Annotated in this window: 47 protein-coding genes and 1 pseudogene (2 of these 48 only partly in view); 16 read left to right on the forward strand and 32 right to left on the reverse strand. The window is 71.1% G+C overall.

The genetic code is table 11. The annotated features are described in order from the left end of the window. Positions 1-368: the beginning of an SDR family oxidoreductase gene (locus ACWC24_RS19490; RefSeq protein ID WP_450664070.1), read on the reverse strand. It extends 493 nt beyond the left edge of the window; 368 of the gene's 861 nt are visible here — the first part of the coding sequence; the start codon lies at positions 366-368; its stop codon lies off the left edge, out of view. 88 nt (positions 369-456) lie between these two features. Between ACWC24_RS19490 and ACWC24_RS19495 the strand changes: the two genes are divergently transcribed. The 3 genes from ACWC24_RS19495 to ACWC24_RS19505 all read left to right on the forward strand — a co-directional run bounded on the left by ACWC24_RS19495 (position 457) and on the right by ACWC24_RS19505 (position 2,844). Beyond that, positions 457-1,185, forward strand: a complete 729-nt coding sequence (locus ACWC24_RS19495) for a TetR/AcrR family transcriptional regulator (protein WP_450664071.1) — start codon at positions 457-459, stop codon at positions 1,183-1,185. A 424-nt stretch (positions 1,186-1,609) separates the two neighbouring features. Further along, on the forward strand, positions 1,610-2,248 hold the full coding sequence (locus ACWC24_RS19500) for an SMI1/KNR4 family protein (RefSeq protein ID WP_450664072.1): 639 nt from the start codon (positions 1,610-1,612) through the stop codon (positions 2,246-2,248). Between the two features lie 314 nt (positions 2,249-2,562). Beyond that, positions 2,563-2,844 (forward strand): hypothetical protein, encoded by a 282-nt coding sequence (locus ACWC24_RS19505; RefSeq protein ID WP_450664073.1) that lies wholly within the window; start codon positions 2,563-2,565, stop codon positions 2,842-2,844. A 420-nt stretch (positions 2,845-3,264) separates the two neighbouring features. Here the strand turns inward: ACWC24_RS19505 and ACWC24_RS19510 are convergent, their stop codons facing one another. Both ACWC24_RS19510 and ACWC24_RS19515 read right to left on the reverse strand, forming a co-directional pair. Next, positions 3,265-3,933, reverse strand: coding sequence for a Type 1 glutamine amidotransferase-like domain-containing protein (locus tag ACWC24_RS19510; protein WP_450664074.1), 669 nt, complete (start codon positions 3,931-3,933; stop codon positions 3,265-3,267). A gap of 298 nt (positions 3,934-4,231) precedes the next feature. Beyond that, positions 4,232-4,741 carry an NUDIX hydrolase gene (locus tag ACWC24_RS19515; protein ID WP_450664075.1) on the reverse strand — a complete coding sequence of 170 codons (510 nt, stop codon included), beginning with the start codon at positions 4,739-4,741 and terminating at the stop codon, positions 4,232-4,234. Positions 4,742-4,949: 208 nt separating this feature from the next. On the opposite strand from ACWC24_RS19515, the gene ACWC24_RS19520 reads away from it, so the two are divergent. Beyond that, positions 4,950-5,852 (forward strand): amidohydrolase family protein, encoded by a 903-nt coding sequence (locus ACWC24_RS19520; RefSeq protein WP_450664076.1) that lies wholly within the window; start codon positions 4,950-4,952, stop codon positions 5,850-5,852. On the opposite strand, the gene ACWC24_RS19525 is transcribed toward ACWC24_RS19520, so the two are convergent. Continuing rightward, positions 5,805-6,428, reverse strand: coding sequence for an SDR family oxidoreductase (locus tag ACWC24_RS19525; protein WP_450664077.1), 624 nt, complete (start codon positions 6,426-6,428; stop codon positions 5,805-5,807). The genes ACWC24_RS19520 and ACWC24_RS19525 overlap by 48 nt on opposite strands. 82 nt (positions 6,429-6,510) lie before the next feature. On the opposite strand from ACWC24_RS19525, the pseudogene ACWC24_RS19530 reads away from it, so the two are divergent. Then, positions 6,511-7,077 (forward strand): annotated as a pseudogene (locus ACWC24_RS19530) (cupin domain-containing protein); the annotation flags it as partial. A gap of 200 nt (positions 7,078-7,277) precedes the next feature. Here the strand turns inward: ACWC24_RS19530 and ACWC24_RS19535 are convergent. After that, positions 7,278-8,729 carry a sensor histidine kinase gene (locus tag ACWC24_RS19535; RefSeq protein ID WP_450664078.1) on the reverse strand — a complete coding sequence of 484 codons (1,452 nt, stop codon included), beginning with the start codon at positions 8,727-8,729 and terminating at the stop codon, positions 7,278-7,280. Here ACWC24_RS19535 and ACWC24_RS19540 point away from each other — a divergent pair. Next, positions 8,704-8,844 carry a helix-turn-helix domain-containing protein gene (locus tag ACWC24_RS19540; RefSeq protein WP_450664079.1) on the forward strand — a complete coding sequence of 47 codons (141 nt, stop codon included), beginning with the start codon at positions 8,704-8,706 and terminating at the stop codon, positions 8,842-8,844. The two genes, ACWC24_RS19535 and ACWC24_RS19540, sit on opposite strands and share 26 nt — an antisense overlap. Before the next feature lie 57 nt (positions 8,845-8,901). Here the strand turns inward: ACWC24_RS19540 and ACWC24_RS19545 are convergent, their stop codons facing one another. Next, complete coding sequence (locus ACWC24_RS19545) at positions 8,902-9,618, reverse strand: TetR/AcrR family transcriptional regulator (protein ID WP_450664080.1); 717 nt, start codon at positions 9,616-9,618, stop codon at positions 8,902-8,904. Positions 9,619-9,718: 100 nt separating this feature from the next. Between ACWC24_RS19545 and ACWC24_RS19550 the strand changes: the two genes are divergently transcribed. Continuing rightward, complete coding sequence (locus ACWC24_RS19550) at positions 9,719-10,987, forward strand: FAD-dependent monooxygenase (protein ID WP_450664081.1); 1,269 nt, start codon at positions 9,719-9,721, stop codon at positions 10,985-10,987. Positions 10,988-11,291: 304 nt separating this feature from the next. On the opposite strand, the gene ACWC24_RS19555 is transcribed toward ACWC24_RS19550, so the two are convergent. From ACWC24_RS19555 to ACWC24_RS19575, 5 genes are all read right to left on the reverse strand, one after another. Beyond that, a complete protein-coding gene (locus ACWC24_RS19555) occupies positions 11,292-12,017 on the reverse strand; it encodes a transporter substrate-binding domain-containing protein (protein WP_450664082.1) in 726 nt (241 codons plus the stop codon). Between the two features lie 166 nt (positions 12,018-12,183). After that, on the reverse strand, positions 12,184-12,876 hold the full coding sequence (locus ACWC24_RS19560) for a nucleotidyltransferase domain-containing protein (protein ID WP_450664083.1): 693 nt from the start codon (positions 12,874-12,876) through the stop codon (positions 12,184-12,186). Between the two features lie 610 nt (positions 12,877-13,486). Beyond that, positions 13,487-13,840: a DUF6479 family protein gene (locus ACWC24_RS19565; protein ID WP_450664084.1), complete on the reverse strand. Its 354-nt coding sequence runs from the start codon at positions 13,838-13,840 to the stop codon at positions 13,487-13,489. Between the two features lie 141 nt (positions 13,841-13,981). Continuing rightward, positions 13,982-16,438, reverse strand: a complete 2,457-nt coding sequence (locus ACWC24_RS19570) for a SpoIIE family protein phosphatase (protein ID WP_450664085.1) — start codon at positions 16,436-16,438, stop codon at positions 13,982-13,984. Between the two features lie 42 nt (positions 16,439-16,480). Beyond that, complete coding sequence (locus ACWC24_RS19575) at positions 16,481-21,055, reverse strand: HAMP domain-containing protein (protein ID WP_450664086.1); 4,575 nt, start codon at positions 21,053-21,055, stop codon at positions 16,481-16,483. A 564-nt stretch (positions 21,056-21,619) separates the two neighbouring features. Between ACWC24_RS19575 and ACWC24_RS19580 the strand changes: the two genes are divergently transcribed. The 4 genes from ACWC24_RS19580 to ACWC24_RS19595 all read left to right on the forward strand — a co-directional run bounded on the left by ACWC24_RS19580 (position 21,620) and on the right by ACWC24_RS19595 (position 26,101). After that, positions 21,620-22,261 carry a hypothetical protein gene (locus ACWC24_RS19580; RefSeq protein ID WP_450664087.1) on the forward strand — a complete coding sequence of 214 codons (642 nt, stop codon included), beginning with the start codon at positions 21,620-21,622 and terminating at the stop codon, positions 22,259-22,261. 263 nt (positions 22,262-22,524) lie between these two features. Further along, the gene (locus ACWC24_RS19585; RefSeq protein WP_450664088.1) at positions 22,525-22,719 is read left to right on the forward strand and encodes a hypothetical protein; all 195 of its coding nucleotides are present in this window, start codon (positions 22,525-22,527) and stop codon (positions 22,717-22,719) included. Then, entirely contained in the window at positions 22,716-22,976 is a 261-nt protein-coding gene (locus tag ACWC24_RS19590) for a hypothetical protein (RefSeq protein ID WP_450664089.1), read from the forward strand. Before ACWC24_RS19585 ends, ACWC24_RS19590 begins: the two co-directional genes overlap by 4 nt. 425 nt (positions 22,977-23,401) lie before the next feature. After that, positions 23,402-26,101, forward strand: a complete 2,700-nt coding sequence (locus tag ACWC24_RS19595) for a BTAD domain-containing putative transcriptional regulator (protein WP_450664090.1) — start codon at positions 23,402-23,404, stop codon at positions 26,099-26,101. Positions 26,102-26,208: 107 nt separating this feature from the next. Here ACWC24_RS19595 and ACWC24_RS19600 read toward each other — a convergent pair whose 3' ends face one another. The 13 genes from ACWC24_RS19600 to ACWC24_RS19660 form a co-directional block, all read right to left on the reverse strand. After that, positions 26,209-27,513, reverse strand: coding sequence for an NADase-type glycan-binding domain-containing protein (locus ACWC24_RS19600; protein WP_450664091.1), 1,305 nt, complete (start codon positions 27,511-27,513; stop codon positions 26,209-26,211). Next, positions 27,510-28,067 (reverse strand): phage tail protein, encoded by a 558-nt coding sequence (locus ACWC24_RS19605; protein ID WP_450664092.1) that lies wholly within the window; start codon positions 28,065-28,067, stop codon positions 27,510-27,512. The genes ACWC24_RS19600 and ACWC24_RS19605 overlap by 4 nt, the downstream gene beginning before the upstream one ends. Beyond that, positions 28,068-30,014 carry a putative baseplate assembly protein gene (locus ACWC24_RS19610; RefSeq protein WP_450664093.1) on the reverse strand — a complete coding sequence of 649 codons (1,947 nt, stop codon included), beginning with the start codon at positions 30,012-30,014 and terminating at the stop codon, positions 28,068-28,070. It abuts the gene before it with no gap. Beyond that, complete coding sequence (locus ACWC24_RS19615; RefSeq protein WP_152888590.1) at positions 30,011-30,424, reverse strand: GPW/gp25 family protein; 414 nt, start codon at positions 30,422-30,424, stop codon at positions 30,011-30,013. Before ACWC24_RS19615 ends, ACWC24_RS19610 begins: the two co-directional genes overlap by 4 nt. A 7-nt stretch (positions 30,425-30,431) precedes the next feature. Next, entirely contained in the window at positions 30,432-30,713 is a 282-nt protein-coding gene (locus ACWC24_RS19620) for a PAAR domain-containing protein (protein ID WP_450664094.1), read from the reverse strand. A 169-nt stretch (positions 30,714-30,882) separates the two neighbouring features. Beyond that, entirely contained in the window at positions 30,883-32,754 is a 1,872-nt protein-coding gene (locus ACWC24_RS19625) for a VgrG-related protein (protein ID WP_450664095.1), read from the reverse strand. Continuing rightward, a complete protein-coding gene (locus ACWC24_RS19630; RefSeq protein ID WP_152888586.1) occupies positions 32,754-33,575 on the reverse strand; it encodes a CIS tube protein in 822 nt (273 codons plus the stop codon). Before ACWC24_RS19630 ends, ACWC24_RS19625 begins: the two co-directional genes overlap by 1 nt. Beyond that, the gene (locus ACWC24_RS19635) at positions 33,572-34,009 is read right to left on the reverse strand and encodes a phage tail protein (protein WP_152888584.1); all 438 of its coding nucleotides are present in this window, start codon (positions 34,007-34,009) and stop codon (positions 33,572-33,574) included. The genes ACWC24_RS19630 and ACWC24_RS19635 overlap by 4 nt, the downstream gene beginning before the upstream one ends. Positions 34,010-34,056: 47 nt before the next feature. Beyond that, the gene (locus ACWC24_RS19640) at positions 34,057-36,960 is read right to left on the reverse strand and encodes a hypothetical protein (protein WP_450664096.1); all 2,904 of its coding nucleotides are present in this window, start codon (positions 36,958-36,960) and stop codon (positions 34,057-34,059) included. A gap of 12 nt (positions 36,961-36,972) precedes the next feature. Next, positions 36,973-37,116, reverse strand: coding sequence for a DUF6760 family protein (locus ACWC24_RS19645; RefSeq protein WP_099935404.1), 144 nt, complete (start codon positions 37,114-37,116; stop codon positions 36,973-36,975). Continuing rightward, a complete protein-coding gene (locus ACWC24_RS19650) occupies positions 37,113-37,592 on the reverse strand; it encodes a hypothetical protein (protein WP_450664097.1) in 480 nt (159 codons plus the stop codon). Before ACWC24_RS19650 ends, ACWC24_RS19645 begins: the two co-directional genes overlap by 4 nt. Further along, positions 37,592-38,035 (reverse strand): phage tail protein, encoded by a 444-nt coding sequence (locus tag ACWC24_RS19655; protein WP_152895158.1) that lies wholly within the window; start codon positions 38,033-38,035, stop codon positions 37,592-37,594. Before ACWC24_RS19655 ends, ACWC24_RS19650 begins: the two co-directional genes overlap by 1 nt. A 108-nt stretch (positions 38,036-38,143) precedes the next feature. Then, positions 38,144-39,718, reverse strand: a complete 1,575-nt coding sequence (locus ACWC24_RS19660; RefSeq protein WP_450664098.1) for a phage tail sheath family protein — start codon at positions 39,716-39,718, stop codon at positions 38,144-38,146. A gap of 525 nt (positions 39,719-40,243) precedes the next feature. Between ACWC24_RS19660 and ACWC24_RS19665 the strand changes: the two genes are divergently transcribed. Together ACWC24_RS19665 and ACWC24_RS19670 are read left to right on the forward strand one after the other, a co-directional pair. Further along, positions 40,244-43,624 (forward strand): phage tail protein, encoded by a 3,381-nt coding sequence (locus ACWC24_RS19665; RefSeq protein ID WP_450664099.1) that lies wholly within the window; start codon positions 40,244-40,246, stop codon positions 43,622-43,624. Beyond that, the gene (locus ACWC24_RS19670) at positions 43,621-44,178 is read left to right on the forward strand and encodes an SUKH-4 family immunity protein (RefSeq protein WP_450664100.1); all 558 of its coding nucleotides are present in this window, start codon (positions 43,621-43,623) and stop codon (positions 44,176-44,178) included. The genes ACWC24_RS19665 and ACWC24_RS19670 overlap by 4 nt, the downstream gene beginning before the upstream one ends. Positions 44,179-44,562: 384 nt before the next feature. On the opposite strand, the gene ACWC24_RS19675 is transcribed toward ACWC24_RS19670, so the two are convergent. The 6 genes from ACWC24_RS19675 to ACWC24_RS19700 form a co-directional block, all read right to left on the reverse strand. Beyond that, positions 44,563-45,336, reverse strand: coding sequence for a TIGR03084 family metal-binding protein (locus ACWC24_RS19675; RefSeq protein WP_450664115.1), 774 nt, complete (start codon positions 45,334-45,336; stop codon positions 44,563-44,565). 61 nt (positions 45,337-45,397) lie between these two features. Further along, a complete protein-coding gene (locus tag ACWC24_RS19680; protein ID WP_450664101.1) occupies positions 45,398-46,129 on the reverse strand; it encodes a hypothetical protein in 732 nt (243 codons plus the stop codon). 22 nt (positions 46,130-46,151) lie between these two features. Further along, positions 46,152-48,212: an ATP-binding protein gene (locus tag ACWC24_RS19685; protein ID WP_450664116.1), complete on the reverse strand. Its 2,061-nt coding sequence runs from the start codon at positions 48,210-48,212 to the stop codon at positions 46,152-46,154. Between the two features lie 380 nt (positions 48,213-48,592). Then, a complete protein-coding gene (locus ACWC24_RS19690) occupies positions 48,593-49,267 on the reverse strand; it encodes a DUF4255 domain-containing protein (protein WP_450664102.1) in 675 nt (224 codons plus the stop codon). Between the two features lie 45 nt (positions 49,268-49,312). Continuing rightward, positions 49,313-52,117 carry an HYR domain-containing protein gene (locus tag ACWC24_RS19695; RefSeq protein ID WP_450664103.1) on the reverse strand — a complete coding sequence of 935 codons (2,805 nt, stop codon included), beginning with the start codon at positions 52,115-52,117 and terminating at the stop codon, positions 49,313-49,315. 391 nt (positions 52,118-52,508) lie between these two features. Continuing rightward, complete coding sequence (locus ACWC24_RS19700; protein ID WP_450664104.1) at positions 52,509-53,132, reverse strand: response regulator transcription factor; 624 nt, start codon at positions 53,130-53,132, stop codon at positions 52,509-52,511. 160 nt (positions 53,133-53,292) lie between these two features. Between ACWC24_RS19700 and ACWC24_RS19705 the strand changes: the two genes are divergently transcribed. Further along, a complete protein-coding gene (locus tag ACWC24_RS19705) occupies positions 53,293-54,678 on the forward strand; it encodes a COG1470 family protein (RefSeq protein WP_450664105.1) in 1,386 nt (461 codons plus the stop codon). Between the two features lie 118 nt (positions 54,679-54,796). Here the strand turns inward: ACWC24_RS19705 and ACWC24_RS19710 are convergent, their stop codons facing one another. Both ACWC24_RS19710 and ACWC24_RS19715 read right to left on the reverse strand, forming a co-directional pair. Continuing rightward, complete coding sequence (locus tag ACWC24_RS19710; protein WP_450664106.1) at positions 54,797-55,585, reverse strand: eCIS core domain-containing protein; 789 nt, start codon at positions 55,583-55,585, stop codon at positions 54,797-54,799. 191 nt (positions 55,586-55,776) lie between these two features. Further along, positions 55,777-56,010 carry a hypothetical protein gene (locus tag ACWC24_RS19715; RefSeq protein WP_450664107.1) on the reverse strand — a complete coding sequence of 78 codons (234 nt, stop codon included), beginning with the start codon at positions 56,008-56,010 and terminating at the stop codon, positions 55,777-55,779. 235 nt (positions 56,011-56,245) lie between these two features. Between ACWC24_RS19715 and ACWC24_RS19720 the strand changes: the two genes are divergently transcribed. Together ACWC24_RS19720 and ACWC24_RS19725 are read left to right on the forward strand one after the other, a co-directional pair. Then, positions 56,246-57,130: an endonuclease/exonuclease/phosphatase family protein gene (locus ACWC24_RS19720; protein WP_450664108.1), complete on the forward strand. Its 885-nt coding sequence runs from the start codon at positions 56,246-56,248 to the stop codon at positions 57,128-57,130. 190 nt (positions 57,131-57,320) lie between these two features. Further along, on the forward strand, positions 57,321-57,473 hold the 5' portion of the coding sequence (locus ACWC24_RS19725; RefSeq protein ID WP_450664109.1) for a hypothetical protein. 15 nt of this gene lie beyond the right edge of the window; the window shows 153 of its 168 coding nt (coding positions 1-153); its start codon is at positions 57,321-57,323; the stop codon falls past the right edge of the window.

A 57,473-nucleotide genomic window follows, 5' to 3' on the forward strand; every position in this document is an offset into this window, starting at 1 on the left:
GTCCGGGCGTGGTCGCGGCAGGCCTGGAAGCGGGAGTCGTGGGCGGCGCCCATCTGGCTGGTGTAGAGGATGCGGCCGACGCCGGCCTGCACGGCGGCGTCGATGGCGGCGCGGTGGCCGGTGACGCACTCCTGGCCCGTGCGGTCGAGGGAGACGAGGAGCAGCCGCTCGGCGCCCTCGAAGGCGTGCACCAGCGAGGCGGGATCGTCGAAGCTGCCCTGCCGGACACGGATGCCGCGGTCGGCAAGGTCCTGGGCCTTGTGCGGGTCACGGACGCTGACGCCGACGCGGTCGGCGGGGACGCGCTCCAGCAGGCGCTCGACGGTACGGCGGCCGAGCTTTCCGGTGGCTCCGGTCACGATGATCATTGGGTTCTCCCGACATTGTTTCCAGTGGAATCACCCAAACGGTAACACTGGAAATATCAGTGGAAGCAATCTTCGATATCATTGGTACATGGCTACCCGTGAGACATCCGACAGCCCTCGTCGCCGTATCGTCGAGGCGGCGGTCGAGCTGCTGGAGAGCGGCGGTCCCGACGCGGTGAGCACCCGTGCGGTCGCCGCCGCGGCCGGGATGCAGCCGCCCGCCATCTACCGCCTCTTCGGCGACAAGGAAGGGCTGCTGGAGGCGGTCGCCGAGCACGGATACGCGCAGTTCCTCCAGAGCAAGCGCGCGCAGCTCGACCCCGACCCGCTGGACCCGGTGGAGGAGCTGCGCCGCGGCTGGGACATGGTGGTGGAGTTCGGGGTCTCCCGCCCGGAGTTGTTCGCGGTGATGAACCGGGCCACCGGCCGGACGACGGACGCGGCACACCGCGCGGGCCTGGAGATCCTCCATGGGCGGGTACGCCGGCTGGCGGCCGGGGGGTGGCTGCGGGTCGACGAGGAACTGGCCACCCAGATCATCCGGGCAACCGGCCAGGGCGCGGTCACCACATGGCACTCCACCCCCGCCGAACGCCGCAATCCGGCACTGCTGACCATCCTCCGCGAGTCCATGATCGCCGCCGTCACCCGCGCCGAGCCGACGGTCCCCGCCGCGGAGACCGGCCCCGCCGCGGCGGCCCGCGCGCTGCGCGCCGCTCTCCCTGACGATGCCGATGTCCTGAGCAACGCCGAGCAGCACCTGCTGCGCGAGTGGCTCGCCCGCCTGGCGGCGGACAGCGGCGCTCCGCATGTCTGATCGCGTTCGAGTACGGTCGGCGCGAAACCGTCCCGTCACCCACTCACGGGTGACACCACATCAACAGGAACGGGACTTGGCGCCCACGCAGAGCGCCACCTCGAGACGGCGATCGCCGAAGCCGGCACCCGCCGACGTTCAGCTCTCCTCCGGTCCGACAGCCCGGTCCCCATCGTGACCGATCTCGTACAAGGGGCGGCGCGCTCACCGGGGCGCCGTCCCAGGAGCATGGCTGAGCGTTCGGCTCGGCCACCGATCGAGTGACGTCCGCGATGGCAACACCTCCCGCATCGGGGCAGGTTGACACCGGTTGAGGCCGCAGGCGACTCCGAGCTGCCAGTCATCGTGCCGGGCAGTCGCCGAGAGCGCTCACCGAACCTCTCTTGCCCCGATGCGGGAGGTGTGAAGCTCGTATGGTTGCCAGATGACCGACGACCTCGATGTCACCCTCGCCCGCCTCGATGCATGGCTGGAGGCCCATGCGCCCGCGGATCACGCCGCCTTGAACCCCCCCGCCGCCCGGGACGACATCGACTTCATCACCGATCGCCGGTTCACCCTGCACCCCGACCTGGCGACCTGGCTGCGGCGCCACGACGGAGTGACAGCCGTGAAGGGCCATGGCGGTCCCGGCGTCATCCTCCCCAAGGGATTCATCCTGCACAGCGCCGGGGCGATGCTCGACGGCCAGCGAGCACAGGAGGAGGCGATCGCCGAGTGGGTCGACGAGAACGAGTCGGAGGACCCCGGCCTGCGGGACATATATGAAGGGGTTTACGGATACCTGTTCCACGTCCGGTGGGTTCCCATCGCCACGGACAACACCGGAGGCAAGCTCATCGTCGACCACCGTGCGGGAGACCGGTACGGGAACGTGCTGCACGGTCTCCACGGCGGGGACACGGAGGGCCCGGTGAAGGTGTGGGACAGCCTGTCGCACATGTTCCGGGACCTCGCCGACGCCTTGGCCGAGGGCACGGAGATCCGCCTCCCCGGCTACGCCGTTCCGGAGACACCACGCCTCTGCGATGACGGCGACGGTACGTTCGTACGGTGGTCGTAGGACAAAGCCGAGGTCCGGAGCATGCCTGGGACGACTCGGCCGCCAAGGGCTCCTCGAACGACCCGGACGCAGCCGCTGTCAGAAACGGACTTGACGCCCACTCGGGAACTCCCGCTCCGGCTTATAGCCGGTGCGTGCGGGTGCCCAGCCATGGCAGGATCACCCCATGCTGATCCGAAAGGGCGATGCCACGTAGGCGTCCCAAGGCCGTCCGTGCAGAGCGGTGGCGGCCACGATGGCAGTACCCGGTGCTGAGGGTCCCTGGTGTCTCCGCGCGGACTCGTGCAGCGATCCGCCGGGTCGAAGACCAGGAGATGTGGCCCAACGCGGTCGCCAAGGCGCTCTCGTGCTTCGAGTGGGCCTTCAAGGAGCCCGGACGCTACCTGGACGCCTCCGCATTCGATTCGCCCGGGGTGGGAGATGCCCGTGATGACCTGGAGTGGGCGATGCTGCGTCTTCCGCCCGGAGCCAAACGGGACTTGGGCCGATTGATCAGGCGTATCGATGAGGAATTCGAGCGCCGCACCTTGCCGGAGCCCAACTACAGCGAGTGGGCGATGACGTGCTGGTGGTGGACCAGAATGCGTGAACGCTGACGGTCCCTGAGGTGCGCCCCTCCCTGCAATCGAACGAACCCGTCACTCTCCATGACCACTCCCCCAAGATCTGTACCGGCACCCACAACTCGTGAACATCACCCGACCGTAGATCCGCATGTCTCCCAAGGCCGCGAACAATCGACGTCCCACCTGGTTCTGGCACGGCTTCCGGGCAGCGGCCGCTCCGAGCGGTGAGGACGACGCGGCCGTATTCGCGCACGGGACGACCGCCAGCGCTGCCGACCGCGTGACGAACCGATGCGGGTTGGTACTGCGGGGCCGGCGCACGTGGCGTTCGCGGAGCCAGTCGGTGAGGAGCTTCAGGGGCGACTCGTCCAGGTGGACGTGCCGCCCGCCGCGTCCCGGCCGCGCCCCTCGGCGCCGCCCTGCCCTGCCCTGCCCTCTGCGTGCATCGCGTCACGGATGGAACCGCCACCGGCCTTCAGAGACGACATCCACCCTGCCGTCCCTGACGCGAACGGCCGTCTCGTCGTCGATGAAGTAGAGCGGGAAGTCCGCCCGCGCGGCGATGCGATCAGCCCAGGCGTCGTCCCGCTCGGGGAAATCCGGCGAGTACAGGTGAGGCTTGAGATACCAGTCGAAGAGGCCGAACGGCGGCTCCACGGTCGTCGCGCCGAGCACGTGGAGGTCCGCGGCGTCCCCGATGACGTCGGCGGAGTGTCCGGTGAGATTACGGCTGAAGATCATTGATCCGGCGCTGACCCCCACGTAGACCCGGCTCTCCAACGCCTCCAGGAAGCCGTCGGCCAGGCCGTTGCCGGTGATGCTGCGCGCGAGGTGGTAGTGGCTGCCGCCCTCGACGTAGATGACGTCGGCGTGCAGCAGTCGGTCGAGCACCATCCGCGGGGGCAGGCCGTTCAGTTCCAGGATGTCGAATTCCCGCCAGCCGAGGCCGTGCAGCCGGTTCATGTCCGCGACGACCCACCCGTGATCCCCGGGCTCGGCCACCGATGCCGTGGGGACGAACACGACGTTCGCCGATCCGAACGGCCGGCCCAGCATGTCCCGGAGCGCATCCCGCAGCGTCTCGTTGCGCAGGCCACTCGCCGTCAGCAGAAAGTTCATCGGACCAGCCAACCACGACTCGCGGGCCGGCGCCGAACCCGGAATCCACCGATACCGTCAAGGCATGGGCGCATCGGGAACAGGTGACGGGCACGGCCTCGCTCAGCATCTGCGCGGTCCGGGAGTGCGGCAACAGGGGCGCCGGAACAGTTCGTCGGCTTCGACAACCTCGAGCTGGCTGCGGGGCCCTGCCGTCATCCGCCGACCCCACCTCGATCACCCGATCAGGCCCCTTGCCCGGCCGGACAAGTCCGTTGACCGGTGAGCAGAAGGCTTCCGGCCCGGCCCGAAAGCACGGTCACCGCGCAGACGTCCCGTCAGTACGACCGGCGAAATACCGATCCAGAATCTCCGGACTGTCGGGAGTGAAAGTCCACTCCCGAAGGATCCGCGGCAGGTCGGACTCACTCAGCCAGCCGTGCCAGGCGACCTCATTCGCGTTCGGCACGACAGCGCGCGGCACGACGGCATCGCACACCCCAAGCCAGTGAGGGCTCAGCCCGCTCCGGTTGAGGAACTTGAACCGAAAGCGTACTTCCGCCGACACCCCCAGTTCCTCCTCCAGCTCACGGACAGCCGCCTGTTCATAAGACTCCCCGACTGCCAGGGCTCCACCCACTGCGACCTCGTAATGCCCCGGGAATCGGGGCACCTGCTCGGCACGCCGATGGACGAGGATCCGACCCTGCCGGTCGTGACACACGACCACGGCAACCCGGTGCAACCAGCCCTCCCGGACGGCGTCTCCCCGGCTCACCGGCCCCAGCACACGGTCCTGCGCATCGACACGTTCCACGACTTCATCCACGACGCCCACGATCGCAGAGCCCACCGACAGCAGCCCTCGATGCCGGAGCGGGTCCTCCCCCGCTGTCGGCTGTGCCCCAGCCGCCTGTGCGCGGCAGCCATAGCCGGACCCGCCGCCGTCCCAGGCGGCCTGGACCTCACCCGGAATCGCGGGCAGGCTTCGACGATCACGAACGACGGCAGATCATCCCCGAAGGAGCCGGCACCAGGTGAGCATCATTCCCCGCACGGCCTCGAGCGGCGAGGCCGATGACGTCCGCGCCTTCTGGACCGGGCTCGGTCTCCCCGGGCTCATCGACGTCCACACCCACTTCATGCCCGAACGCGTCCTGCACAAGGTCTGGGACTACTTCGACACCAGCGGGCCCATGACCGGCGGCCTGACCTGGCCCATCACCTACCGGCGAGAAGAAGCCGAGCGCGCCGCCCTGCTGCGCGACTTCGGCGTGCGGGCCTTCACCTCCATGCTCTACCCCCACAAACCCGGCATGGCCCGATGGCTGAACAACTGGGCAGCCGACTTCGCCCGCCGCACCCCCGACTGCCTGCACACCGCGACCTTGTATCCCGAGCCCGACACCGCCGCCTACGTCCAGGAGGCCCTCGAAGCCGGCGCCCGGATCTTCAAGGCCCACGTCCAGGTGGGCGCGTACGACCCGGCCGACGAACAGCTCCAGACAGCCTGGGGGCTGCTCGCCGAAGCCGGGACTCCCGTGGTGATGCACTGCGGCTCCGGACCCGCGCCGGGCAAGCACACCGGCCCCGAACCCGTCGCCCGGGTCCTCGCCCACCACCCCGGACTGCGCCTGATCGTCGCGCACATGGGCATGCCCGAGTACGAGGAGTTCCTCGACCTCGCCGAACGCTACGACCAGGTACGCCTCGACACCACGATGGCGTTCACCGACTTCACCGAAGGCTTCATGCCCTTCCCCCGCAGGGCCCTGCCCCGCCTCGCCGACCTCGGCGACCGCGTCCTGCTCGGAACCGACTTCCCCAACATCCCCTACCCCTACCACCACCAACTCCAGGCCCTGGAACGACTGGACCTCGGCCACGACTGGCTACGGGCCGTGTGCCACGACAACGCAGCCGGCCTGTTCCGCCTCTGACGACAGCCGTCGAGCGACCGAGATCCATCTCGGCGTCCGCGGCTGTACCGATGTTCCCCGAAGCCGGACTTGCACGAGGTGCTGATCTGGGGCGCGTACGGTCCCCCTGCTGTCCCGAGGGCGGCCGGGGCCTGCCGACCTGCCGAAACAGCATGCCGCTTTGCCGGAATGCGCCGTCGGGTCGCAGGGTGAGGTCATGAACGAGCGAGAGATGACGCACGTGGACGGAACGGCTTGGGACGTGGTGGTGGCCGGGGGCGGGTGGCCGTCGCCGGCCTGGCCGACGCCGTGGGCGGAGAGCAGTACCAGCCGCCGCACGCCTGCGGCGACCGCATCGGTCACCAAGCGGGGGATGCGCGCCTGCCGGTCCACGCCGGGCTGCAGGTTGGGCTCCACGAGATAGACGGCGGCGGCACCATCGAGGGCGGGCGCCCAGGTCGCCGGGTCGTCCAGGTCGAAGTGGACGTCGCCGCCGGTACGGCAGGCCGTACGCACCGGCCGGCCGTCGGCCGTCAGGCGGCGGGCGATGCGGCGGCCGGTCGTGCCGGTGCCGCCGAGAACGAGGATGGTCTTCATGTCTTCCAGACAACCGCGATGCAGGCAGACGATCCATGGGAGACCGTCGCCAATCCCTTTGTAATCGTCTAGCGTGGCCGGCGTGGACGTCCTGAGCGATCTGTTGCACCGGGCCCGCGCCAGGAACGCGCAGATCCGGCAGCTGATCCAGCGGCCACCCTGGTCGATGACCTTCGCCGACGCCCCTCCGCTCACGGTCGTGGCCGCCCTCGGCGGCCACGCGTCCGTCCGGCTCGACGACGACCCGCAGGCCGCGCCGGTGCGGTTGGCCGCGGGGGACATCGCCCTGATCAGCGGCACCACCCGTTACACGATCGCCGATGCCCCGGACACCCCGCCGCAGGTGGTGATCCGTGGCGGAAGGAAACACGTCATCGACAATGGAACAGCGGCCCGGCAGAACCTGGCACCCCGTACGTACGGCGACGGACGGCCCGGCGCCACCACGCTGCTCCGGGGAGCCTACGAACTCCGCGGCGACGTGGGCGAGCGCCTGCTGGCCGTGCTCCCGTCGCTGGCCGTCGTGCCCGCCGGGCCACGTACTCGGGCGGCGCTGGACCTGCTCGCCGCCGAGGCAGCCCACGAGGAACCCGGCCAGGACGCCGTCCTGAATCGGCTGCTGGACCTGATACTGGTGCTGGCGATGCGCGCCTGGTGCGCGCGACCGCAGGCCGAACTCCCCTCCTGGTACGGGGCGCTGGCCACCCCGGCCGTCGGCGACGCCCTGCGCCTGCTGCACGAGGACCCGGCGCACCGGTGGACGGTCGCCGAGTTGGCCGCGCGAGTCGGCCGGTCCCGGGCCACCTTCGCCGCGCGCTTCACCAGCGCGGTCGGCGAGCCCCCACTCGCCTATCTCACCGGCTGGCGGATGGCCCTGGCGGCGGACCTGCTGCGGGACTTCTCCGCACGCCAGAACCGCTCGAAGACATGCGGCAGGTCCTCGGGCGCGATGCCCGTACCGGTGTCCGCGACGGTGAGGACGACGGCGTCGTCGGCACGGCGGGCGGCCAGCGTGACCGTGCCGTCGGCGGGCGTGTGACGCAGCGCGTTGGAGACCAGGTTGCCGAGCACCTGCCGGATGCGCACCGGGTCGGCATCCAGCCAGAGGGCGGCGTCGGCTTCGGTCCGCAGGGTGACGCCGGCGGTGTCGGCGGCCACCCGGTGGGCCGCGGCGACCTGGTCGAGCAGTTCGTCGGCGCGCACCGGCTCGCGGTGCAGGCGCAGGGTTCCGGCGTCCGCGGCCGCCAGGTCCTGGAGGTCGTCGATGACGCGCTGGAGCACCAACGCCTCGTCGTGCAACGAGCCGAGCAGCGCGGCGTCCGGGTGGACGACACCGTCCCTGGCGACCTCGAGCCAGCCGCGGATGTCGGTGAGCGGGCTGCGCAGCTCATGGGCGATGTCACTGACCATGGCCCTGCGCTGGGCCTCCAGGCGCGCCCGGCGCTCGGTCAGATCGTTGAACGCCTCCGCCAGGATGCCGGTCTCGTCCCGGGTGGTGACCGCGACCCGCACATGCAGGTCCGGCGGCTGCTGGGCGGCCTCGGTCAGCGCACGCAGCGGACGCACCAGCCGGCCGGCGACCACGGCGGTCACCGCGACGGTGACCACGAGGACGAGACCGGCGGCGCCGGCGACCTTGGCCTTGTTGGCCGGGGACATGTCGAAGCGGGGCGTGCTTCGGTCTCCGACACCGAGGAACAGCTCGGCGACCGGCGCGACATACGGGTCCAGCTGCGCGCGGCGGGCGCTGCGGGCACAGATCTGCCCCGCCTCCTCGGTCGCGTCGCCGGCGCGCTCCTTGCCCTTGACCACGAGCCGGAGGTTCAGCGAGTCCTTCCCGGTGGTGTCGAAGGAGAGGTACGGCGGTGCGCCGAGGACCAGGCCCTGCCGGTCCGGACAGGCCCGGGTCAGGCCGGTCAGTGCGTCCAGTGCCTTGTTCTCGGTGGCGGTGGGGGTGTTGAGCAGCCCGTCGGCGCACTCCGGCGGGACGTGGGCGACGGAGTCCTCTCCGTCCGGACCGACGAGGATCGGACGTCCGCTCGGCATCCGCTGGACCGTCACCTGGACGCCGTGCGCGCGATAGCAGAGCTGCCGCTTCCCGGCCAGGGCGTCGACGTGGAGCCGCTCGGCGGCGGTCAGCCGGTAGGGGCCGACGGCGCGGGGGTCGATGCCGCTCAGCCGCGCGCCCGGTTCGCTGTAGGTGTCGGTGTGCAGCGGGTCGACGGCGGCGGCGGGCCGGGGCGGCAGCGGAGTGCCGCGGCCCGCGGAGTCGGCGATGACGGTGCGGTCGGCGGTGGTCAACCTCTCCGTCCTGAAGAACGACCGGGCCAAGGCGATCCGCTTCACCACCCTCACCGCGATCTGCCGCGAACCGAACTGCCAGCCCGGCGACCTGCTCAGCATCCGCGAGGACTGACAGCACCCGTTTCCTCGCCCCGGCAAGGGGCCCGGACGACCGTGATCAGGGCCGCGGTCACCGTGCGCGCTGGTCGATGAGCGCGGCCAAGCCGTCCAGGATCCGCTGCAGGCCGAAATCCCATGCCTGATCCTGCCCGTCGGACTGGGCGGTTGAAGCGAGGGCCGCGCCGAGCGCGGGGAATCGCTCGCCGTGCGCCTGCATCAGAGCGCCGAGGACGGCGCCCAGTTGGGCTTCGGGGTTGCCTGCGGGGCCTGCCGCGCGGACCTGCTGAGTGATGCCGCGTACGTGCCCGACCAGCAGGACAGCCGCGTCCATCCGTTCGGCACCGCTCAATCCGGTGCCGTCCAGGGCCGACACGGCATGCTCCAGCCAGGACAGCTCTCCCGGCCCCATGACCCGCGGCCCGACGGTGGCGTCCAGTGCCCACGAGTGCTGCCGAAAGACCATGAGCAACCGGCCGGCCCATTCCTCGAGTTGCGCACGCCAGCCGCCACCGGGCGCCTTCGCCTCCGGGCAGGGGCCGATCGCGGCCTCCACCATCAGAGCGACCAGCTCGGCTTTGCCCGGCACGTACCGGTACAACGCCATCTTGGTCACGCCCAGTTGCGCGGCGACCCGCTGCATGGACACATCGGCCAACCCCTCCGAATCGGCGATCTCGATCCCGGCCCGGGCGATGCGGTCCAGGTCGAGTGTCGGCCTGGGGCCTCTTGCGGGCTTGGGGTGCGGACCCCACAGCAGCCGCACCACCTCGTCGTGTTCGCCACCCATGTCTGCCGCCCCTCTGTTGCGCCTTGCCGAATCAACTGTGTCTACGGTACACAGTAAATATCAGTGTCCGTGGGACACAGTTTTTTGAGCGGAGGCAACCGTGAACAGGAACGTCCTCATCTCCGGCGCGAGCATCGCCGGCCCGGCGCTGGCCTACTGGCTGGGACGCCACGGCTTCCAGCCCACCGTCGTCGAACTGGCTCCGGCCCTGCGCCAGGGCGGTCAGGCCGTCGACTTCCGTGGAGATGCGCATCTGACCGTGCTGGAACGCATGGGCCTGCTTCCCGAACTACGCCGGATCCAGACCGGCGGCAGCCCGATGCGCTTCGTCGACGAACGCGGCCGCACGCTGCTGGACCTGCCGGCCGAATTCGCCGGCGGTGAGATAGAGGTGCTTCGCGGAGACCTGGCCCGGGTGCTCCACGAGCACAGCCTCCCCCGTACCGAGTACATCTTCGGCGACTCGATCGTCGGCCTCACCGAGACCTCCTGCGGCGTGCGGGCCGACTTCCAGAGCGGAAGCTCGCGCGACTTCGACCTGGTCATCGGTGCGGACGGGCTGCACTCCAACGTCCGCCGCCTCGCCTTCGGACCGGAGGAGGACTTTGTGAGCCACCTCGGTTACTACGCCGCGACCTGGCAGCTGCCCAACGATCTGGGAGTGGGAAAGGGTTCGGTCGGGTACAACGCGCCGGGGCGGCTGGCCTCCGTCGGCACCGACCACCGGGATCCGGCACGGGCGGGGGCGTTCTTCGTCTTCGCCTCGCCGGAGCTGTCGTACGACCGCCACGACCCCGAACAGCAGAAGCGTCTGATCGGCAACGCCTTCTCCGGCCTCGGCTGGGAGGTACCCCGCCTGCTCGCCTCGCTGCACCCGGCCCCCGACCTGTACTTCGACTCGATCAGCCGGGCGGACGTGGACACCTGGTCCACCGGGCGCGTCTGTCTCGTCGGCGACGCCGCCTGCGGGGCCACCATCGGCGGCATGGGCACGGGAACCGCGATGGTCGCCGCGTACGTCCTGGCCGGCGAACTCGCGCGAGCCCAGGGCGATCACCGGGCGGCCTTCACACGCTACGAGAGCAGGCTCCGCAAGTACGCCGAGGGCTGCCAGGCAGGCGGCGACCGCACCGGGAAGTTCCTCGCCCCCGCCACCGCCACCGGCCTACGTCTCCGCAACGCCCTGCTGTCCCGGCGCCTGCTCCTGAACGGCATGCTCAAGCTGGGCGAGAAAGTCAGCAGCACGGTGACCCTGCCCGACTATCCGGTCGGCCCCAGCCGGGTCAACGGATCGCACTGCCTTTCCGACGGCGCTCGAACAGGCTCAGCCCCCATGGAGCAAGAGCCATGGCCCGGCACAAGGCCGTGAAGAACCAATGGAGCGGACCGATGGAGCCGAGTGGTGCAGCCGCGATCCGGCTTGCCCCGCCGCCCGCCAGAAGCATCAAGGGCAGTCCCCTCCTCCAACGGGGCAAGGAGGGAGAGGAGTGAGCCTGGAGGCCGTCCCGCTCGTCCCGGCACCGGCCGCCGGATCGTGAAGCGACCAGGGCGGACGAATCACGCCCATCTCTCCCGCTCGCACCCGGAGTTCATGTGCACCCAGCCCCAATCGAACAAGCACGTTCGGATGGCGGATCGCGTCTCAAGGGTGCAAGTCCGCAACCAGAGCAGCTTCAGGTCGCGGCAGGGGCAGCCAGTGTCGGGGCCTGGCCGGAGTGGCGTAGCGCCTGGGCGACGAATCCGGACGCCACCAGTTCGGTCACGAGTTCGCCGAGGAATCGGGTGGTCCTCGGACTCCTCCCCTTCGTTGTGCCCATGGCCTGTCGAATCGTCATGAACGCGGGCTCCAGCAGGCGCAGTTCGGCCTGCTGGGAGACGTGCGCGGTCAGCGGTTGGCGGATGCCGGCTGCCACGTCCAGGCCCTCGGCGTGGAAGACGTCGACGCCCTCGTCACCGCGCACCACCGTGGCGTGACGCAGGGTGCGACTCAGGTGGAGGTCGTACGCGGAACCCTTCTTGACGCCGATGCGTACCCCGTCCCGGTCGACGTCGTGAGCAGAGACGAAATCCGAGTTCACCGGTGCCGCGTACACACCTTCGATGTGCACGTACGGCGTGCTGAACGCGACTTCCTTCTCACGGTCCGGATCGACGGCCAGGAAGCACAGGTCGGCGTGGCCCTCGACCATCGCGGCGTACGACTTGCGGGCTGCGTCGAAGCAGATGAACTGCACCGGCAGACCCAGACGTTCGGCGACCTCGCGGGCAAGCTCGACAGTGACCCCGGACGGCTTGTCGAGAGTGCCCTGAGCGAGGACTGGATTGCCGAGGTTGATGGAGACACGCAGCACTCCCGTGGGGGCCAGGTCGCGTACGAGTTCTGCGTCCATGGGCGTCATGGCCCGAGCCTAGAGGTTGTCCCGTGGCCGGTGGGGCGGTTGGTGCGCCGGCCGGGCATGGGTGGGTGGTCTCAGCGGGTGACCCGAATCACCGACGCCGAACAGCAGGCATCGGTCGGCTGATCGCAGCCATGCGCCTGTGGTGGTGCGGTTGCGCCCCGCCGACTCATCGGACGGCGTACCCGTCCCACAGCGGACCGCCGGCCAGGTCGAGCACCTCTGTCACGACCGCGGCGAAGCGCTGCGTATCACCGGCGATCGCCTGCGTGGCGGCTTCGGACAGCGCCCGGTGCATCCCGGGGTCGGCCGCGGCCAGCCGCCGGGACAACCATTTGCCTTTGCCGAGCCAGTGTCCGCCGACCAGGAGGACCAGTTCCGACGCGCGCTGCAGCGTGTGCGCGACCAAGTACAACCGCTCGGCAGGGTCCGCGCAGCCACGCAGGTCGTCGAGCAAGTCGGTCAGGATGAACCGCTCGTAGTCGCGCTCGGGGTCCGAGAATGGTGCCGGACCCGCGGCCAGACGCCTTCGCGCCTCGTCCTGGAGCGCGGCGCCGAGCCCGTCCGCGTCCACCAGGAGCATGCCGTCCGCGCACATGGCGAGCAGCGGCGAACTCCGCTTCGCGGTCTCCTGGTCGGCGAAGCCGTGCCAGGTGGCCTCCGTCTGCACGAACAGTTCCACCGGCCAGCCGCGGTACACCAGGTTCTCCCGGCAGGGGGGCCCGTCCACGAGGACCACGATGTCCAGGTCCGAGGTGGCCGTCCGGCGGTCGGTCAGCACGCTGCCGGCGAGGAAGACCGCCCGGGCGGCGGGAAATCGGTCCTGCACCAGTTCGCGGGCGGTGAGTACGGGATCATCCATGATCGCAGAATACGTCCCGGCATCGGTCCCGTACGAGGGCGGGCGCGCCGCACCACAGCGGGCGCTCCTGCCGTTGCCGACGCCCCGGGTGGCGCCCGGGGGCCGGGCCGGCGGTCGCCCCTCCTTCACCGCCTTCGGCGGCAACGGCTCCAGCACCGCCCACTGCCCGGCGGTGAGATCTCCTCGAGACGGGAGACGCCCGCGGTCACCGCCGCCTGCCCGGGCGACTCGCCCTCACTAAGAGCGCCGAACAAAAGTGGGGTCCGATCAGCGGGCGCCGCCCGCCGGGCCCCACTTTTGTTCGGCGCTCTAAGCGCCTGGCCCCCTTGGCAAGGCTCTTGAGCGCACCGCCGGCTCCGCCGCCCGACTGCCTGCCGCCTGCCGGCGTGTGCCGCCCGGTTTGACCGCCGACCGGCGCGGCACCCCGGTCGGCGGCTTCCGACCGGGCATTTCGATGCCGACAGGGTTGTGGCCACCAGTGCCACGCCGTATGGACCGGGGCCGTCTGCGGAGGCACCGCCGATGTCGGTCAGCGGCTCGCGGAGCCGCTCGTCATGGGCGATTCGTGGACGGGCCCCAGCCGTCACTTCCACGGTCGGGACCGAAAGTCCTACTTCTCGTCGCCGCCAGGCGGTCTTCCGGAACCAGGCTGCCGACGGCGGGACTGGTTCCGGATGGGCCGGGTCGGGTCATTGCCGAGCTGGGACGGAGTGAGGCGGTCCTCGTCCCTGACCTGGGGCACCTCGTTCGGCTCACGCAGACTCCGCTCCTCGCGGACCGGACCCGAGCGGGGCGGTGTGGGCTGTTCGGAGGGCCGGGGCGGCGCGGGTTCCCGACGGCGTACCCGGATGCCCAGGGACACCGCCCCCACCAGCGCGGCGGTCACCAGCACACCGCAGACGACGATGACCAGCGTCCCAGCCACCGGGCCGGCAACGGCCAGTTGCTCAAATGACGTGTGCATAGGCACCGGCTACCCGCACTCCGGCATCGAATGCGCAGCGGGCGAGGGGAAGGGGCGGGGCGGCGAGGACCGGTGCGGGTTCCCGGGGCCGACAGGGCCTCGGCGAGGGGCCGGGCGGCCCCTGTGCCTCGATGCGCGAAGTCAGTGCACCTCGATCCCGATGAGGCAGGTGTCGTCGTCGGTGTCGGACGCGCTGTAGGTCAGCAGGTTGTCGAGGTGCTTTTCCAGCGAGTCCGCGGTGCGCGAAGCCACGGCGAGGAGTTGCCTCAAGGAGTCCGTGACCGCGACGTCCCGGCGTTCGAGGAGCCCGTCGGTGTACATCAGGAGGATGTCGTCGGCTTCGAGTTGTACCTCCTCCTCCGTGAACGTCGCGTCGGCCAGCGCTCCGAGGAGCAGTCCCGGGGTGAGGGGGAACGCCTGGGCTTCCGTCCCGCGGACGAGGACGGGTGGCAGGTGGCCGGCGCGGGCCCAGCGCAGGGTCCTGCTCCGGGGGTCGTAGATCCCGCAGACAGCGGTGGCGGTCAGATTGCCGGTGAGGTGGAAGGCGACACTGTTCAGCCAGGAGAGCAGCTGCGCCGGTCCCGCTCCGGTGACGGCGAGACCGCGCAGGGCATTGCGCAGGACGACCATGCCGGTGGCGGCCCGGATGCCGTGTCCGGCGACATCGCCCACGCTGAGGAGGATCTTGTTGTCGGGAAGGACCACGGAGTCGTACCAGTCCCCCCCGACGAGCGACTCCGATTCGGCCGGCCGATAGCGCACCGCGACGCGGAACCCGGGTACCTCCAGCGGGGCCGGTGCGGGGGGCATGATGGCGTGCTGGAGTTGCAGGGCGAGCTTGCTGCGCTCGGCGGATTCGGATTCGCTGTCGGCGAGCTGGTCACGGGTCGCCGCGAGGGCCACCTCGGTCCAGTGCTGTGCGGAGATGTCCTGGCAGGCACCGCGTACCGAGTAGAGGTGCCCGTGATCGTCCAGGACGGGCTCGGCCACCATCCGGATGTGACGGGTGATGCCGTCGGGGCGCAGCAGTCGGAAGTCCACCGATGACTCGCCCAGGCGGTGCAGAACGGTCCGCAGGAACCGGCCGATGGAGTTCACGTCGTGGGGGTGGGCATGGGCCGGCAGGTCCTCGAGGGGAACGGGCGAAGCTGTCATCGGCAGTCCGAAGAGCGTGAACAGCTGCCCGTTCCAGCTGATTTCCCCTGTGCGCATGTTCTGCTCGAAGCCGCCGACCCTGCCGAGTCTTTGCGCGTGTTGCAGAAGGCTGGCGAGCCGTGCCGTCTCGTCCTCGAACTTCCATATGAGCAGGAGGGCCGAACCGTGACGGCTGATGCTCACGTCCGCGACGGTGGTGAGGGGGACCTCGCCGACGAGGGCCGTCAGCGGCGTGCGCAGTGCCTGCCAGGCTTCCCCCGTGGCGTAGACCCGCTCCAGTTTGTCGAAGAGACCGCTGCCCTCGGCTGCCGCGGGATAGGCCTCGAGGAAGCGGGCGCCGTTGACGATCGAACGCGGTCGGCCTGCCGGGTCGACGAAGTAGCTGTTGGTGTGATGGATGCGGAAGTCGGCCAGGCACCCGTCGTCGTCGAGGCTGGGGATGAGGATGAGGGCGGGGTCGTAGAGGTGGTCGGCCAGGTCGGTGAGTTCGGCGAGGGCTACCTGGTGCGCAGTGCCGGGGGCGGCGGGCATCGCGCAGGAGGCCTGTTCCTCCAGGGTGTGGGCGCACAGTTCGGCCAGCGCCTCCAACTGGCGCAGGACCTGCGGGGGCTGCGGGGACAGCGCCTCGGGCCAGCCGATCTCCAGGACGCCGTGGATGCGTCCTCCGGTTCCCGCCGGGACCATGATGCGGCCGCTGTTGGGGTGCTGGCGTCGGCCGATGGTGGGAATGCCGACTTCGGAGAGGCTGGTGACCGCGGCGAGTTCCCGGCTGGTCAGGGCGAGCCTGGCGCACGTGGCGACCTCGGGTGGCACGTAGCGCCAGCGGGCGGCGTCCTCCTGGGTGAATCCCGCCTGGCCGACCAGGGTGAGTGAGGAGTCGGGTCCTGCCACCCAGATGGCGACGCCATGGGCGCCCAAGGGGCTGAGCGCGTTCTCCAGCAGGGCGGCGGCGACGGCTTGCGAGTCGGTGGCCGCGAGCACGCGGCTCTCGGCTGTCCGCAGCCGGACGGACGCGCCGCTGTCGGAGGCGGGCTCGGCGACGGCTTTTCGCAGGAAGTGCTGTGCCACGTCGCTGACGCGGTCGCGGGCGGCCTGGTTGATGACATCGACGGCGAGGCCGAGCATGGTCCCCCCGGACTGTTCGGCCAGTTTGGCCAACTGCCGGGCCGCCTCCGCGGGCCCGCATCCCAGTCGGCCCACGAGAATGCCCTTGGCCATCTCGACCAGGGCCCGCCCGTCGGCGGCCGACTGGGCTTCCTGAGCCTCTCTGCGCAGTCGCTCCACGGTGGCGGCGAGCCGTCCTGTGCCGGGCTCGGCACTGCGGGAGTCCGCGGCGGGGGCGGGCGGGGCTTCGCGTGCGGCGGGCACCGTCGGCGCATCGCTGCGCGGGTGGGGCGGGGCCGTGTCTGCCGGCCGGGGTGCTACGGGTTCGTCGGCGTTCACCGTGGGTGGGCTTCCTTCGTGGAAGTGGCTGGGGCTGCGAGGTCAGGTACGGGGAGCGCTCGAGGTCTCCTGCGGCAGCAGCCACCTGCGGAGCCGGACTATGAGGTCGTTCGCGTCGACGGGCTTGATGACGTAGTCGTCCGAACCCGAGGCCAGACTCTTCTCCCGGTCGCCGGGCATGGCCTTCGCGGTGACCGAGATGATGGGGACACCGGCGTATTCGGGCATACGCCTGATCTCCGCGGTCGCTGCGTAGCCGTCCAGTTCCGGCATCATCACGTCCATCAGGATCAGGTCGATGCCGGGGGTGCTGATCAGGGTCTCGATGCCCTTGCGGCCGTTCTCGGCGTGGAGGACGTGCAGGCCGTGCAGCTCCAGGATTCCGCTGATCGCGTACAGGTTGCGAGGGTCGTCGTCGACCACGAGAACGGACCGGCCGGCAAGGCCGGCGTCGACGACGGCGTGCTCGGGTGCGGTGAGGTCGCCGTCGGGCCGCACGAGGGACAGGATGTCCCCGGGGCGGTCCGCCGACAGGTGCAGGGCGATGCGTTCGCGCAGTTCGTCCAGGCTGGAGAGCACCTCGAGCGGCTGGACGACGGTGCGCTGGGCGATCTCCTCCTGCTGCACCCTGGTCATACGACGGTTGTCGTGGGCGAGGACCGGCAGCGATGCGAGCGCGGGGTCTCCCGCGAGGGCCTGGAGGAAGCGCAGTGCCTCGCCGTCGGAACCCAGTTCGAGGACCACGCAGTGGAAGGTGGACTGGGCGAGCACGGCAGCGGCGTCGGCTGCGGTGAGCGCGGTCACGACCTCGGCGTGCTCGGCCGGCCCCGTGGCCGCTCGTCCCGCGGTCAGGTCGGAGGCCGCGCTCTCGGCGACGAGGCTGAGGAGGCCGCTGCTGCGCTGCTCTATCACCAGGATGCGTCGGGGACGACGGTTCTCCTCCCCCTGCCCCGCGCTGTCGTCAGGCCGGCCGGGAGACTTCCTGTCGACTCCTTCCAGGGCGGGAGCGGCTGCGTCGCGCTCGGTGGAGTCCGGGCGCGAGACCGGCAGGTACAGCGTGAACGTGGAGCCTTCCCCGGGCATGCTGCGGGCGGTGACGACACCGCCGAGGAGTCGGGCGATCTCCCTGGTGATGGACAGTCCGAGGCCCGTTCCGCCGTACTTGCGGCTGGTGGTGCCGTCCGCCTGCTGGAACGCGGCGAAGATGACTTCCAGCTGCTGCTCGGCGATCCCGATGCCGGTGTCGATGACCCGGAAGGCCAGCACCGATCCGGCCCGGGCCAGTTCGGTGGGAAGCTCGGCCTCGCTCGCCGGTTCGATCCGCACCTGGACGCGGCCGTGTTCGGTGAACTTCACCGCGTTGGACAGCAGGTTGCGCAGGATCTGTTGCAGACGCGCGTCGTCGGTGAGCAGGTCCACCGGCACACCGGGCACGGTCGTGATGTCGAAGTCGAGTCCCTTTTGGCTGGTCAGCGGCCGGAATGAGGCTTCCACATAGTTCAGGAGCCGTTGGAGGGAGACCCGCTCCAGGTTGATGTCCATCTTGCCGGCCTCCACCTTGGACAGGTCGAGGATGTCGTTGATGAGCTGGAGCAGGTCGGAGCCGGCGGAGTGGATGATGCCCGCGTATTCGACCTGCTTGGGTGTGAGGTTGCGGGACGGGTTCTGGGAGAGGAGCTGGGCGAGGATGAGCAGGCTGTTGAGCGGGGTCCGCAGCTCATGGCTCATGTTCGCCAGGAACTCCGACTTGTACTTGGATGCCAGGGACAGCTGCTGGGCCCGGTCCTCGAGTTCCTGTCGCGCTTGTTCGATCTCCAGGTTCTTGGTCTCGATGTCGCGGTTCTGGCTGGCCAGGAGGGCGGCCTTCTCCTCCAGTTCGGCGTTGGAGCGCTGGAGTTCGTCCTGCTGGACCTGCAGCTGTTCGGAGCGGGCCTGGAGCTCGCCGGTGAGGCGCTGGGACTCGCCGAGGAGTTCGTCGGTGCGGGCGTTGGCGACGATGGTGCTGACGTTGACCCCGATGGTCTCCATCAGACGTCCGAGGAAGTCGCGGTGCACCGGGGTGAAGGGGGTGAAGGAGGCCAGTTCGATGACGCCGAGGACCTGGCCCTCGACCAGGATGGGCAGCACGATGAGGTTGGCGGGAGCGGCTTCGCCCAGCCCCGAGGAGATCAGATAGCCGGGCGGCACCTGGTCGGTGGTGAGGATGCGGCGGCTGCGGGCCGCCTGCCCCACCAGGGTCTCGCCGTGGCGTATCCGCGCGGCGGCGGGGCTGTCGGCGGGCCGCCCGAACGAACCGATCAGGGTGAGCCACGCCTCGCCGTCCACCTCTTCCCCCAGATAGAAGGCACCGTAACCGGCGTCGACGAGGGGAGCCAGTTCGTCCATGACGAGCTCGGCGACGACAGCGAGATCACGGTGACCCTGCATCAGGCCGGAGATCTGAGCCAGATTGGACTTGAGCCAGTCCTGTTCCTGGTTGGCGCGGGTCGTCTCGCGCAGCGAGCCGACCATCGAGTTGATGTTGTCCTTGAGTTCGGCGACCTCGCCCGAGGCGTCGACGGTGATGGAGCGGGTCAGGTCGCCCTCGGCGACCGCGCTGGCGACCTCGGCGATGGCCCGCACCTGCCGGGTCAGGTTGCCGGCGAGTTCGTTGACGTTCTCGGTCAGCCGCTTCCAGGTGCCGGAGACGCCCTCCACCTCGGCCTGACCGCCGAGCCGGCCCTCGCTGCCGACCTCGCGCGCGACGCGGGTGACTTCGGCGGCGAAGGAGGAGAGCTGGTCGACCATCGTGTTGATGGTGGTCTTCAGTTCCAGGATCTCACCGCGGGCGTCCACATCGATCTTCTTCGACAGGTCGCCGTTGGCGACCGCGGTGGTGACCAGCGCGATGTTGCGGACCTGCCCGGTGAGGTTGTTCGCCATGGAGTTGACGTTGTCGGTGAGGTCCTTCCAGGTGCCCGCCACGTTGGGCACCCGGGCCTGGCCGCCCAGCCTGCCCTCGGTACCGACTTCCCGGGCGACGCGGGTGACCTCGTCCGCGAACGCCGACAGGGTGTCGACCATGGTGTTGATGACCCCGGCCAGCGCGGCGACCTCTCCCTTCGCCTCCACCGTGATCTTCTGCGACAGGTCACCGCGGGCCACCGCCGTCGCCACCTGTGCGATGGAGCGCACCTGGCCCGTCAGATTGGAGGCCATGACGTTGACGTTGTCGGTGAGGTCCTTCCAGGTGCCCGAGACGCCCCGGACCGTGGCCTGGCCGCCCAGGTTGCCTTCGGTGCCGACCTCGCGGGCGACGCGGGTGACCTCGTCGGCGAACGCCGAGAGCTGGTCGACCATCGTGTTGATGGTCTCCTTCAGTTCGAGGATCTCGCCCCGCGCGTCCACCCGGATCTTCTGCGTCAGATCGCCCTGGGCCACAGCGGTGGTGACCTCGGCGATCGAGCGCACCTGGGCCGTCAGGTTGTCGGCCATGAAGTTCACCGAGTCGGTGAGGTCGCGCCAGGTACCGGAGACACCCTTCACGTCCGCCTGGCCCCCGAGCCGACCGTCCGTGCCCACCTCACGGGCCACACGGGTGACCTCCCCCGCGAACGCCGAGAGCTGATCGACCATCGTGTTGATGGTCTCCTTCAGTTCGAGGATCTCGCCCCGCGCGTCCACCCGGACCTTCTGCGAGAGATCGCCCTGAGCGACCGCCGTCGCCACCTGGGCGATGGAGCGGACCTGCGAGGTCAGGTTGCCGGCCATGAAGTTCACCGAATCGGTGAGGTCGCGCCAGGTACCGGAGACACCCTTCACGTCCGCCTGGCCCCCGAGCCGACCGTCCGTGCCCACCTCACGGGCCACACGGGTGACCTCCCCCGCGAACGCCGAGAGCTGATCGACCATCGTGTTGATGGTGTTCTTCAGTTCGAGGATCTCGCCACGGGCATCGACTGCGATCTTCTGGGACAGGTCGCCCCTGGCGACCGCGGTGGTCACCTGGGCGATGTTGCGGACCTGGTCGGTCAGGTTGCCGGCCATGAAGTTCACCGAATCGGTGAGGTCACGCCATACGCCTGCGACGCCCGGCACCTCGGCCTGGCCGCCGAGGCGGCCCTCGCTGCCGACCTCGCGCGCCACGCGGGTGACCTCGTCGGCGAAGGAGGAGAGCTGGTCGACCATCGTGTTGACGGTGTCCTTCAGCTCGAGGATCTCACCACGGGCCGCGACGTCGATCTTCTGGGACAGGTCGCCCCTGGCGACCGCGGTGGCCACCTGGGCGATGTCCCGGACCTGCGTGGTCAGGTTGCCGGCCATCGCGTTCACCGAGTCCGTCAGATCGGCCCAGGTACCCGACACACCGGGCACCTCGGCCTGGCCGCCCAGCGTCCCCTCGGTGCCGACCTCGCGGGCGACCCGGGTCACCTCTGACGTGAACAGGGACAGCTGGTCCACCATCCCGTTGAAGACCGTTGCGATCTCCCCCAGGAGCCCGTCGGTCCCGTTCGGCAGGCGGGTACCGAAATCACCGTCACGGACGGCTGTCAACCCGGCGAGCAGCTGCCGCAACTCCGGCTCCCCCACCGCTCCTGCCGTCGTGGCACCCTCGCGTGCATGCGTCGGCTCGACCATCCAGCCCATCTCCCTTTGCCCAGGCCACGCCTCCGTGCTTCGGGCGTCCCGCCGCCAAGTGCACCATACTTGGCAACTCGGTCGTCACGCCTTCGGCGATCCGCGATCGACTCATGGAACACACGAGGGGGAACGAGACCGGCAGCGCCACCAGTTGGCCCCGGTCCGCCGGACGGAACGACGCCCGCGGCCGCGGAGTCGGCACCACGCCGACGCGAGCGGGTCGGACGAACACGCGGGCGGGCCCGGTACGCGGATTTCATGACGCACGGTCCGCTCGGCCCCGCCGGGCGTGGAGGGACAACCCGGGAAATGCCGGAGATTCCAACCGCGTAGTCGCTCTTCGACGGGGTAGACGCAGCGAACTCGACCATGCGACAACGCAGTTCCCGGTCCGGCCCGGGGCCGGATCCATACACCCTCGGCGGCATCATGCGCTCACGTCTCAATCCGGTACCTCTCGACGAGCAGCACACAAGGGAATCCTCCACGGTGAAGGGCCGCGCCGAAGCCCGAACGCACCACCCCAGGCACGAACGCCGCGGTGAAGCACGGCTGCCCGGGGTGGTCGCCACACTTGTCGCCATCGCCTTGTACGTGGCCCTGCCGCAACAGCTCCTGGTCGCACCCCGCTATGTGCTGCCCGCTTTGGAACTGCTCCTTCTGGTGCCGCTCGTCGCGATCAACCCCAAGCGGCTGACCCGGCAGACCACGTCCTTCCGCGTCCTCTCCGTGGTTCTCGTACTCCTCATCGCGGTCGGCAACCTCACGGCCCTGGGGATCCTCATTCACGAACTGGTCCACGCCGATGTGAAGGACGGCCGTTCCCTGCTGGTCGCCGCGCTCCAGGTCTGGCTCACCAACATCATCGCGTTCGGGCTCGCCTACTGGGAACTGGACCGGGGCGGCCCCGTCGCACGCACCCAGGCGCCTCGGCGCGATCTGCCACTGGCCGATTTCCGCTTTTCGCAGGACGAGAACGACGACGCGGTGCAGGAGGTCGCCGACGGCGCGAGCGGCACCTCCGACTGGGTTCCGACCCTCTCGGACTACCTGTACACCTCCGTGACGAACTCGACAGCATTCAGCCCGACGGACACGATGCCCCTGTCGACGCGCGCGAAGCTGCTGATGAGTATCCAGAGCGTCGCCGCTCTCCTGACGTCCCTCCTGGTTATCGCTCGAGCGGTGAGCATTCTGCACTGACCGGATTCGAGCGTCCCGAGTCGGGTGGAGTCGAGCTGCTTGGTTTTGGGCTACTGGCGGGTGACCTCTCAGCGTGTCCCCCGGCAAAGCGGAGCCCGGACCGAATGCACCACCTGCCGGACTGATGCCCTGAACAAAGTGCCGGGTGCCGGCGCCGCGTCATCGCCGAAGCGCGCGCCGGAAGCCGAGCGGGTCGGCCAGATCGCCCGGAGGCCACATCCGTCACCGCTCCCGGCACGGAGCCCGACCAAGGAGAAGACCCGGTGAAGCGCCGCGACCGGCTGCGCGGCGCCATGGCCGCCGGCCTCACCGCTCCGGCCCTCGCCGCGCTCACCGCCGCCCGGACCGGCATCGACCGGACCCTCTCCCCGGCCTGCCCCGGAGCCTCTCGGCGGGTTCGGCCGGCGGAGCGGGGACGGCGTGCGGTCCTGGCGGACTCCGCCGCACCGCACGGATGAGAAATCCCCTGCCGGGGGTGGCCGGATTTTGCACCGTTCGTCTCGAACCGGACCGGGGGCGCCGTGTTCTCGGCCACGACCTGTCGGAAATGGCGCTGAAGAGCATCGGGTACATCGCCGTCCATGACCTTTGCCGGGATGCCCTTCGCGTCGGCCATGCCGACCGCGTCGATCCCACCGATGCGGGTGACGAATGCGGCGACGCCCCCGACGAGTTCTCCTTGCCCTCCACAGTCGGCAGTTCCCGCTCGCAGTAGCGATTTTCAGCCTCGGCCGCTTCCGGGTTGCCGGTCCGACCGGCCCCGACCGGCCCCGACCGGCAAGGTCAGCACAGGTGACGGAATCCGGAGGACTGTCGAGCAGCGCCTCCAGGCGCCGTGAGGCGGCAACCGGCGACTGGAACGCGCCACATTTCCCTCCGTGTCCGCCACGTCGTCCTGCACGGCCCCCTCCTGCGGCTACACAGAGGCCCTCCCCTCCGGCCCTGGAAGAGCACTTTCTTTGCCGTCGGCCGTTTCCGGGCACTCCGGACGAGGGAAAGCACAAAAATGACACCCCATGGCCACACAAGCCCCACATCCCGTAACCTGATAAGCATTGAAATATCAAAATCAGCAGAAAAGAAGAAATAGCCGAAACGGGATACTCGCAGCAGAGTGTCCAGTATACGGGGATTAGATATATGACGAGTCTTTTACCGGCTCAGCAGTGGGCCACGTTCCGGATTCCGGCCTCCGAGACCATGCCCCGAGGCCGGCTGACCGAGCAGCTCACCCACTGCCCGTCGGGTCTGGTGGTCGCCCCGCCCGGCTTCGGCAAGACCGCGCTGCTGGCGCAGGCGGCCAGGGCGCACCCGGGCCCGGTGACGTGGTATCAGGCCCGGCCCGGCGCCGACCAGCGGGAACTGCTGACCGCACTCGGGTACCCGCCGGACACACCGGCGGAGCTCTCCGGCGCGTCCGGCGTGAGCCAGCAGAGGTCGCGGCGCAGGGACAGCGGAGCGGCCGGACGGCTGGTCGTCATTGATGACATGCACCTGCTTTCACCGGCCGCGCAGACGCTCGCGGTCCGGCTCGGCCAGTTGGCGCCGCCACATCCACGGGTCCTGATCGGAACGCGCCCCGCAACCGGGTTGCCGGTCACCGCGATGGAGGCGTCGAGCGCGACGGTGGTGAACGCCGACGCGCTGCGTTTCCGCTCCTGGGAGGTCGAGCATCTGTTCCCGCGTCTGTACGGCACGGCTCTGCGCCCTGGAATCGCGGTGCCCCTGGTCCGGGCCACCGGCGGCCGGGCCGCGATGCTGAGACTGTTCGGCAGAGCCGTGGCGGCCGACCCCGACGCCGGTCAGGAGCAGATCCTGGCCGACGGGTTGTTCGGCCGCGCGTACCTGGAGCAGGAGGTGCTCGCCCCGCTCCCCGGCCGTCTCGGGCGTTTTCTGACGGAGACCTGCCTGCTGAGCCGGCTCACCGCCGAGGCCTGCGACGCGCTGACCGGCAGGGCCGACAGCGCCGAGATGCTGTACTGCCTGGCTCACGAGCACGGGGTCCTGCGCGCCGCCCCGGACGGACACACGTACGTCGCCGAGCCCCTGCTCCGCGCATGTCTACGCGCGCGGCTCACCCATACGGTGACCGACGTCGAGCTCGCGCGGCTGCGCGACCGGATCGGTGCCGGTGCCGGTGGCAGCGATCAACAGGACCCGCCGTCTCCGGCGGTGCGCCGTCGCCTCGGGACCGCCGACTGGACCGGGCCGCTGCGCGCCGTCGTCGCAGGCACCCCGGACCTGTTCCCCGGCCGCTCGGACGGGCACGGCACCGGGGCCGGCTCCGCCGCCCTCCTGGTCCAGGGCGTCGCCGCCGCCCTGTCCGGTGACGGGACGGCCGGTGACACCGTGCGCCGGGCCCTGGCGGAAGCGACGGAGGACGCCCTGGTCGTACTGTCCGGACAGTTGGTACGGGTGACGCTGGCCGTGCTGGCCGCAGGCCCGGCCGGGCCGGTCCCCTACCCGGAGCTCCAACGGATCGCGTACGACGCCGAACGGCTGGACCTGCTGTGGCTGAGCCGAGCCGCCCGGTGCCTGCTGGGCCTGGGGCCTCACCCCGAGGATGCCGGACAGCCGGCCGTCGTGCTGGAGGAGTTCACCCGGCTCGGCGACGCCGAAGGGGCGGCGCTCGCCGCAGCGGCCGTGTGCCTGCGCTCGGTGTGGCGGGGGCGCCCCGGCATCGGCGAGCTGGAGGAGGTCGTGCGGCGATTCCGGGCACTGGGCTGGGGCACGCTGGAGGCGTGGGGCCGGGCCGCCCTCGCCGTCGTGGAGGCCGCGCGCGAACTGCCGGACGCGGAACAGCGCGCCGCCCAGGCGGAAGCGTTCGCCCGGTCGGCGGGCGTACCCGGCGCACGCGCGCTGGCCATCGGCGCGATGGCCATGGCGACGCCCGACGCGGCGAACCGGACCGAGTTGCAGGAGGCCGCCTGGTCGACGGCCCGGTCCGCGCGACTTCCGGTGCCAGGGCTGCGCTCCTGGCTCACCGCCCTCGCGTCCCCCGCCGGCCCGGCCGGGGAAGGCGCGGCGGCGGCCGGGGGAACCAGAGGCGGCGGGCAGCACACCACCGCGTCCCCGAGCACCCATGAAGCGCCGTCGGTGCCGGGTCTGACGGTGCGTTGCCTCGGCGGCTTCGAGTTCACCCTGGCCGGGCGCGCGCCCGACTGGGCCAAACTGCGCCCCAGGGCCCAGGCGGTGCTGCGGCTGCTCGCCGTACGGGCCGGGCAGGCGGTCCACCGTGACCATCTGCTGCTCGCGTTCTGGGACGGAGTGACGACCCCGTCCACCCTGCACAACCTCCAGGTGACGATCTCCAGTCTGCGTTCCTTCCTGGAACCGGAACGCCCCTGGGGCGGTTCGCGGCTCATCACGCGGCAGGGCGACTCCTACCGGCTGGTGCTGGCGCCCGGTGACGTGAGCGATGTCGCGGCCTTCGAGCGTGCGGTGCGCGACGGCCGAAGATCCCGGGCGCAGAAGCGGCCGGAGGAGGCGGCCGAGGCGTTCCGCACCGCTCTGGACCAGTACGCGGGTGAGCTGCTGCCCGGGGACGGACAGGCCGAGTGGGTGGTCGCCGACCGGGAACGGCTGCGCCGGGAAGCGGCCAACGCGGCCGTAGCGCTGGCCGAGATACGTCTCGACCAGAGCCGGCCCGTGGAGGCGGCGGAGGCCGCCGAGAGCTGCCTGGAGATCGACGGGCACCGTGACGCCGCGTGGCGGGTGCTGATCCGGGCGTGCGACGCCGCGGGTCTGGCGGCCGACAGTGCGCGAGCCCGTCGTGGCTACTCGGCGATGCTGGCCTCCCTGGGGATCCCGCCGTCCGGCATGCTCTCCCACCCGATGTAGCGGCGGGCGCAGGGACGCGCGACCGTCGGCCCCCTGCTCCGCCGCGCATCGCGGACGGGACACCGTCACGAGGGGGACGCCCTGGCACCGGGCGTCCCGGACCGGCATCATTGTCGCAGGCCGAAGAACTCGACCTCCAGGATCGCCGTGTGCCGGTTCTTCGCCTCGGCCCCGTAGGAGGACCGGACGACGAACCGCACCGTGCTGACGTTCTTCCCTTCGAGGTCCAGCGTCTGCGGTCCCGGCTTGTCCTCCAGTTTGAGCTGCTTCTTCTCGACCTTGCCGCCCTGTTCCCCCAGCTCGACGTCGATGACGGACGGCCTGGCCTGTTTGAGGAACTCGTCCTTGTTGACCGACACCCCGGTGTGGATGATGAGCTGCTCGAGGGTGACGGGCTGTTCGAAGCGTGCCTCCAGTGCCTCCCCCGTGCCCGCGCCGCCCGAAGCGGGCGCCCAGTAGGTGTTGTTCGCCCCGTCGAAGGCCAGGTTCGGCCCGTGGTTCTTGAGGTGGCTGGACGCCTGCGCGAACTTCGGGTTGACGGGGGTGGGTTCGGCCGTCTTGTTGCGGAGGCTGTCGATGAGGCCGCTCAGGTGGGGCTTGGCGAGGTAGCCGCCGCCGAGCAGGAGGACCAGTGTGATCGGGATCGCCAGGCTCGGCCGTCGCCAGGCCCGGACCCGGGGACGCTGCCCCGCCGCGAGCGGACGCGGCGGGCGGCGGCGCAACCGGCGCAGCAGTCGCGCCCACCACGAGAGCCGCTCCTCCTGCACCACGGCCGCGCCGAGCACGGCGCCGCAGCGAAGGCACAGGGTGCGGGTACGCGGGTTGGCCTGGGTGCAGGCCGCACAGATCAGATCGTCGGCCGGGGGCACCGGGCGGGGCGCGGTGGTGTCCTGCGTGTCCGGCGACGCGGGCACGTCGTCCGGGTCGGCCGGCCGCTCACCGGGCCGTCGTACGGTGCCGGAGACCCCGCGTTCCGCCGACGCTCCGGGCCGGACCGGTTCGGCCGGGGCGGCGGAGGCGAGCGGGACCGCCGGACTCGGGACGGTCCGCTCCGGTGCGGGAACGGTTGGCGGCGTCTCGGGCCGGGGCGGCAAGGGAGCGGTCCGGGCTGTTGCCGGCTCCGGCCCGGTAGCGGCGGCCGCCTGGGCGGACGGCCCGGAAGCGGAGGCGTCCGGTGTCACGGTGGCCGGTGTCACCGGGCTCGGGGCCGCGGGGCTCGGCACGGCCGGGCCGGAGAGCGCGGGCTCCGCGACGGCGGCGCGGGGCGCCGGTGTGGTGGTCCGGCCGACGCCCGCGGATCCGGTGCCGCTCTCCTCCCACTCGAGGAACTCGTTGCAGGACGCGCAGAACGCCGCGTCCGGCGCGTTGTGGTGACCGCAGTTCGGGCAGATCTTCTCGCCGGGGCCGCTCATGCCGTGTCCTTCAGGGGCAGCAGTTCCGTTTCGTACCCGACGTGCGCCGGCACCTCACCGGCCACCAGCCGCCGCAGCCGCTCCGCGCCCGCCGCGTCCGGGTCGGCCACCCGCACCCGTACGGTGACCCGGGGCACGGCACCGGGCGGCCCGGGCAGGGTGCTGCGCGCCGTCTCGGACCACGACGTGCCGCCCGTCTCCTCGATCTCCGCCTCCGTGCCGAACTCCTGTCGTACGGCTTCGGCGAGTCCGCCTCGCGTTCCCCGTCTGCGGTGCCGTTCCATCGCCCCGAGGACCGCGGCCCGGCGCTGTCCGGCCGGCTGACCGGGGGCCGGGTCGGCGGCCACCCACTGCCCCGTCCACTCCAGGAAGTCCTCCGGGGCGGTGCGCGGGTCGAGGTGGGCGGGGAGGTTGTCGACGGTCAGCAGCACCGGCGCGAGCACGTCGTCCAGCGCCCCGAGGAACCGCTGGATGAAGTCCTCTCCCAGGTACACGGCGGGAAGCTGGTAGATGAGTGGATGGGGCGTGGGCAGTCCCTCGACTGTTCCGCGCATTCAGGCCTCCCGCATTCGGAGTTGGTGCTCGTAGGAGAAGACGAGGGCGTGCGGGTCGAGCACGATCCTGGCGACCGGCTCGGCGCGCTGCCCGGTCACCGGGTCGGCCGGGAAGAGCCGGACGTCCTCGACGAGGTCGACGCCCGGCACCCGTTGGAGGACGGCGTACACCTCACCGGCGTGGATCGGCCGCCCGAACGGCCAGCCCTGCCCGCTCGGGCCTCCGGTGACCGGGTTGAAGTACCCGTACAGGGCGGCCAGTGCCGCGGTGCGGACCGGGTCGGCGGCCGCACCGCGGGCCGCCAGTACGGACGCCACGACGGTGACACCCTGGTAGTAGGGGGGCTCGACCACCAGCCGGGTGCCGATGGGGCGGCGCTGGTCCAGGTAGTCGGCGAGGCTGCGCAGCGTCTCCCGGGGCGGCACCAGGTCGTCGAAGCGCAGCCGTCCCTGTGCGTCGCCCTGCACGGCCGGCACCAGCAGCAGCCGTACGCCGCCCTCCTCGCCCTCTCCCGCGGGTACGCAGGCGACCCGCGCCGCGTCCGGGGCGACCTCGCGGGCCAGCACCTCGTAGTCGCGCGGGACGACCGCCCGGTGCAGGGTGCTCAGTGTCATGGGGCCGCGGACCTTGGCGCTCTCCACGCTCTCCCCGTCGACCCCGCCGACGGCGGCCCGCCGGTTCTCGGCCCGTGCGACGAACGGCAGCGAGGTGCGCAGCATCCGCAGCGTCCCCCTGGCCACGTTGCCCTGGCTGCCGCCGCCGGTCCGGTAGGAGCGGATCCGCACCGGGGTGCCCTTGGCCGGTACGGCGCCGTAGTAGCGGACCGTCCCGTCCGGCTCGCGGACGGCCGGGCCGAAGTCGACCCGGCCGGAGTTCGGGTCCAGTGTCAGGTGCCGGTCGCCGGGGCCCGACTGGGCGAAGTCGTCCACCCGCTGCCACTGCGACCAGCCCGAGCCGTCCGCCACCTCCACGACGAACGGTTCGTCGCCGGGGACCACGGGCGGCCGGGCGACGTGGAAGGACTGGCCGGGCACGCCCTCGGACAGGCCCAGGACCTCGTCCGTCACGGTCTCGGCGTGCACGGCCTCGACCGTGGCGCCGATGGTGAAGGCCTCGGCCTCACGGATGGTCGGCGACTGCAGATAGGTGGGCTGGTCCGGCTCGGCGGAGATCAGCCGGCAGCGCAGCCAGCCCGCGCTGCCGCGGGCGATCGTGGATTCCGCGTGGCCGGCCGGCAGATGCAGCACCACCTGGCCGGGGCGGTTGAAGCCGCCGGTGGTGTCCTCCTCGACGTCACAGCGCGCCCACGCCGTGCCGTCCCAGGCCTCCCAGCGCAGCGGCGGGCGCCGCGGGTCGACGCCGACGCCGTCGACCCGGCAGTCCAGACGCAGCACGACGACCCCGGTCGGGACGGGGTTGGTCAGACCGACGTACAGGGCGTCGCCGGGAGCCGGCCGGGTGTCGAAGCAGGGCACGTCGCGGCCGAGGGCGAGCTCCTGGGTACGGTCGGCGGCCTCGCCGCCGCCGGGGCAGGTCGCCAGCCGGGCCAGCCCGCACGGCACGACGGACAGATCGCGCACGGTGGTGAACACCACCGCTTCCTCGGTCTCGGTACGCACGGTGGCGACCTCGGTGCCGGCCCTGACCCGGACGGTCTCGGGCTGGGGCGCGGACAGCCAGAACGTGACGTCCGTGCGGGCGGCGGTGGGCGGGTGCAGCCGGACGCCGATCAGGTCGAGGAAGGCCAGGTAGTTCTTCTCCGGCACCCGGTTGAGGCGGTAGAGGAGCTGGTCGACCATGGTGGCGAAGGCCTCGATCAGGGTCACGCCCGGATCGGAGACGTTGTGGTCGGTCCACTCGGGGCACCGCTGCTGGACGAATCGCTTGGCGTCGTCGACGAGGCCCTGGAAACGCCGGTCGTCGAGATTGGGGCTGGGCAGCGTCACCGACCCGTACCTTCCTCGTGCGCGGGGATCACATAGAACGGGAACACGAGGTTGCGGGGGTCGTTCGTGCCGCGCACGGTGTAGCTGATGTCGATGTACAGCACGCCGTCCTCCACCGCGTCGAACCGGACGTCGATGCCCACGACCTCGATCCGCGGCTCCCAGCGGTCCAGGGCGAGCCGGATCTCGTAGGCGATCTGGCCCGCCGTGCCGGCGTCGGCGGGGGCGAACACGTAGTCGTGGATGGCGCAGCCGAACTCCGGCCGCATGGGGCGCTCCCCCGGGGAGGTGGCGAGCACGAGCCGGATCGATTCCTCGATCTCCCGCTCGCCGCGCACCAGGGCGATGCTTCCGGTGGCGTCGGTGCGCGGCGGGAACGCCCAGCCCGCGCCGACGAACTGCTGGCCCATCAGCCGCTCACCCGCCGATCAGTACGGTCGGGCAGCCCGCGACGATCGGGGCGCCGCAGGCGGCGGTGTCACCCATGCGGGCGGCGGGCCTGCCGTTGATCAGTACGGTGGGGCACCCCGGCGGAATGATCACGGACGGTGGGTGCACCGCGGGCGGCGGGAAGGCACAGACATGGGTGGTGCCGACGGTGGCGGCGGGCATGCCCCCGATGAGGACGGTGGGCGCGCCGGGCGGGCCGACCGTCCCCGGGTGACCGGTGGGGTCGCCGACGCGGGCGGCGGGTGGCATGGGGGAGGCTCCTTTTCGTCGGCTGTTCGCTGTTCGTCGTCTGCGGCTGTTCGCTGTTCGCTGTTCGCTGTTGATCGTCTGTTCGTCGTACCGGGACCGGTCGTGGGGTGTGCGCTCGTGCGGCCGGTCGCCGTCGTGCCGGGTGTCGTACTCGCCCAGTGACGCACCGTCAGTTGATGCGGACCAGGCCCGCGTTGATCGTGCAGGTCGCCCCGCCCTTGATCTCCGTGCGCGCGGTGCCGTTGACCGCGACCTGGCTGCCCTTCACCTCCACTCCCCCGCTGGTCGTGAGCCCGACCTGGCCGCTGCCGCCGTCCACCTGGACGCCGGTCTGGGCGGTCACCTTCACCGACTTGCCGGTCAGTTCGAGGGTGCCGTTGCCCGCGTCCATCAGCGCGCCGTTGCCCGCCTTGACGGTGACCTTGTCCTTGGCGTCGATCTCCACCGTGCCGTCGCTGTGCACGATGATCTTGGTGCCCTTGCGGTCGAGGTCGATGGTGAGCTTGCCGTCGCCGGTGACCATCCGTACGCCCTGCGGGCCGGAGGCGTTGTCGAGCAGTTCGAGCTGGTTGCCGCTGCGGGAGGAGAACGTCCGCCGGTTGACCGCGCCGCTGGTGCCGTCGATCAGCTCGCCGCTGGCCGTGGACGGTTTGTCCTGCCCGTTGAAGAGGCAGCCCATCACGTACGGGCGGTCGAGCCGGCCCTGCTCGAACCCGACCAGCACCTCGTCGCCCACCTCCGGGACGAACGCGGAGGTCCCCTTGCCGTTCTTGCCCCCTCCTCCGGAGGTCTGCGCGCAGCGGGCCCAGTCGCTGACGTACTCCTCGGACAGCCAGGGGAACTTCACCTTGACCCGGCTGAGCTTGTCCGGGTCCTTGGTGTCGGAGACGACCCCGACGACCACGCCGTCCATCTCGGGGACCCGGCCCGCCCGGCCCGTGGCGCCGCCGGCCAGCGCGGACAGGGAGCGTTCCTGCTGGCCGGAGACGGTCACCCAGGTCTCGTAGCCGCGATGGGCGTCGAAGACGTGCCGGGAGGAGGTGACGGTGTACCGGCCCTCGAACGGGGCGCCGACCCCGGACAGCGCGACCGCGCCGCCGGCCCGGACCTCGGGATTTCCCTGGATGGCCGCCTCCATCTCGGCGAACGACCCGGCGATCCGCTGCGCCAGCGCCTTGGCGACCTGTTCGACGCGGGCCTGCGCGCCGTAGGTGTTGTCGGTGACGAGGTGGTCGGCCTTGCCGAAGGGGCTCGCCGCGTCCGCCGGGGCGATGCCCAGCTGGACGGCGTCCGTGCGGCCCGCGTCCGCCGTGGCGACCAGGGCCTGCTTGGTCTTGGTGTCCCAGCCGCGCACCTGGACCTGGGAGACCTGCCCGGAGGCGGTCACCCCGGCCCGGCAGCGCAGCAGGTTCTTCCCGAGCTCCAGCACCAGCGGGTCCCGGTCGGCGCGGGCCGAGGCGCCGGGCGCGTCGGACGCCTCGGTGGGGCTGGTGACATGCAGGGCGCCGTCGATCACGAACACCTGCGCTCCGGCGTCCTCGGCCAGGTCGCGGACGAAGTCCCAGTCGGAGAGGTTCGCCTGGGCGACATGTTCGAGGACCGGTCCCGAGACGTCGATCTTCCCTGTCGAGAGCCCGGCCCGCTGGGCGACCCGGCGGCAGATGTCCGCGACGGTCATGTTCTGGTAGGCGGCGACCCGTCGGCCCCGGAAGAGCCGGTGCGCCTTGTCCATGCCGCGGACCACGGTGAACGTGCCGGTCTCGTCGAAGTCCAGTTCCAGTGCGGTGACTTCGCCCTTGAGCAGCGGTTTGGGCGAGCCGCCCGCGCCGGACGAGGCCAGCAGCCGCGCCTCGGAGCCGATCTTGATGCCGGCCTTGTCGATCAGCACCCTGCTGGGGTCGCGGAAGCGCAGCATGAAGGTGTCGGGCAGCGTCCGGCTGTCGTCGACGTAGCCGTCCACCAGGCTGTTGGCGAGGTCGGCGGGCAGCCTGGTCCCGCCGATCTCCACGACCAGGACCTTGGCCACGGTGTCATTGGCCATCAGAGGGCCTTCCGTCCGCCGGCCGCCCCGGAGGCGAGGGGCTGCGCGGCCCCGCCCGGCACGGTGTCCAGTTCGTCGGCCGCGGGAAGCAGCAGCTCGCGGCCCTCGGCCAGCCGCATCGGATCGTCGATGCCGTTGGCCTCGGCGATGGCCCGCCAGGCCCCCGCGTCGCCGTACTCGGCCCAGGCCAGGCCCTGCAGCGTGTCACCGGCCCGGAGCCGGTGGACCCGGCGGGCGGTGAGCGCCCCCGAGGTCGGGTTCTGGCCGGCCGTCTCCCCGCTGATCTCCTCCATCGTCACCTGGCACACCGCGCGGATCGGCACTCCGGACGTGGTGAACAGGGTGTACTTGACCTGGACCTGGCTGACGTAGCCGGGGAAGCCGGTGATGCCGCCCCAGTGGAAGACCACCCAGGGCGGTGAGGACCGCTGCGCCTGCCGGGTCTCGTTGGTCGGTACGCAGCAGGCGAACAGGCTCTCCACCGCCTTGACGACACTGGTGTCCTGGGTGTCGCTGGCGTCGAAGAACATCTCGACGGTGAGCTTGCTGGGCTGCGGCCCCTGGTACTCCGGCGGGCCCGCGCTCTTGGCTCCCTTGGCCGGGGTGCGCTTCCAGGACGCCGACTTGCCCAGGCTCAGTTCCTTGGGATTGAACTGGAAGTCGATCCGGCCGCACGGTCCGCCCGGGGTGAGGCTGCCGCCCGAGGGCGGGGTGCGCAGTTCGAGGTAGGCGTGCTCCAGCTTGGGCCGCGCGTTGCCGCCCGCGGCCGACGCCGACTTCGCGCCGCCGCCCGCCGCGCTGAACGCCACGGGCCCGCTCATGCCCCGGGCTCCATCATGTAGCCGTGGTGCGCGATCTCGATGGTCTCCGTGGCGACCTTGGGCGACTCGGGGTTGAACGTCGGCCCGGTCCAGCGCACCGGCACCACCTCCAGCAGGCCCCAGCGGGCGACCATCACGCCGTCGCCGGTACGCGCCTCGATGTGCGCGGTCTTGCGGGCGAACCCGGTGGTCATGCTGGCGAACCACTTGGCCACCTTCTGGGTGTCCCGGGTCAACGGCCGGGAGAGCTTGACGTTGGGGTACTTCAGACGCGTCGGCAACTGCCAGACATGGCCGTTGTTCCCGCCCTCCTCGCGTGGTTCGATCACCACCTCGCAGCCCAGCCCCTCACAGGTGTTGAACGAGCCCAGCTCGATCCCGTCGATCGTGACGACGAAGCAGACCGAGACCGCCGGGTCCTGGGTGATGGACATCCGATGCCCTGCCTTTCTGTCGGTGCCGGTGCTCTGTCGGTGCTCTGTCAGTGCCGAATGTTGATCAAGGAACCGGTCCGTTCACGTTCGATGCGCAGCTCCGCCCTGAGCAGTCTGCTGAGGGGGGCGAACAGGGCCCGGACGAGTTCGTCCGTGACCTTGGGCGCGCCCCCCGTGCCGCCGGCCTGCTCCGGGGTGGCGGCCGGGGCCGACGGCGCCGGCGGCTCCACCGCCGGTGGGCCGTCCGGCTCGGGCTGCGCCGGCGGGTCGGCGGGCGGCCCGCCGACCGGCGCGCCCTGTTCGGCGCGTTGCACGGAGGGTCCGGTGAACTCCACGGAGCCGTCCGGCATCCACCGGGCCACCCCGGCGGCGACCGCCGCGGCCCCCGCGCTGACCTCGGGCTGTGCGGAGACCGACGGCGCCGGTGCCGGGAACGACGGCGAGGTGGGCACCGGCGGGGCGGAACGGCGTACGGGCTGCGCGGCGACGCCGGGCTCCGCCGCGAGCCGCTGCAGCGGGACCGCCGGGCCGAGGGCGCCAGGATCCCGGAGCGCCTGGAGGTACGACCGGGGGGCACCGTCGGGCAGGACGGCCTCCGGGAGAACCGCACTGGGGGCGCCGGGGAATTCCGCGGGTCCGGACAGCCCCGGGCGGCCGGGGAGCCCGGATCCGCCGGGGACACCCGAGACACCGTGGGACCGGGCGGACGAGGCGAAGGGCACGGCGCCGCCGGTGCTCATGACTCGCTGCACGACGGCACCCGCGTGGCCGGAGGCGGTGTCGGGGTACCCGCTGCCACCGCCGGTCGCGGTGTGCCCGCCTCCGGAGCCACCCGGACCTCCAGGGCCGCCGTGGCCACCGTGGCCGCCGGACCTGCCGATGCCTTCGGCCGCGGCGTCGGCGGACCGGGCACGGCCTGCGGAACCGCCGGTTCCAGGGACGGACCGCGGGCCCCCGACCGGCTCCCAGCGGACCGGCACCGCGACCGGAGGCCCGGCCGCGACCGGTGCCTCGGCGGACGGTGCCGGCACGGAGTACAGGGGCAGCGACCGCTGCGCCACCAGCGGGAACACCGGACCGGCGCCCCGGTCGGCCGACCCGGCAGCGATGCCCGCCCCGGACGGCCCACCGGGCAGCGTGGTCTCGTCCACGGCGTCCAGCCGCCGCATCGGCATGGGTGTCGCGGCCGTCACCATCTCCCCCGGGCCGGGCGCCTCGGACACCACCGTGTCGCTCAGCGCGAGCGGTGAGGCGTCGCCGAGCAGCGGTGCCCGGCCGACCTCCACGGGCGGGGGCGTCGCACCGGTCGACGGGGGTGTCCGGGGCGGGCCGCCGGGAACGTCGAGTCGCTGCACCGCGACCGGCCCCGCCGACGTGGCGCCACCGGAAGCGGCAGAAGAACCAGGAACCGCGTCCGCTCCCGGGCCCGCAGCGGGGCCCGATCCGGCGCGGAGGCCCGGTGCGAGGCCGGGGCCGACCTGTACGGATCCGGTGCCGGAGCCCGTCACCGGCTCGGGCGAGAAGCCGGTGCCGAGGTCCACCGGGTCCGTCGTCAGCGGCGGCGTGTCGCCGAGCAGCGGCGCGGTGTCCTCGCCGCCGGGCGACGACGCTCCGGGCCCGGCCGGGCCCGCCATCAGGTCCGGCACCGCCGGAGCGTCCGGGACGAACAGGTCCTCGGAAGCCGAGGGTGCCTGCGGCTCCGCCACGGTTCGCGAGACGTACGGCACGGAAGGGGCCGAAGGCGACACGGCGGATTCGGCCAGGGGTGCCGCGGGGCCCGGAAGCGGCAGGGCGGTGGGCGGCAGCGCGGAGAGCGGCTCGCCGAGCCCCCGGTGACGCGGACGCGGCGGGGCCGCGACATCACGCTGCACCACGGGCTGCGCGGCAGGCCCGGTGCCGTCCACGCCGCCGACAAGGGGAGCGGTGGGGACGGCCGCGCCCGGTCCTCCCTGGCCTGCGAGCGTGCCGGGGTGCGACGCGGCGAGCGGGAGCGGGGCCGTGTCCCGTACCGCCGCCGATCCGGTGGTACCCGGCGCCTCGGTCCGCTGGACGACGGCGTCCTGCCGCTCCTGTCCCGCGGACGGGCCGGGCGCGGCGAGCAGGTCGGCGACCGGCTCGGCCGGCGCGTCCGGGGCCAGGGGGCCGGGGTGCTCGTCCGGCGGGGCCGGAAATGCCGCGGTGAGCTCCCGTGCAGGTAGGTCCGGTGGCTCAGCGACGACCAGGGGGCGGGCGGGTGCGGGAGCCGCCGGGGCGGACGGCACACGCATGACCATCAGTGGGGCGGGCGGTGCCGAGTCCGGCCCGGGGCCGCTCGACGCGACGGTGATCCGCTGGAGCGGGACGAGGGGAAGCGGCGCCGGTCCGGGAGAGCCCGAGGCCGACCCGTGGTCCGGGTGCCGCGCGGTGTCCCCGACCGGGGTCACCGATCGCAGGACGACCGGGCCGTCCGTGCCGTGCGCGTCACCCGGCCGGTCCACGGCTCCTGAGGCATCGCCCCGCCGGTCACCGGCCCCGCGAGCGACGGCCGAGACCGCACCGGGCTCGCCCGCCCACGCCGACGCCGGGTCCTGCCCGCCTCGCGGTACGTCGAAGGTGTGCGCCCGGGGGCCCGTGCCCGTCCGCTGCACCGGCAACGTGGGTTCCGCCAGTCCGTGGCCGACGCCGGACGGCGCCTGGGTGCTGACCAGATGGCCGAGCGGTCCGGTGACCGTCGGGTCCTGCCAGGTGCCCAGCCGCCGGCCGAACCCGCCGGGGTCGCTGACCAGCCCCATGGGCGCGCTCAACGCCCGCTGCACGGGAGGCGCCGACCGCCAGTCGGCCGTGACCTCCGTGTCCGTCGCCGCCTCCGGGGCGGGGGACGTCGTCCCGGCGTCGGCGCCCGCTCGCGTGCCGGGCTCCATGGCGCCCCGCGAGCCGTCACCGCTCCTCGTCAGCCAGGACAGCAGTCCCATCTCGGTGTCCTCTCACCGCCCGTTGAGACGGGCGATCTGCTCGACGTACCGCTGCCGTTCGGGGTGTTCCAGATCGAGCAGCTCTTCCAGCGGCCAGTGGAAGTGGTAGGCCAGGTACGCGATCTCCTCGTAGAGGCGCTCGACCGCGTACGTCACGATTCCCCCAGGCGGCCCCCGGCGAGGTCCACCGCGAAGTGTTCCTGGCAGGAGGGGCAGGTGACGGCGGCGCGGGTGTGGCCCTCCGCGTTGATCCGCCGGTAGAAGTCCTGGAGGAACGCGAGGTCCGAGGCGAACAGGTCCTCCACGATGCCCGCGTGGACGTCCTCGACGGTGCCGAGCCGGGTGATCACCCGGGCGATCAGCACCACCGACAGGTACGCGGAGTTCTCCCGCACCCGGTCGTCCCGCAGCGGGATGAGCTCGTCCCGGGCGGTGGCCAGCCGCATCACACCGTGCCGGTGCACGGTGCCGGAGTCGTCCACGTACCCCCGGGGCAGTTCGAAGGCGAACTCGGTGCGGAGCGTGTCACGCCCCGCACCGCTCTCGCCCGGTGCCCCGGTGTGTTCCTGCCCCGGTACGTCCGGGAGCGGCGGTGCCGCCTGCCGCGTCTGGGCGGGCATGGACCTGCGCATCACTCAACTTCCATGCTCTCGTACGTGATCGAGAGCTTCTCGGTGAGGACGGAGGTGTCGCCCGCCTTGAGGGTGCCGATCTCCAGCGACTTCGGCCAGGCGTTGACCAGCTGGTAACGCTTGATCGCGCTGCCCTCGTAGTCGTAGACGATGATCGCGCCGTTCTTGCGGGCGTCGGTCATCTTCCCGAACCGGGACGACTTGATCCAGGTCTCGAAGCTGTTGTCCTCGGTCAGACCGCGGGTGACGGTGACCTCGCCGGCCTTGGGCCGGCCCGGCAGCTTCTTGATCGCGTACTTTCCGTCCGCGGTGTTCTGCTTGAGTTCGATGACGTCCTGTTCCATCTTCAGACCGCTGACCTCGGTGATCTGCTTGATCACCACGCCGTCGAACTCCAGCCCGAAGGAGTGGCCGACAGAACTGTCAAGATCGGGAAGTGCCATCCCAGCCTCCATGGCTCATCTGGTGTGGGGAACGGCGGTTCTCCACCGCCCCGGGACCGATCGGCGGGCGCCCCACTGCCGTGGGGCCGTGACCCGCCTGCCGCCCTGCTACTCGTCGACCGATCCCGTGCCGCCCGACAGCTGTGCCAGCCGGAACACCACGAACTCAGCGGGCTTGACCGGAGCGACCCCGACCTCGCAGATGACCTGGCCGGAATCGATGCTCTCGGCGGGGTTGGTCTCCCGGTCGCACTTGACGTAGAAGGCCTCGTCCGGGGTCAGCCCGAACAGCGCGCCCTTGCGCCACTCGTTGACCAGGAACGCCGAGATGGTGCGCCGGATACGTGCCCACAGGGCGTCGTCGTTCGGTTCGAAGACGACCCACTGGGTGCCCGTCAGGATCGACTCCTCAAGGTAGTTGAAGAGTCGACGTACGTTCAGATAGCGCCAGGCGGCGTCGGAGGAGAGGGTGCGGGCACCCCACACCCGGATGCCGCGGCCCGGGAAGGCACGGACGCAGTTGACGCCGATCGGGTTCAGCAGGTCGTGCTCACCCTTGGTGATCTGCGTCTGGAGGCCGACCGCGCCGCGCAGGACCTCGTTCGCCGGCGCCTTGTGCACACCGCGCGAGGCGTCGTTGCGCGCCCACACACCGGCGATGTGCCCGCTCGGCGGGACGAAGCTGTTGCGGCCGACCGACGGGTCGAAGACCTTGATCCACGGGTAGTACAGCGTCGCGAACTTCGAGTCGAAGCCGGCCGTGTCCATCCGCCAGTTCTTGATCTGCTGCGGCGACAGCCCGGGGGGAGCGTCCAGGATCGCGACCCGGTCGCCCATCAGCTCGCAGTGCGCGATCAGTGCCTGCTGCACCGAGATGACGGTCTCGGCGTCCAGGATGCCGCGCTGGTGAGCGCTCATCAGGTCGGGCACGGACACCATCGTGATCTCGTCGATGGCCTCGAGGCCGCCGAAGCCGGTCCGCTGGTCCGCGTCGCCGATGTAGTCGTCGGCCGACAGCGCCACCGTGCCGGACCCGGCCGGAGCGGGGGCCGCGGCGGCCCCGGCCGCGAGGACGACCGCACCGGTGTCGGGCTTGGTCGACGCGGCGGCGCGGCTGACCTCCTCCAGGGAGATGAGCTGCGACTTCTCCTTGACCTTGGTGACGACGTTGTCCTTGCCGCGGCGGGTGGACACCGAGGGGTAGGTCTCCTTCTCCTCCCCGTCCACCTTGACCACCAGCTTGAACGCCTCGCCGGGCGGCGCCTCGCCCTCGGCCCCGCCGACCTCGACCGTGATCTCACCGGTGACGCCCGGCAGCGCCCGGACCCGGAACCCGCCGAGCAGCGCCTCGGCCGCGGACCCACCGCCCGCCGCCCCTGCGGCCGCCCCGCCCGGCAGCTGCCCCGGGACGCCGTCACCGCTGCCGCCGATCCGGACGACGTAGCAGTTGCCGCCCCCGTTGGCGAAGTAGCCGTACACGGCGGACGCCAGATAGGAACCCTCGACGAAGTCGCCGAAGACACCTACGTACTGGCTCCAGTTGGTGACGAGCGTCGGCTCGTTCAGTGGCCCTTGCGGGGCGAAGCCGAGAAACGCGGCGACCGAGGTGCCCACTCCCTCGATCGGTCGTGCCCCGGCCTCCACTTCTTCGACGTAGACGCCCGGGGACAGATACGACGGCATACCCACTCCTCCTTGACCAGCGGCCGAAGCTGATTCTGACTCCGGTTTCGATCACCCGGAACGCGTCGTCGGGCCGCGCCGCGGTGCACAGCCCGCTGCCCGATGAGGCAGGCCGCCCTTCCCCCGGCCGTACCCACCGTCCTCGTGTACGAGTGGCCACGAACCCCGACGCTTTCGGCCATGAAGGCGGTGCCGGACAAAAAGACCAGCGCCAGGACCGGCGCGCCGCCGGCCCGTCCGGCGGCCCCTGCCCAGGCCCAGGCCCGGCCCACGGTCGAGGGAGCCGGCGCACCCACCACGGCGGACGGGCCCGAGACCGCCCCTCCCGCGGGCCTCGCCCCGCAGCAGTTGCGCCTGCTGCAGGCACGGGCGGGGAACGCGGCGGTGGCCAGACTGGTCGCACAGCGCCAGACCGCGGCTCCGCCCGCCACGAACGCCCCTGCCCCGTCCTCCGCGGAGGCCCCCGCTCCGCCGGTCAAGCCGCCGCCGTCCGCGTCGCCCGCCTTCCAGGACCTGCGGTCCGAGGTGCGGGCGAAGAAGACCGCGGCCTCCCGGCACGCTCCCGCCGCGTCGGAGTCGAAGGCCGCGCAGGACGCCGCCGTCGCCCCGCCGGACGACAAGCAGGCCCAGGGCAAGGCCGCGCAGGCCGAGAAGATGAACGCCGCCAAGCCCGGCACCTTCGACAAGGCCAGGTTCATCGCCGCCGTCAACCAGGCCATCGCGGCCCAGGCTCCGAAGAACCTCGACGAGGCCGACCACTTCTCCGGGTCCGGCAAGGCTGCGGCCGTCAAGGATCAGGTCAGCGGCCAGGTCAGCCAGGGCAAGGCCGCCTCCGCCAAGGAGATCGACACCACCACCAACGCGGCCCCGGACCTGTCCCGGGCCAAGGACAAGCCGGTCACCCCGCTCACTCCCGACGCTCCCCCGCCCGTCCCCGGCACTCCGAACCCGGCGGGAGCGGTCCCGGCCAGGCAGCCGGACGCGGTCACCGACTTCTCCGGCGGACCACGTCAGATCAACGAGCAGATGGCCGACGCCGAGGTCACCGAGGACCAGCTCGCCAGGAGCAACGAGCCCCAGTTCACCCATGCCCTCAGCGCCAAGAAGGAGGGCGAGAAGCACTCCGCGGCGGCGCCGGGACAGGCCCGGGGCGCCGAGGCGAAGCAACTCGCCGCCGCCAAGCAGGGCGCGGCGGCCGCCGGCGCCCAGGCCATGACCGGCCTGGCCGCCGCCCGGACCGCCACCGGCAAGCAGGTCGACGGCGGCAAGAGTTCCACCAAGTCCGCCGACGAACGCAGACGCGCGGAGGTCACCGCCCGCTTGCAGAAGGTCTTCGACGGCACCAAGACGGATGTGGAGAGGACGCTCTCCGGTCTGGACAAGCTCGTCGACGAGAGGTTCACGGCCGGTGAGAAGGCCGCGCGGGACGCCTTCACGGCGGACCAGAAACGTCGGATGGACGCCTACAAGGACAAGCGGTACTCGGGGTTCACCGGCAAACTGCGCTGGGTCAAGGACAAGTTCGCGGGCCTGCCGGCGGAGGCCGACGCCCTCTTCCAGGAGTCCCGCAAGCTCTACGTCGCGCAGATGCAGCAGGTCATCTCCTCCATCGCCGACCTCATCGGCGCCGAGCTCGGCAAGGCGAAGGACCGCATCTCGCGCGGCCGGGCCGAGCTCAGGGCCGAGGTCGACAAACTCCCCGCCGACCTGAAGAAGTTCGGCAGTCAGGCCGCCAAGGACTTCACCGAGAAGTTCGACGGACTGGAGTCCGACGTCAACGCGAAGTCGGACCAACTGGTCCAAGACCTCGCCCAGAAGTACACCCAGGCGCTGAACTCGGTCGACGACGAGATCAAGAAGCTCCAGGAGGAGAACAAGGGCCTGATCGCCAAGGCCAAGGACGCGGTGGTCGGTGTCATCCAGACCATCATCGAACTCAAGAACCTGCTGCTCGGCGTCCTGGCGAAGGCCGCCTCCGCGGTAATGAAGATCATCAAGGACCCCATCGGGTTCCTCGGCAACCTGGTCACCGCGGTCGGCGCCGGACTCCGCCAGTTCGTCGGCAACATCGCCGAACACCTGAAGAAGGGCCTGATCTCCTGGCTGCTGGGCGCGGCGGCCGGCGCCGGGCTCGCCCTGCCCGCCAAGTTCGACCTCAAGGGCATCATCCAGCTCCTGGCCGGCCTGCTGGGGCTGACCTGGGGCAACATCCGCGCCCGCATCACCCGCAAGGGCGTCCCCGACCAGGCGGTCACCGCGGCCGAACAGTCCGTCCCCGTCGCCCAGGCCATCCAGAAGGAGGGCCCGGCCGGTGCCGTCGAGCACATCAAGGAGTCCGTCGGCGACCTCAAGTCGACGATCCTCCAGAAACTCACCGCCTACCTGATCCCCACCGTCATCGTCGCCGGCATCACCTGGATCACCTCCCTGCTCACCCCGGCCTCGGCATTCGTCCGCGCGGTGAAGGGCATCATCGACCTCGTCACGTTCGTGGTGACCCAGGGCGGCCAGATCATCCAGTTCGTCAACTCGATCCTGGACGCGGTCGTCGCCATCGCCAACGGCGGCGGAGGCGGCGTCCCGGCCCTCATCGAGGGCGCCCTCGCCGCCTCGATCCCGGTCCTCATCGGCTTCCTGGCCGCCCTGCTGGGCGTCGGCAACCTCGCCGGCAAGGTCCGCCAGGTCTTCACCGCGGTGGCCAAACCGGTCAACAAGGCGATCGACAAGATCGTGGACTTCATCGCGAAGGCGGCGAAGAAGTTGTGGGCCAAAATAAGAAATCGAGGACGGCGCGAAAAAGACGGAAATGGCGATCCCGGCGGAAAAAGTTCGAAGGAAACACCCGGCTCACCAACTATGCAGGAGAAGGAGAAAATCGCAGCAGCAGCAGCACAGGACGCTTACAAGCGACTCACCTCAGGTACGTCACCCGGCAGGGCGGACAACGCCTTGGATGCCGTCTTCACCAAATGGCAGAAGAAGGGACTCAAGAGTCTTTCAATAAAGAAGCGGGGCTCGGATTCCTTCTCCGTCGTAGCCAAGGTCAACCCGGAACATCCCAGCCCGGAGTTCGCCTGGAACCCGAACGCATCAAACGTGAAACATCTCCTCTCGTTCGACCAGGCCACAAAGGGCGGTGCAGCATGGGCGAACGGGAGCTTCACCGTCAAAAACGAGCAAGGATTGCTCTTCGGCCCTTCGAAAAATAAACCCAAGGTGGCCGCCCGTCGCGAAGCGACGGTATCCAACGTTTCTCACGCCGAAGAGACCGTCATAGCCAGGCTGAAGCTGTATTGGAACAGCATAAAGAAAACACTGAATGAGCAAGGAGCGGCACCCGAAAGTGTATCCATAGCAATGGACATACACGTTGGATACAATTGCTGCGTGAAATGTGCCGACTACTATGCCAACTTCGTCGAGGAATTAAGGAAGGAGGGATATCAAGTCGCTGCGACCGGCCGTTTCTCCACTTTCTACAAAGGCGGAAACACCGGAGGAAGCATAACCAAGCCAACAGTCGTCCCCGAATCAATGCTGGCGAAGCGCGAACAGTTGTTCAAGCTGTTCCTCGGCGAAAGCATGATGAAACCAAAGGAAGAAGGCGGTATGCTTTCTCCGGCGGACCCAGATAGGTACTGGGGAACAGACAGCGAGACAAAATCGCTCAACCCGAGCGACGAACAATGGTACGCCATCAGGAACAAGAGGGAGCAGGGATTGCTCGCACTCGCCATTCTACGGAGCTCGGAAATCAAGGTGGACGTACTCGATCAAAGCCACCTGTCAAACAAGTTGTCAACAAGTCAGGAAGTAGAACTACAGACCAGAACAGCCATCCTGAAGAAGGCTGCCGCCGAGGTCGATGAGAAGCTGAAGGCCATGAAGGCAGGGAGTGCACAGTGATAAACGCCGACAGCTTGGCCGCCGCGTTCTCCCCAGAAGGTACTCCAATCACGATGGCGAGCCCGGAGCAAGTAAATGGGAAGGTCCTGAACGAAGCAGCCAAACGCATCCTCACCGAAGTCGGAATCCCGGAACAGCTCACATACGAGATCTTCTTTCGCGACATCGGCAGCGAACTTATCACGATGAGGGATTTCATCCGCCGACTCGGGAAGTTCGACACCACAGAGGTGGACGATTTTTTCCTTATTGGATCGGGGCCAAATTCCGGCACCATCCTTCTCGACGGTGCCACCGGGAACGTCATCTCGTGGAGTGATCCCGGCACACGCATGATCAACAGCAGCCTGGACAAGTTCGTCGAATTCTTGCAACATATCCAGTTGAATATCAACGATTTCGAGGATCGGGACTGGCCCGACGAGGAACGCACCGAAGGCTATTTGCACAATTTTTCACTCAGACTGGAAGAAATCGATCCGGAACCCTTTCCGCAAGCTCGCGATTATTGGGAAGTGATCCTGAGAGCCATTTTCCTGCTGCCCCACGAATAAGGGTGACTCCTGCAACGCCCACCACGCCACCAGGATCATTGCACGAAGTGATCTTGTCCGGGCAGGTGAGGCCGAAGGCGGTCAGGGAGCGCGGGGCGCGGATCGCCACGCACGCCGTACCCTCGACGATCCTGCCCTCGGGGCTATGGCGCATGGGAGCGCTGCTGGCGATCCCAGGCTTCGGTAGCGCCTAGGCCCGCGACCGCGGTGCCGGGGTGGATCTGAACCTGATCCTGCTCTTCGTGACCTCCGAGGGACTACGAGTTGATCGTACTGGGGCTGGTCCAGCCATGGGGTGACTCAGTGCCACGCTGGATGCCGCTGGAGGGCATCTCCCAACCGTCGCGCGTCTCGCATGACCCATGACAGGCACCCCGACACGCTTCAGAGGAAGACGCGCGCCACCTCCAACCACTTCTGCGCGTCCTCGCCGGTCGCCGTCAAGTCGGTCTCGGACCAAGGGCGGCGCCGGGTGACGCACAGGCAGAAGTCCATGGCGTCGCCCTGTACCCGTTGTGCGGCGGCCTCGGGGCCCCACACCCAGGTTCGTCCGTCAGGTGCTGTCAGTTCGACGCGGAAGGGGTCCGCCGGCTCGGGGAGGCCGACGGCGGCAAAGGACAGCGCTCGTCCCAACACCCCCAGCGACGCCACGTGTTGCAGTCGATCCGTCGGGCGGTGCGCCACGCCCACGGCATCGAAGACGTCCTGCCCGTGTGCCCAGGTCTCCATCAGACGAAGGGGCACCATCAGGGCCGGGGTCACCTGCGACATGTACCAGGGGAATGCGTGATCCCATCGCGTGTCGCGCAGTGCCGCCGCCAACTCCGCTCGACCGGACCGCCATTCGTTCAGGAGTACCGACCGTGGCTTGGCCGCTCCCGCGGCGGCAGCCTTGTCCGCGTACCCGCTGCCTTCGGCTTCGGCCCGCCCGAGCTCGGCGTCGAACGCGTCCGGAGTGCGTAAGGCGCTGAGTACGTTCGCGTCCGACCATGCGAGGTGGGCTATCTGGTGGGCGACCGTCCAGCCCGGCGCCGGCGTCGGTAAGGACCAGTCGTCCACGGCCCTGACCACGGCGTCGAGCTCGTCGCCCTCGGCCACGAGCGCGGACAGGACGCCTGCGTCATCTGCCTCGGATACGGCGAGGTTGTAGTTCAACATGGGCGCCATGGTGCCATTCCTGAGAAAAGGTCCGCCGTGATCCGGCCTGGCCCGGGCACGCCTAAGTCGCCCACCACACCGCCTTGTTCGTGTCGTAATTACGGCTGGCGCTGTGGGCGGCTCGGTCGCCGCCGTTGCAGGGCTGGGCGCACAGGACGCGCAGGTTGTCGACGTCGTTGGCCCAGCGTTTCGCCTCCGCGCGGGTGATCGCGCTGACGTTGCGGCCGTCGACCTGCCAGGTGATCCCGCGGGCGTTGTCCTGGACGTAGGCGATGATCTCCCTGATGTGGTCGATGGTGACAGTGCGGTTGCCGTCCGTCGGCGTCGCGTCCCTGAGCTGGGGGATGTGTGTGCCGCACATCGCGCACTCGTACTCGGTCCGCCCGTTCGCGACCTGCGGATTCGCCGCGGCCAGCACGGCGGTCGTCGTCGTGTCGGTGAATCCGATGTCGTCCCGGGTGCCGCTCCAGATGACCTCGTCCCTGGGACCCCGGCTCGGGAGCTCCGCGGCCCGGGGCGCGTCGGGGTCGAAGCCCTGCTGGACCTGTTGCCGCTTGGACACCGGTCGGTTGCCGTACTGCGAGTCGGAGACCGCCTTGCGCTTCTCGCGCGGCTGCCGGCCGAGCATCCGCTGGGCGGTCACCAACTGGACCACCGCCGTGTTGCCGGCCGTCTGTTGCAGGTCGGACAGGGCGGCGAGCGGCGAGGCGTGCGGCTCGCCCGCGCGCACAGTGCCCGCACGGCGCATCCGCTCCGGGGCCTGCTCCGCAAGCCGTTCGTCGTGAGCGCGCACAGCGAGTCCTCCTTGGATCGGGTCACGAGACGAGCAGGTCGACGTACGGTCCGAACTCGCTGGCCAGCGTCAGTCGGCCCAGTTTCTGGTACTCGCGCTGGACGGCATGGATCAACTGTCGCATGGTCAGCGGGGATCCGGCCTCGGCGGTGAGGTAGGCGGCGGTGACGGCGACGGAGCGGATGTTGCCGCCGGCGAGTTCGAAGGAGTCGGCGCAGAAGGGGAGATCGAGGTCGTCGGTGCCGGGCAGGAGGGGTGCCAGGCAACGCTGCCAGAGCGCCAGGCGCTGGACGGGGTCGGGGACGGGGAAGTCGATGACCAGGTCCAGGCGGCGGGTGAAGGCGTCGTCGAGATTGGCGCGGAGGTTGGTGGCGAGCACGGCCAGGCCGTCGAAGGACTCCATGCGCTGCAGCAGGTAGGCGCTCTCGACGTTGGCGTAGCGGTCGTGGGCGTCCTTGACCTCGGAGCGCTTGCCGAAGATCGCGTCGGCCTCGTCGAAGAGGAGGACGCCGTTGACCCCGGCCGCCTCGGTGAAGATGCGTTCGAGGTTCTTCTCCGTCTCGCCGACGTACTTGTCGATGACCGTGGACAGGTCGACGGTGTAGAGGTCCAGGCCGAGATCGGCGGCGATGACCTCGGCGGACATGGTCTTGCCGGTGCCGGAGTCGCCCGCGAACAGCGCGACGACGCCCCGGCCGCGGGCGCCGCCGGGGCGCATCCCCCATTCGCCGAGGACGCGGTCGCGGTGGCGGGCGCGGGCGGTGAGTTCCCTCAACTGGGTGAGGGTGTCGGGGGGCAGGACGAGGTCGTCCCAGCCGACGGCGGGTTCGATACGGCGGGCGAGCAGGTCGAGTCCGGCGGAGTTCTGGGCCCGGGCGCCGCGGCGGATGTGCTCGGGGCGCAGTCCGGCGCCGTCCAGGACCGTGTTCTGGACGGCGCTGCGGGCTGCCCGGGTGATCTGTTCGGGGGTGAGCAGGAAGGGGGCCAAGAGGTCCGGGACGTCGATGCCGTCGGGCACGGCGAGCCCGTACGCCTCCTGCCACAGTGCGGCTCGCGCGGTGGGCTCGACGCGCGGGGCGCGCAGCAGCAGCGGGGGCCGGGTGGACCAGGCGGCGTCCCACGGGGTGCGGCCGACGAGGACGACGGGGACGGGGACGTCCGTCAACTGCCGTAGCAGCGCGGCCCGTTCGCGGTCGCGGTCCAGGGCGTCGACCGGGGCGCAGACCAGACCGGCGCCGGTCAGCCGGGCCTCGCGTACGGCGGTGCGCACGGCGTCCGCGGGGGCCGGGTCGCGGGCGAGGCGGGCCAGGTCCAGGGCGAGGGCGGGGCGCCCGGCCCCGGCGAGAGCGGTCGCGGCGAGGGCCGGGCCCGCTCCGCCCTGGTCCTCGCGCAGGTAGGCCAGGTGGATCCCGGCCGCCAGGGCCCGGGCCAGCGGGGCGGCGTCGCCCGCGCCGGGCACGGGCCGGGCCCGGGTCAGCAGGTCGGCGACCCGGGGGTCGGGGGTGTCGTCGCCGAGCAGGTGTGCGGTGACCCGGTCCGGTACGCGCAGGGCGCGCCCGAGGAACGGGCGGTCCGGGTCCTCGACGAGCAGCAGACCGCCGGAGAGCAGGGGCGCGTCGGCGCCGAGGCGGGCGCGGGCGGAGGCGTCCGCCGGGGACAGTGCGCACAGCTCCAGGGCCAGGCCGATGGAGGGGCGGCGCCGGGTGACGTCGTCGTTGAGATAGCCGTAGAAGGACTCGAACCGGGCGTCCAGATCGGGCAGGAGGGCGATGAGCAGGATCTCGACGTCGAGGTCGGTCAGGCCGAGTCCGGTCGTGAGCCGGCGCAGGCTGGTGGGCGGGTCGGCGGTGTCGGCCCGGGTCTCGGCCTCGGCGTGCCGGACGGTGTCCGTACGGTCGGGGGCGGCGGGCAGGTGGGGCGTGCGCAGCAGGCGGTCGACTGCCTCGTCGGTGAGGTAGAGGCCCCGGAAGGCGTCGTCGGGGTTGGGGTCGGTCTGTCTGCGGGCGGCGACGGCGCGGCGTACCCGTTCCTCGACGAGGACCACCCGGTCCAGCAGGTGGCGAAGGCTGGGGTTCTCGGCGATGGGAGGCTCCTCGCTCCGCTCGGTGTGTGCGGGTGGGGTGGCGTGGTTCGGGCGTGACGGGCCGCGCGGGTCCCCGCGCCCGTCACGGGGCACGGTGCCGTGCCGGGCGCGGGCAACGACTGCGGGTACGGCACCGAGTAGGCCCGGGCACGACCGCGGGTACGACACCGGCGAGCCCCGGCACGACCGCGGGTACGGCACCGGCAGGCCCGGGCACGACCGCAGGTACGGCACCGGCAGGCCCGGGCAAGACCGCGTGGACGACACCGGCGAGCCCGCGCCGGATCCCGACGCGGGCCCTCGCCGCCGGGGCACCCGGCGGCCTGTGCTCAGCCACGGACCCGGCTCGCTCCCGGACCCGGCTCGCTCCCGGACACGGCTCATTCACGGACGCGCCGGGACAGCGCCGGCCGCGGGCGACGCGCCGGATCGTCCGCCCCGCCGGTCCCCCGCGCTCCGGCGGGCCCGCCGGTGTCCCCGGTGTTCTCCACCCCGAGCCGCAGGCCGCCCTCCTCGGTGACCGGCGGCCCCGCCGCGACGGCCCCCGTGCCGACCAGGGGCACGCTGACCACGAGGTCGAGGGAGGGCTTCAGCTCACCGCCGAGCGCGCTCCACACGTCCGCGAACGAACGGTCCTCGGGGGGCGGCAGCGCGATCGTCATCGGCACCGGCAGCGGAAGCTCGGCCAGCGAGCCGGTCAGGTGCCGGGTGGGCATGGCGTCGCTGCCCATCAGGCACAGCAGGAGGGAGGAGAGCAGACGGTGTTCGTCCTCGGGGCGCCGGGTCCAGGCGGTGATCAGGTAGGACAGCTTGAAGTACCGGGGCGGGCGGTGCCGGGCGACGACGGTGCCGCGCTCGTCGTACTCGTTGGACAGGCCACGGGAACGGCGGCGCATGTCCTCCCGGATGTCGTAGAGGTACAGATTGACGGTGGGGGCGTTGACCTTGGCCGCCCACTCCCGGGTGGGTGCGTCGAACATGACGCTGATCTGCGTGCCGCCCAGGGCGTCGTTGCGGACGAGGGCGCGCAGTGCTTCGTCGACCTCGTGGATCACTGTTCCACCTCCGTCCTGGTCATCCGCGTCATCACGTCGTCCGTGTCAGCCGCGGCCGATGAAGTCGGGCGGCTGGAGGCTGCGGGGCACGACGAGGACCTTCGCGCTGACCGGGTCGTATCCGGGCCCGGTCGCGCGCAGCAGCCGCGGTCCGGTGCGGTCCTTGCGCAGGACGAGGACCTGACTGCGGAACGTCCCGTCGGCGTCCACCCGCACCGGGACCGTCGCGGCGGTGATGCCCACGTTCCACTTCAGCTGTACGACGGTTCCGGCCGGGAAGTCGCGGCCCTCGGCGAGGACGACGTCGCCGAGCCGGGCGACGACGGGCCCGACGGTCAGCACGGGCTGCAGGACGCGGATCCGGACCGTGTCGGTGTTGTTGCCGGGGAACGGATCGGTCGGTGTGCCGGCGACCCGGGCCGTCAGGGTGCCGCTGGTGGCCTTGTCGTACGACAGCCCGGTGGTGACCTCGATCCGGCCGCCGGCCGGCAGGGAGCAGGGGCTGGCGGTGGTGCAGCGGTCCTGGGCGCGCACCACGGTGGCGGTCCCGGGCGGTACGGCGGTCAGGACGACGTTCGTCGCGTCGTCCGGTCCGGCGTTGGTGAGGGTGAACGTCGCCGTGAGGGTGCCTCCGGTGAAGGCGGGCTGCGGGTCGACGGCGGCGGTCACGGCGAGGTCGGCGGCGGGCGGGACGGGCCCGGCCGGCATCAGGGTGACGGTCACCACGGCGGTGTCGCGGCCGATGTTGCCCGCCTTGTCGGTCGCCGTGCAGGTGACGGTGGTCTTCCCGATCGGGAAGCGCGTCCCGGAGGGCGGGGTGCAGCTGGTGGGGAGTGTGCCGTCGACGACGTCCTGGGCGGTGGCGGTGTACCGGACGGGGATACCGCTCGGGCTGATGGTGCGGACGGTACGGTCGTCCACCCGGACGACGGGCGGAGCGTTGTCGATCACGGTGAAGACGGCCGTGTCGGTGCCGGTGTTGCCGGCTGCGTCGGTCGCGGTGCAGGTCACGGTGGTCTTCCCGATCGGGAAGGTGGAACCGGACGGGGGTGCGCAGGTGACGGCCACGGGCCCGTCGACCAGGTCCTGGGCCGTGGCGGTGTAGTCGATCGGGGCGCCGTCGGGCCCGATGGCCGCAACGGTGCGGTCGGTCACGGTGACCACGGGCGGGGTCGTGTCGACCACGGTGATCACGGCGGTGTCGGTGCCGGTGTTCTCGCGGGAGTCCGTCGAGGTGCAGGTCACCGTCGTACGGCCGACCGGGAAGACGGAGCCGGAGGGCGGGGTGCAGGTGACCTGCGTCGGTCCGTCCACGGTGTCGACCGCTGTGGCGGGGTACTCCACCGTCGCGCCGTCGGGCCCGGTGGCCTCCACCGTGCGGTCGTCGACGGTCACGACGGGCGCGGTCGTGTCGATCACCGTCATCACGGCGGTGCCGGTGCCGGTGTTCCCGTGGGAGTCGGTCGCCGTGCAGGTCACCTTGGTCTCCCCGATCGGGAACACCGAACCCGACGGCGGATCGCAGGTGACCGTCACCTTCCCGTCGACGGTGTCCTGCGCGGAGGCGGGGTACTCCACGACCGCGCCGTCGGGGCCGGTCGCCTGCGCGGTGCGGTCCTCGACGGTGACGACGGGGCCGGTCGAGTCGACCACGGTGATCACGGCCGTGCCACGGCCGACGTTGCCCGCCTTGTCGGTCGCCGTGCAGGTGACCGTCGTACGGCCGATGGGGAAGCGTGTCCCGGAGGGCGGCTCGCAGAGGACCGGGACGTCGCCGTCGACGTTGTCGTGCGCGGTGGCCGGGTAGTCGACGACCGCGCCGTCCGGGCCGGTGGCCTCGACCGTACGGTCCACGACGTCCACCGCCGGACCGGTCACGTCGTTGACGGTGATACGGATCTGCTCCCGGTAGGCCGGGTCGGCCGCCGGGCCGAGGGTGAACTGGACCGTGCAGTTCAGCGTGGTGCCCTGGGGCGCGTCCGGGGACACGGTGATGCGCTCGCCGAAGGAGGCGGTCTGGCCGCTGATCACCTGGACGCTCGCCGGGGACAGGGAGACGTCCAGCGAGCGGTCGCAGTCGACGAGCTGGTGGCCGACGGCGACGGGCAGGTTCGTCAGGCCCTGGACGATGGCGTCCGACACCTGAGTCGGGTCGACGCCCTGGAAGTACGTACCGCCGGTGGCCTGGGTGACGCGGGTGGCCTGGCCGTTCTCGTAGTCACCGTCGCTGGGCCGCTGGCCGTCGAGTCCGTCGCTGTAGCTGTCCACGTCGACGGCGAGCACCTTCACGCCGTGGCTCTTGAGCGCACCGATGACGTCGGTGAAGCTGTGCCCGTTGCTGGGGTCGTGGCTGGAGGCGTCACCGACCAGGACGACGATGGGGCTGGCTCCCTCCCGGAACGTGTTCCGGCCATCGACCCCGTTCGCCACCTCGTCGAGGGCGTTCCCCCAGTCCTCCGGCGTGTCGCCACCACCGCCGGCGGTCAGTGCGTTCACACCGTTCTGGATGGCCGTGCGATCGGCGGTGAACGCCTGGTGCAGGAGGAACAGCCGGCTTTCGTCCTCCTCGTCTCCGTAACTGGCCACGGCGAACCGGGAGTCGGGCTGCGCGTCGAAGACCCGGTTGACGATCGTGGACAGGTTGTTCCGCACATTGGCGATAGGTGCGCCCATGCTCCCGGTGTTGTCCACCAGCAGCACGACATCCGGCTTGGGCGGCACCGCCGGGGTCCGGACCTGCTTGTCCACGGTGATCGAGGCACCGGGATCCAGTGTCTGCTCCACCAGCGGCGGTGTGACCGGGGCCGTCGCGGCCGCCGTCTTGGCCGGCGAGTACGGCGGGTGCGCCATCGTCGGCGAGGACGGTGAGGGCGACGGGGACGACGGGGACGACGGGGACGACGCGGTCGGTGAGGGCGATGGAGACGGCGAGGACGAGGCGGACGGCGAGGGGGACGCGGACGAAGCCGTCGTCCCGGCCCCCGGCGCCGAGTCTCCGGTGCCGGCTCCTACCGCGCCGAACGCGAGGACCGCGGCCATCAGGCCCGCCCGCAGCCGGAACACCCGCACGACATCCCCTCCCAGATCTACGTCTGTCCCACCGTCCCCGGCGCCGCCCCTCGGCGGAGCGGCGCATGGGACACCCGAGGGGGAAGCGCGGGCTGCCCCTCGGGGCAATCCGTTCCTCCCCTCGCCACCGACGGGACCGCCCCCTCGGGTCGGTCCCGTCGGACCGGGCCCTTCAGATCAGTCCCTGCCGGAGCGCGTAGGCGACGACGTGGGAGCGGTTGCGCAGGTGCAGCCGGGTGACCAGCTCGTGCAGGATGTTCTTGATGGTCCGTTCGGAGTACGCGAGTTTCGAGGCGATGTCCCCGGTGTCGTACCCCTCGGCGACCAGCCGGACGACCTCGATCTCCCGGTCGGTGAGCCCGCTGAAGTTCAGGCCGCGCGGCGCCAGTACCTGGCTCTGCAACTGGCCGACCTGCTCCAGCAGGCGGCCCAGCAGATCGGCGGGAACGCTTCCTTCTCCCCTGGCCACCGCGTTGATCACCTGCACCAGCCGCTCCGGTGTCGCCTCGGCCCGGCGCAGGATGCCCGCCACTCCGCACTCGGCGGCACCGACCACCTGCTGGTCGTCGATGCGGGTGGCGATCAGCGCCAGCCGGGCCGCCGTCGTCCGCCGGATGTGACGGAGGATCCGCAGCGACTCCTCGTCTATGGTCTCCACGACGACCACCACCACGGCGGCGGCCGTCTCCTCCCCCTCTTCCTGCAGCCGGATCTCCGGCCGGGGCCGCAGCTGCGTGGCGACCCCCGCTCTGGAGATCGGGTCATCCGCGCGCAGGCTCACAACGATCCGGTCCACAACGGTCTCCCCCCTGGTCGAGCGCATCGCGGCGCGGCGAGCAGTATGGGGCAGGCGACTCCACACAAAGTCAACAAGGCATCAATGGGCACATCAGCTTCCCGAAAGTCTTCCTGAGAAGCCCGTGTAGGCCGCCGTCACCCGCCTTACCGTGCCGCTCATGACAACTGCGGCAAGCCTGGACACGACCGCTGTGACGGCCGAGCCCGGCGGGCGGATCGACGTTCCCCTTCAGGTACGCAACTCCGGCAGCACGGTGGAGGAGTACCGCTTCGAGGTCGTGGGCCCGGCGGCGGCCTGGGCGACCGTCGAACCGGCGAGCCTTTCGCTGTTCCCGGGCAGTACGGGCACCGCGGTCCTCGCGCTGAGCCCGCCCCGGAGCTCGGAGGCACTGGCCGGGGACGTCCCGTTCGGGGTGCGGGTGGTGCCCACCAGCGCCCCCGAGACGACAGTGGTGCCCGAGGGCGTCGTCACGGTCCTGCCGTTCGCCTCGATCACCGGGGAACTGGTGCCCCGCGGGTTCGACGGCGCCTGGCGCGGCAACACGGACGTGGCCGTCGACAACCACGGCAACACCCCGGTCACGGTCCAGCTGACGGCCCAGAGCGACAGCTCCCGGGTGCGGCTGCGCTTCTCCCGGGAGACCGTCGAACTGGCGCCGGGAGCTGCCGAACTGGCGCGGCTCACCGTGCGTCCGGCACGGCGGCTGTGGCGCGGCATCCCCGTGGTGCATCCCTTCCAGGTGGTGGCGACGCCCGTGGGCGACGTGCCGCACGAGTCGGTCGTCCTGGACGGCACCTACCAGCAGAACGCGATACTGCCGCGCTGGCTGCCGCGCGCCCTGGTGGCGGCGGTGGCCGCGCTGGCGGCCCTGGCCGTCGTGTGGTTCGCCCTGCTGCGCCCGGTGGTGCGGTCGGCGGCGCGGGAGGAATCCCAGAAGCAGGTGGCCGCCGCGCTGTCGCCCAGTCCCGGGGCGTCCGGCGCCGCGAGTGGCGGTGGTTCGTCCGGTGGGTCGGCGGGCTCCGGCGGTAAGGGACAGGACGCGGCGGGTGGTGGCTCACCGAGCTCCGGCGCAGCGGCGGGCTCGACGGCCGGGAGCACCGGCGGCGGTACGGGCGGAACCGGCGGCGGGGGCACGAGTGGCGGCGGGGCCGGGGGTACCGGGGATCCGCGCAGCGCTCAGGCCGAGGTCAAGGACTCGGTGGGCGGCGACCCCAAGGGCGGCACGGTGTTCACCGTCCCGGACGGCCAGGCGTTCGACCTGACGGACCTGGTGGCGCAGAACCCGCAGGGCGACTCCGGCACCGTCGTCATCGCCGCCGAGGACCGGACCCTGCTGCGGCTCGCGCTGCAGAACTTCCGCGACCAGGACTACCACTTCGTCACCCCGATCGTGGTGCCCGCCGGAGGGAAGATCACCATGACGGTGACCTGCACCGAGGTGGGAAAGCCGGTGGGCAGTCCGACACCGGCCCAGTGCGCCGAGTCGGTGCTGGTCGGCGGGACCCTGAGGCCGGCGCCCAGCGCCTCTCCCACCACGGCCTGAGCCGGCCGGAGGACGGCAGGACCCTCCGGCCGGGACGGCGTCCGGGCAGGCGGGGCCGAGCCGCCCGCGACGGTGAGCGGTACGGCCCCGGGCTCGGACGAGCCCGGGGCCGTACCGCTCACGCGTCACCCGACTCGTCCTCCTGCTGCTCCTCCTCGGCCCGTTGCACGAACATCCCCTGCACATCGGCGGGTTCCTCGTCCTGCTGCTCGGCCTCGCGCTGGACCGCCGCGGACGGCCCGGGAACGGCCGCCGGCCCCTCCGTGGCCTGCGCGGCCGGAGCCGGGGCCGGGGCGGACATGACGCGTTCGGCGTTCGCGCTGGCCTCCCGCTCGAACCGGTCCGAGGGGTCGCTGACCCGGATCCCACCGGGTGCGGCGCTCCCGTCGACCGGGCCGCTGCGCTGCTGGATCACATGGGTCAGTTCATGGGCGAGCGTGGTACGCCCGGCGTGGGACGACGGGTCGTAGGCGTCCCGCTGGAAGACGACGTTGCTGCCGACGGTGTAGGCATGCGCTCCCACCGACTTCGCGGACTCGTGCGCCGCGTCGCCCGTGTGCACCCGTACGTCGGAGAAGTCCGCCCCGAGCCTCGCCTCCATGTCGGCGCGGACATCGCCACCGAGGGCCTGCCCTGAACTGGATCCGACGACGTCGTGCACGGGCGAGCGCTGCGACGAGGCGTTCGAGGCGTCCCCCTCGTCCTGCTCCCGCTGCACCATGGCGCCCACCGCGCTGTTGCCGACGGCGCGTTGCAAGGTGCCCATGCCGGACGGGCCCAGGACGTCGGGGCGGCCCGCGGCGGCCGCCTTGAACAGCCGCGAGTCGTCGGTCCTGGACTGCCCGTGGCCGGCTTGCCGGTGGTCGTGGTCATGATCGTGGTCGTGATCGTGTACGTGATCGGGCATTCTCACTCCTGGGACGGCTGGCGGCAGACCTCTCTCACCCTGACACTGCCTCAGCGCGTGCGCCGGGTACAGGCGTGCGGCTGTCCCCGGGAGTGCAGCCATCACTGCCCGATGAGGCAGACGCCACCTCGGGTGTCCGTATGCCGGTCCGCCCCTTGGGACCCGGCCGGGACCCGCACCTGTGAATCCCTCTACTCCGGTGAGTCTTCCCAACGGAAGGATCCAAGGGGTGACTCTTCCCTCAACCGACCCGTGGTCTCCGGCGGTTCGGGGTCACCGTCCCCCTGCCGTCGGGCGATCAGATGCCCCATGGTGACGATCACACCGAGCAGCAGCCCGACCAGGCAGACCAGGCCGACCGCGAGTCCGGCGATGCCCAGCAGGCCGTACCCCGTCAAGGCCGCCACGATGTCCATCAGATTCATGCATCCACAGGCCGGCATGACGGCATGGTCCCAGCTCACGGCCCGACTGTGACGGTGCGTGGCCCATCTGTGCCCATGACATGCCCATTCCGCAACAGGGCAGGCCGACCGGATGCCGGCGGCTTCCTCCGAGCGGGACAAGTGCGGCACACCCCGTCTGTCGACCGACGGTCCCACCCCGGTAACCTCGGGCGGGGAGACGTCGGATGCCATCGGGCGCCACTCCGGGGAGGCGATGGTGTTCGGAAGCGGCACTCGGTGGCTCGCGGGCTCGATGACCGTGGCCTGCGTGGTGCTCGTCGGCCCCAGTGCGCCCAGCGGTGCCCCGCTCGCCAGGCCGTTGCCCGCCGGCGCCGCCGCAGATGTCGTACCGAACCGGGTCATGACGTGGAACCTCTGCAACCCCTGTGCGCAGAGCAACGTCGACCGGGCGGCGGAGATCGCCACGTACGCGCCCCAGGTCGTCGCCCTGCAGGAAGCGTGCGTACGTGACGTCGAGAGGATCCGGGACCATCTGGAGGGCTTGTACGGGCTGGTCTACCACGTCGAGTACGGCATGGTCCTTCGCAGTTGGGGCCGCTGCGGCGGAGCACCGTGGAGTCCGGGAGCCTACGGCCAGGCGGTCCTCTCGGCGGCGCCGATGACGGACCGCGTGAGCGTGGAGTACCCCGATGGGGGATCCGAGGACCGCGGGTACATGGCCGTCAGCACCGTGGTGGGCGGCAGGTCCGTCCGGGTCTTCGCCACGCACCTCGCTCAGCGACGTCAGGAGGAGGTCCGGGCGGACCAGAGCCGCTTGCTCGCCGCGGAGGTCGACCGGTACGACCGCGTGATCGTTCTCGGCGACTTCAACGCCGTGCCGGACGCTCCCGAACTCGCTCCCCTGTGGGAGCTGGCCACGGACGCGGACCCTCAGTGCCGTCCCGGGTCGGGAGGTGCCTGCAAGCCGACCACGGACTGGCAGAGCAAGTTCGACTACATCTTCCTGCGTGGCGTCGTCCCGCTGGAGCAAGGTACGCATCCCAGCCCGTACTCGGATCACCACCTCGTGTACAGCGACGTCGATCCCCTCCCGAACGACGCGCCGCAGGCCGCGTCCCCGACGGGGCCGTCCCGGTGACGCGACGAGGTGCGCCGGGCCACCGGACGGGTTAGCGTCGAAGCCGGGTACGGGCCGGCGACGAGAGGCCCCACCGCCGGTCGACGCGGTCGGCATCGCCGCCGTGGGCGTACGGAGGGCGACCGGCGCCGAGGGCGACGACATCCTCCGGCAGGACGCGCGTGTCCGCTACCGGGACGGTGTGAGTGTCATGGACAGGGCTCAGGCGGCCGACGGCATGCGGGCCCCGCGGGCGTCCGCCGTCGACGGCGATGACCTGTCGGCGGTCGTGACCGGATACGGCGACGACCGGACCGGTGCCCGGCGGCCGGTGCGCCGGGCACCGGCCGTGCCGGACAAGGGC

It is taken from the genome of Streptomyces sp. NPDC001443 (assembly GCF_053597355.1).

What these genes read in the sequence shown, in the direction of transcription:
- ACWC24_RS19495 (WP_450664071.1), top strand. Translation starts at nt 457, where the DNA reads ATGGCTACCCGTGAGACATCCGACAGCCCTCGTCGCCGTATCGTCGAG.
- ACWC24_RS19695 (WP_450664103.1), bottom strand. Translation starts at nt 52,117, where the DNA reads ATGGCGCACCCGCCGTACTCGCCGGCCAAGACGGCGGCCGCGACGGCC.
- ACWC24_RS19590 (WP_450664089.1), top strand. Translation starts at nt 22,716, where the DNA reads ATGAGAAATCCCCTGCCGGGGGTGGCCGGATTTTGCACCGTTCGTCTC.
- ACWC24_RS19720 (WP_450664108.1), top strand. Translation starts at nt 56,246, where the DNA reads ATGGTGTTCGGAAGCGGCACTCGGTGGCTCGCGGGCTCGATGACCGTG.
- ACWC24_RS19660 (WP_450664098.1), bottom strand. Translation starts at nt 39,718, where the DNA reads ATGCCGTCGTATCTGTCCCCGGGCGTCTACGTCGAAGAAGTGGAGGCC.
- ACWC24_RS19500 (WP_450664072.1), top strand. Translation starts at nt 1,610, where the DNA reads ATGACCGACGACCTCGATGTCACCCTCGCCCGCCTCGATGCATGGCTG.
- ACWC24_RS19630 (WP_152888586.1), bottom strand. Translation starts at nt 33,575, where the DNA reads ATGAGCGGGCCCGTGGCGTTCAGCGCGGCGGGCGGCGGCGCGAAGTCG.
- ACWC24_RS19675 (WP_450664115.1), bottom strand. Translation starts at nt 45,336, where the DNA reads ATGTTGAACTACAACCTCGCCGTATCCGAGGCAGATGACGCAGGCGTC.
- ACWC24_RS19545 (WP_450664080.1), bottom strand. Translation starts at nt 9,618, where the DNA reads ATGGGTGGCGAACACGACGAGGTGGTGCGGCTGCTGTGGGGTCCGCAC.
- ACWC24_RS19625 (WP_450664095.1), bottom strand. Translation starts at nt 32,754, where the DNA reads ATGGCCAATGACACCGTGGCCAAGGTCCTGGTCGTGGAGATCGGCGGG.
- ACWC24_RS19525 (WP_450664077.1), bottom strand. Translation starts at nt 6,428, where the DNA reads ATGAAGACCATCCTCGTTCTCGGCGGCACCGGCACGACCGGCCGCCGC.
- ACWC24_RS19620 (WP_450664094.1), bottom strand. Translation starts at nt 30,713, where the DNA reads ATGCCACCCGCCGCCCGCGTCGGCGACCCCACCGGTCACCCGGGGACG.
- ACWC24_RS19635 (WP_152888584.1), bottom strand. Translation starts at nt 34,009, where the DNA reads ATGTCCATCACCCAGGACCCGGCGGTCTCGGTCTGCTTCGTCGTCACG.
- ACWC24_RS19595 (WP_450664090.1), top strand. Translation starts at nt 23,402, where the DNA reads ATGACGAGTCTTTTACCGGCTCAGCAGTGGGCCACGTTCCGGATTCCG.
- ACWC24_RS19540 (WP_450664079.1), top strand. Translation starts at nt 8,704, where the DNA reads ATGACGGTGCGGTCGGCGGTGGTCAACCTCTCCGTCCTGAAGAACGAC.
- ACWC24_RS19655 (WP_152895158.1), bottom strand. Translation starts at nt 38,035, where the DNA reads ATGGCACTTCCCGATCTTGACAGTTCTGTCGGCCACTCCTTCGGGCTG.
- ACWC24_RS19710 (WP_450664106.1), bottom strand. Translation starts at nt 55,585, where the DNA reads ATGCCCGATCACGTACACGATCACGACCACGATCATGACCACGACCAC.
- ACWC24_RS19560 (WP_450664083.1), bottom strand. Translation starts at nt 12,876, where the DNA reads ATGGATGATCCCGTACTCACCGCCCGCGAACTGGTGCAGGACCGATTT.
- ACWC24_RS19505 (WP_450664073.1), top strand. Translation starts at nt 2,563, where the DNA reads ATGTGGCCCAACGCGGTCGCCAAGGCGCTCTCGTGCTTCGAGTGGGCC.
- ACWC24_RS19605 (WP_450664092.1), bottom strand. Translation starts at nt 28,067, where the DNA reads ATGCGCGGAACAGTCGAGGGACTGCCCACGCCCCATCCACTCATCTAC.
- ACWC24_RS19575 (WP_450664086.1), bottom strand. Translation starts at nt 21,055, where the DNA reads ATGGTCGAGCCGACGCATGCACGCGAGGGTGCCACGACGGCAGGAGCG.
- ACWC24_RS19510 (WP_450664074.1), bottom strand. Translation starts at nt 3,933, where the DNA reads ATGAACTTTCTGCTGACGGCGAGTGGCCTGCGCAACGAGACGCTGCGG.
- ACWC24_RS19640 (WP_450664096.1), bottom strand. Translation starts at nt 36,960, where the DNA reads ATGGGACTGCTGTCCTGGCTGACGAGGAGCGGTGACGGCTCGCGGGGC.
- ACWC24_RS19705 (WP_450664105.1), top strand. Translation starts at nt 53,293, where the DNA reads ATGACAACTGCGGCAAGCCTGGACACGACCGCTGTGACGGCCGAGCCC.
- ACWC24_RS19600 (WP_450664091.1), bottom strand. Translation starts at nt 27,513, where the DNA reads ATGAGCGGCCCCGGCGAGAAGATCTGCCCGAACTGCGGTCACCACAAC.
- ACWC24_RS19555 (WP_450664082.1), bottom strand. Translation starts at nt 12,017, where the DNA reads ATGACGCCCATGGACGCAGAACTCGTACGCGACCTGGCCCCCACGGGA.
- ACWC24_RS19650 (WP_450664097.1), bottom strand. Translation starts at nt 37,592, where the DNA reads ATGCGCAGGTCCATGCCCGCCCAGACGCGGCAGGCGGCACCGCCGCTC.
- ACWC24_RS19615 (WP_152888590.1), bottom strand. Translation starts at nt 30,424, where the DNA reads ATGGGCCAGCAGTTCGTCGGCGCGGGCTGGGCGTTCCCGCCGCGCACC.
- ACWC24_RS19565 (WP_450664084.1), bottom strand. Translation starts at nt 13,840, where the DNA reads ATGCACACGTCATTTGAGCAACTGGCCGTTGCCGGCCCGGTGGCTGGG.
- ACWC24_RS19715 (WP_450664107.1), bottom strand. Translation starts at nt 56,010, where the DNA reads ATGAATCTGATGGACATCGTGGCGGCCTTGACGGGGTACGGCCTGCTG.